The sequence below is a fragment of the Streptomyces sp. NPDC031100 genome (genome assembly GCF_055570785.1).
The window spans coordinates 556071-612986 of record NZ_JBVIGN010000004.1 but is presented as its reverse complement, the minus strand read 5'-3'; the positions used below and the strand labels follow the sequence as shown (position 1 = coordinate 612986).

The following is a 56916-nucleotide window of genomic DNA, read 5'->3' as shown; positions in this document are numbered from 1 at the left end:
CAGCCCGGGTTGCGCTCGGGGCCGAGCTGCACGGTCTCGGTGAGCAGCACGGTGCCCTCGCCGTCGACGTGGATCGCGCCGCCCTCGTTGACCAGCTTCGAGGCGTACGTCTTCGCGCCCGCGAGGTCGGAGACGTATGCGGCGATCTTGGAGTCGTGCTCCCAGCGGGCCCAGTCCTGGGCGCCCCAGCCGTTGAACGTCCAGTCCACGGCGGCCAGTTCGCCCTGGCCGTTGGTGAGGAAGGTGGGGCCGATGTCCCGCATCCAGGCGTCGTCCAGCTCGCGCTCGACGGTGTCCACGCCCGGCCCGAGGAGCGCCTGCGCCTGCGCCGACTGGCCGGGGCCGCACACGACCGTCACCGGTTCGAAGCGGAGGACGGCGCGGGCCACCGACGCCCAGGCCATGCGCGACAGGCGGAGGTCGTCCGGGTCGTCGAAGGTGGGGTTGGGGCCCGGCCACGCCATCCAGGTGCGCTCGTGCGGGGTCCACTCGGCGGGCATGCGGAAGCCGTCGGCGGCGGGAGTGGTCATCTGTCGGGGTCCTTGTGTCCGAGGGGGCTTGTGGCCGGGGGTCAGAGGAAGTAGAGGCGGTTGAGGGAGACGGAGTCCGCGGGCCCGGAGCGCAGCGGGTCGCCGTCGAGGGTGACCAGGCCGGTGCGCCGGTCGACGTCGACCGCTCCGACACGGGAGTTCAGGCGCAGGTCGGCCGGGCCGATGCCCCGGGTGCCGCGCACGGCGACCCTTCGGCGCCGGGTGGGCATCTTGTCGCCCCCCTGGTCCACGGCGGCCTGGGCGACGAAGGCGACGGAGATGTCGGCGGGTGTGGCGCCGTGCGCGCCGAACTGCGGGCCGAGTACGAGGGGTTCGCAGGTGTCGGTGGCCGCGCCCGGGTCGCCGACCACGCCGTACGCCGGGAAGCCGGACTTGAGGACCAGCTGCGGCTTGGCGCCGAAGTACTCCGGGCGCCACAGGACGATGTCGGCGAGCTTGCCGACCTCGATCGAGCCGACCTCGTGGGCGAGGCCGTGCGCGATGGCGGGGTTGATGGTCAGCTTGGCCATGTAGCGCAGGACGCGGGCGTTGTCGTCGCCGTCGCCGTCGCCCTGCATCGGGCCCAGCTCGGCCTTCATCTTCCCGGCCATGGCGAAGGTACGGCGGACCGTCTCGCCCGCGCGGCCCATGCCCTGCGCGTCGGAGGAGGTGATGCCGATCGCGCCCAGGTCGTGCAGCACGTCCTCGGCGCCCATGGTGCCGGCCCGGATGCGGTCGCGGGCCATGGCCGCGTCGCCGGGCAGGTCGGTCTTCAGGTCGTGGACGGAGACGATCATGCCGTAGTGCTCGGCGACCGCGTCCCGGCCGAAGGGCAGGGTGGGGTTGGTGGAGGAGCCGATGACGTTCGGGACGCCGGCCATCTTGAGCACGTTGGGGACGTGTCCGCCGCCGCAGCCCTCGATGTGGAAGGCGTGGATCGTGCGGCCCTCCAGCACCTTCAGGGTGTCCTCGACCGACAGGCACTCGTTCAGGCCGTCGCTGTGCAGGGCGACCTGGACGTCATGCTCTTCGGCGACACGCAACGCCGTATCCAGCGCACGGGTGTGGGCGCCCATGTCCTCGTGCACCTTGAAGCCACTCGCCCCGCCCTCGGCCAACGCTTCGATGAGCGGCGCCTGATGTGACGACGAACCCCGGCCCAGGAAGCCGATGTTGACCGGCCAGGCGTCGAAGGCGTTGAAGGCGTGCTTGAGCGCCCAGGGCGAGTTGACGCCGACGCCCCACACCGGGCCGAACTCCTGCCCGATGATCGTGGTCACGCCGGAGGCGAGGGAGGCCTCCATGATGCGCGGCGACAGCAGGTGGACGTGGGTGTCGACGGAACCGGCGGTGGCGATGAGCCCCTCGCCGGACACGATGGACGTCCCCGTGCCGACGACGACGTCGACCCCGTCGAGGGTGTCCGGGTTCCCGGCCCGCCCGATGGCGCAGATGCGTCCCTCACGGATGCCGATGGACACCTTGCGGATGCCCTGCGCCGCGTCGATCACGACGACGTTGCTGATCACGACGTCACAGGTCTCGCGGACGGCGGCGGCCTTCAGATGCAGCCCGTCGCGGGCGGTCTTGCCGAACCCGGCGAGGAACTCGTCGCCGTGCTTCTGGGAGTCCGACTCGACCCGGACGACCAGGCCGGAGTCGCCGAGCCGGATGCGGTCGCCGGCGCGGGGGCCGTGCGTGGCGGCATAGGCGTAGGGGTCGATGTGGATCGACTCGTCGATCTCGCGTCCCTTGGAACGGCTCATCGTTCTCCTCCTTCCGGCGTGACCGTGTGCGTGATTCCCAGATATCCGCAGGCGGCGGCCCTGCGCAGCGCCTCCTGCTTCGCTCCGGGCGCGTCCAGCGGACCGTCGACCAGACCGGCGAAGCCGATCGCGATCCGGGCGCCGCCGATCGGGACCAGCCCGACCTCGGCGCTCTCCCCCGGCCCGAACCGCACGGAGGACCCGGCGGGTACGGCGAGCCGCATGCCGTAGGCCTTCTCGCGTACGAAGTCCAGCCGCGGGTTGGCCTCGAAGAAGTGGAAGTGGGAGGTGACGGAGACCGGCACGGTCGCGGTGTTGGTGACCGTGAGCCGGAGCGCCGGCTCGGGCTCGGGGTGCTCAGGGCCCGGCAGCAGCGCACCGGGGCCCTCCGCGCCCGAGCCGGCGCCGATCGGGTCGGAGACCACCGCGAGCCGGGAGCCGTCGTCGAAGACGGCCTCGACGTGCACCTCGGTGACGACGTCGGCGACGCCCGGCAGCACGTCCTCGGGGCCGAGGACCGACCGGGCCGCCTCGATGGCCTCCGCGAGCCGCCGGCCGTCCCGCGCGGCCTCGCAGACGGTGTCCGCGATCAGCGCGGTGGCCTCCGGCACGTTGAGCCTGAGACCGCGCGCCCGGCGGGCCCGGGCCAGCTCGGCGGCTCCGAAGAGCAGCAGCCGGTCACGTTCCGTGGGGGTCAGTCTCACGACGCGGCACCTCCTTGCCTTCCACACGTTTGAGCATCACTCTAAACGCACTCTTCATGGAACGGAAGCATTGACTGACGTTCGCAGTTCAGGTCACATTGAACGCCGCTCAAACCGACAGAGGCGAACGTCGAAGGAGACCCAGCCATGCCCATCGAACAGCGCGGTGTCGACACCATCCCGGACGAGGAGCGGACCAGCGGTCCACGGGACCTGGTCTCGATCCTCCTCGGCTCCAACCTCTGCCTCGGGGTGATCATCTTCGGCTGGCTGCCGCCGTCCTTCGGGCTCGGCTGGTGGGCGTCGGTGAGCTCGATCGTGGCGGGCACGGTGGTCGGTACGGCCGTGACGGCGCCGCTGGCCCTGATCTCCCTGCGCACCGCGACCAACCTGTCCACCTCCTCCGGCGCCCAGTTCGGGGTCCGGGGCCGGCTGGTCGGCTCGGTCGTCGGCCTGCTGCTGGCCCTCGGCTACACCGCCCTGACCGTGTGGATCGGCGGCGACGTGATGCTGGGCGTGCTCGGCCGGCTGTTCGGACTGCCCGCGGACGGGGTGTCGTACGCCGCCGTCTACGGGCTGCTCGCGGCGGCGACGGTCGCGGGCGCGGTGTACGGCTACCGGGTGCTGCTCGCCATGTCCCGGGTGCTGGCCATCGGCATGACGGCCCTGCTGGTCCTCGGGATCTTCGCCTACGCCCCGCACTTCACGACCTCGGCGCTGCCGGAGACGGGCGGCTATCTGCTGGGCTCCTTCTGGCCGACCTGGTTCCTGGCGGCGGTGGCGGCCGGCCTGTCCGGCCCGATCGCCTTCATCACCCTGCTCGGCGACTACACCCGCTACATCTCCCCGTCCCGCCACTCCAGCCGCCGCGTCCTGCACGCCACCTGGCTCGGCCTGATCCTCGGCCTGCTGGTCCCGCAGCTCTTCGGCACCTTCACGGCGTACGCGGCCCACGCGGCCCTGGACTACGCGGGCCCCCTCGTCTCCGCCTCCCCCGCCTGGTACCTGGTCCCGCTGCTGCTGGCCGCCTCCGCGGGCTCGGTCGGCAACGCGGGCCTGATGCTGTACTCCATGGGCCTGGACCTGGACGCGATCCTGCCCCGCGCCTCCCGCGCCCGCGCCACCAACACGGTCGCCGTCGTGGCCACGGCCTGCGTCTTCGTCGGCCACTACGCCTGGAACGCCCAGTCCGCGATGACGTCCTTCGTGCTGCTGCTCACCGCGATCGGCACCCCGTGGGCGGTCATCACCCTCATCGGCTTCGTCCGCTGCCGCGGCGTGTACGACGCCGACGCCCTGCAGGTCTTCAACCGCCGCTCGCGGGGCGGGATCTACTGGTACAAGGCCGGCTGGAACGTCCGGGCCACCGTGTCCTGGGCGACCGGCGCGGCGGTCGGCCTGCTGGCGGTGTCCCTGCCCTCGTACGAGGGCCCGCTGCTGCGGCTCACCGGCGGGGTGGACTGCAGCTTCCTGCTGTCGGGCGCGGTCGGCGGGCTGGTGTACCTGCTGCTGACGCTCGCCCCGGAACGCGGCAGGGCCGCCGCGGACGTGCAGTCCGAGGCGGCCCTGAGCGCGAGCGCCGAGCGTTAGGCGATCTTGTGCATCCAGCCGTGCCGGTCCTCCGACCTGCCGCGCTGGATGTCCAGGAGAGCCTGGCGCAGGCGGAGCGTGACCTCGCCGGGCTCTCCGCCGCTCTGCTTCCACTCGACACCGTTCCGCTTCACCGTGCCGACCGGGGTGATCACGGCCGCGGTGCCGCAGGCGAAGACCTCGGTGAGGGTGCCGTTCTCGGAGTCGGCCTGCCACTGGTCGATGGAGACGCGGCCCTCCTCGGACTCGTAGCCGAGGTCGCGGGCGACGGCCAGCAGGGAGTCACGGGTGACGCCCTCCAGGATGGAGCCGGTCAGGGTCGGCGTGATGATCTTGTTGCCGTACACGAAGTACAGGTTCATGCCGCCGAGTTCCTCGACCCACTTGTGCTCGACCGCGTCGAGGTAGCAGACCTGGTCGCAGCCCTGGGCGGCGGCCTCGGCCTGGGCGAGCAGGGAGGCCGCGTAGTTGCCGCCCGTCTTCGCGTCGCCCATGCCGCCGGGGACAGCGCGGACGCGGTCCTCGGACGCCCAGATGGAGACCGGCTTCACGCCGCCCGGGAAGTAGGCACCGGCCGGGGAGGCGATGACGAGGAACAGGTACTCGTTGGCGGGCTTGACGCCGAGGCCGACCTCGGTCGCGATCATGAACGGGCGCAGGTAGAGGGACTCCTCACCGCCGTGCGCGGGCACCCAGTCCTTGTCCTGCCGGACCAGGGCGTCGCAGGCCTCGATGAACGTCTCGACCGGCAGCTCCGGCATGGCGAGACGGCGCGCGGAACGCTGGAAGCGCTTGGCGTTCTGGTCGGGGCGGAAGGTGGCGACCGAGCCGTCGGGCTGCCGGTAGGCCTTCAGGCCCTCGAAGATCTCCTGGGCGTAGTGGAGGACGTTGGTGGCCGGGTCGAGGGGGATCGGCGCGTACGGAACGAGCTGACCGTCGTGCCAGCCGCGGCCCTCGGTCCACTTGATCGTCACCATGTGGTCGGTGAAGTGGCGGCCGAATCCGGGGCTGGCCAGGATCGCCTCCCGCTCCGCGGCGGCCAGCGGATGGGCGGAGGGCTTGAGCTCGATCGTGGGCGTCGTCATGAGTGGTTGTCCTTCACCGGTTGTGTAGTGACGGGCCGCATCCACGTCCACTGCTAGGACGTCCGAGCTTTCCCTCATACCGCGGCTCCGCGTTCGATTATCGCGCGGGGCTCTGGCCGGAAGGGAATCGGGGTGAAAGCGGCCCAGGGTTGATGGTGGCACCCGACGACCGCATAGGAAAAGCCGCCGGGTGCGGATGCGACCCGGCGGCTTGCTGTGTAGAGCGGCGGGTCAGCCGGCTACGCGTACGGCGAGCGCGTCGCCGATCTCGGAGGTGGAGCGGGCCGGCTTTCCGGCGCGCTCGGTGAGGTCGGTGGCGACCGCCGCGTCGATACGGTCGGCTTCGGCGTCGTAGCCGAGGTGGCGCAGCAGCAGGGCGACCGACAGGACCGTGGCGGTCGGGTCGGCCTTGCCCTGGCCGGCGATGTCCGGGGCCGAGCCGTGGACCGGCTCGAACATGGACGGGAACTCGCGGCTCGGGTTGATGTTGCCGGAGGCGGCCACGCCGATGCCGCCGGAGACGGCCGCGGCGAGGTCGGTGATGATGTCGCCGAAGAGGTTGTCGGTGACGATGACGTCGAACCGCTCGGGCTGGGTCACCAGGAAGATGGTGGCCGCGTCGACGTGCAGGTAGTCGGTCTCGACCTCGGGGTACTCCGCGGCGACCTTGGTGAAGATGTTCGTCCACAGGTGCCCGGCGAAGGTCAGCACGTTGTTCTTGTGGACCAGCGTGAGCTTCTTGCGGGGGCGGGCCTGGGCGCGCTCGAAGGCGTCGCGGACCACGCGCTCGACGCCGAAGGCCGTGTTGACGGAGACCTCGGTGGCGACCTCGTGCTCGGTGCCCTTGCGGATCGTGCCGCCGTTGCCCGTGTAGGGGCCCTCGGTGCCTTCGCGGACGACGACGAAGTCGATCTCCGGCTGGCCGGCCAGCGGGGTCGCGACACCGGGGAGCAGCTTCGACGGCCGCAGGTTGACGTGGTGGTCGAAGGCGAAGCGGAGCTTGAGCAGGAAGCCGCGCTCGAGCACGCCGGACGGGACCGACGGGTCGCCGATGGCGCCGAGCAGGATGGCGTCGTGCTGCTTGAGGGAGGCGAGGTCGGCGTCGGTGAGGGTCTCACCGGTGGCGTGGTAGCGCTTCGCGCCGAAGTCGTACTCCTTGGTCTCCAGCTTCACATCCTGCGGCAGGACGGCGGAGAGGACCTTCAGACCCTCGGCCACGACCTCCTGCCCGATGCCGTCACCGGGGATCACTGCGAGATTGATGCTGCGAGACATGTCGGCACCCTACTCCTCGTCCCAGGGGATGACATGCCCCGTCCGTCATGCGGACACCCGGATGGGTCGTCGGCGTCATCCCGTCGGCTGGCGTTCACCCCTGTGTGGCGCGGGTGTTGGCCCCCCGTGGAATGTTCCCCGGCATGGAGACACCCGACTTCGGCATTCCGCGGCGGCTCGCGGAGCGGATGAGCATGGCCGAGCAGTACGAGTACCTGTACACCCGGCTGGTGCGCCGCCGCACCCTGGTGACGGCGGGCGCGGTGGCGGGCGGCCTGCTGACCGGCTGCGCCGGCGGCGCCGGGGCGGCGGGGCACCCGGCCCCGGCCGCCTCGCGGGTGTCCGGCTCGGTGGTCCGCCCCTTCGGCCGTCATCTGGCCTTCGGCGCCGACCCGAAGACGCAGGTGCGGGTCTCCTGGCAGGTGCCGTTCGCGGTGAAGCGGCCGTACGTGCGTGTGGGGCTGCGCCCCGACGACCTCGGCCGGCGCGTCGAGGCCGAGGTGCGCAATCTGCACACGCCCGGGGTGCAGGGGGTGCGCCCTGCACTCGAGCAGTACTACGTGCACGCGGCCCTGGACGGCCTGAGGCCCGGCACCACGTACTACTACGGCGTCGGCCACGACGGCTGGGACCCGGCCGCGCCCGCCAACCGGGCCGCCGTCGCCTCCTTCCGCACGGCACCCGCGACCGCGGAGCGTTTCGTCTTCACGGCCTTCGGCGACCAGGGCGTGGGGCAGGCCGCGAGCGCCAACGACCATCTCGTGCAGCGCCAGAACCCCGCCTTCCATCTGCACGCGGGCGACATCTGCTACGCGGACGTCAACGGCGCCGGGCAGACCTCGGACGGCTACGACCCGACGTTCTGGGACCAGTTCCTGCAGCAGAACGAGCCGGTGGCGCGGTCGGTGCCGTGGATGGTGACGACCGGCAACCACGACATGGAGGCCTGGTACTCGCCCGACGGCTACGGCGGCCAGCTCGCCCGCTTCTCCCTGCCGGACAACGGCTTCGACCCGCACGGGGCGCCGGGCGTCTACGCCTTCACCTACGGCAACACCGCCTTCGTGGCCCTCGACGCCAACGACGTGTCGTACGAGATCCCCGCCAACTTCGGGCACAGCGGCGGCCGGCAGACCAAGTGGCTGGACGCGACACTGGGCGAGCTGCGCGCGACGAAGGGCGTGGACTTCCTCGTCGTCTTCTTCCACCACTGCGCGTACTCCACCTCGCAGCACGCCTCGGACGGCGGGGTGCGGGCCGAGTGGCTGCCGCTCTTCGCCCGGCACCAGGTGGACCTGGTGATCAACGGGCACAACCACGTCTACGAGCGCACGGACGCGATCAAGGACGGACACGTGGGCCGGGAGGTGCCCGTCGGCGGCTCCACCGACCCCACGCGGGACGGGATCGTGTACGTCACCGCGGGCGGTGGCGGCCGGGACCTGTACGCCTTCCCGTCGGGCGTCAAGGACAGCTACGAGGGCCATGTCACCCGGCACGACGCCGTGGAGACCTTCGCCTGGACCAAGGACAAGGAGCGCGCACCGGAGACGGCCCAGTGGTCCCGCGTGCGGTACACCGGCTTCTCGCTCCTCGTGGTGGAGGCGCGGCCGGGCCCGTCGCCGCGGCTCAGGGTGTCGGCCCTCGCCCAGGACGGGCACCGGATCGACCACTTCGAGGTGCGGCGCGGCGGGTGAGACCGCGCCGCTCCTCTGCGGGTGCGGCTCCCGGATCAGTGGCCGTGGCTGCTCAGTGGCCGGTCTCGCCGCCGTTGTCCCGGCGGTCGAGGGCGCGCTGGAGCGCGGCGGCGGCGTTCTTGCGGTCGGACTCGCTCGTACGGGACACGTGACGGACTCGGCGGCGGATGGTCGTCTCGGCCATGAGGGATCGACTCCTTCGGCACAACGAAGTGCGGATGAGGGGTGACGAGACGCCGGAGGCGGGGGCGGGCCGCAGGGGTTGCCTGCGCGGGGCCCGGCTCACGACCGCCATTCGCTGGATCGAGCGAGACGTTCGGCTCCTACAAAACTAAGGGAGCAGACCGCGGCTGTCTGCACAATTACTCGGACTTCCTATTATCTGAGACGGTGGATCGTGTCACACCGTCTTGACCTGCACTTTCTCCGTACGCGGGTGGAGCGAGCGCAGTTCCCGGACGAGCGCCCGAACGGCGGACGTCGCGGCCAGTTCCGGGGTGGTGACATAGCCGACGGAGCGGTACGGCCGCTCGGGTCCGAGGTCGGTGACCGTGACGGAGGGCGGGGCCGCGGTCAGGGAGAGCGCGGGCATGATCGCCATGCCGAGCCCGCTGCCCACCATCGACAGCACCGCCCCGTCGTCCTCGGCGCGGACGGTCGCGGCCGGGATCCAGTCCTGGGCGGCCCACCAGTCGCGGGTGTAGGAGCCGCAGTTCTCCATCCAGTCGACCAGCGGGAGCGTGCGCGGGGCCGGGTGTCCGGCGGGGTGCACCAGGGAGTACGGCTCCTCCAGCAGGACGTCGCCGACCATCCCGGCGGGCACGGGCGAGTCGGCGCCGAAGGTCGCGATCCCGAGGTCGGCCCGCCCTGCGGCGACCTCGCCGGCGGTGCCGGGGCCCAGTTCCCGTACGACGGTGACGCTCACCTCGATGCCCGGGTGCCGCAGCGCGAGCCGTTCCAGGGCGGGCGGCAGCAGATGCAGGGCCGCGCTGCGGAAGGCGGCGATGCGCAGCGGTCCGGCGAGCTCGCCGGTGTCGGCACCCCGGGCGTCGGCAGCCAGCGCCTGGAGCATCCGCAGCACGCGTCGCGCATGGGCGGCCGCCCGCTCCCCCGCGGGCGTCGGCCGGGCGCCGAACCGGCCGCGCTCGAAGAGGACGACACCCAGCTTGCGTTCGATGCCGCGCACGGCATGGGACACGGCGGACTGGGTGGCCCCGAGCCGGGTGGCCGCCGCCGAGAAGCCACCCTCGTCGGCCACGGCGACCAGGGTCCTCAGCTCCTGCGGGGCAAGGTCGGCGGCTGTCACTCGGGTCTCCCACCTGCTGCTATGAGGGCGGCTCATGGATCGCCGCGTTCCATGAGCCCAACCCTCTGCCCGGCCCCGGCATTCCTGCCTACGGTCGGCTGTCATGACCGAGATCGCGCTCACCGTGCAGCAGACCGCCCGCCCGAGTGGCTTCCCGACCGCCCGCCACTTCCGCTTCGCCGAGTCCCCCGTCCCCGAACCGGCGCCGGGTACGGCCTTGGTGGAGAACCAGTACTGGTCCGTGGACCCCTACCACCGCGAAATGATGGACGGCGACTTCGAGTTGCACGCCCCGCTGGAGGGCCGCACCCTCGGCCGGGTCGTCGCCTCCCGCACCCCGGAGCTCCCCGAGGGCGAGATCGTCTTCCACCGCCAGGGCTGGCGCACCCACGCGGTGGTCCGCCCCGAGGAGGTCCGGCGGATCCCGCACCACCCGGGCGTGCCGCTGTCGGCGTACCTGAGCGTGCTGGGCGGCACGGGTCTGACCGCGTACATCGCCCTGACTCGGATCGCTCGGCTGCGCGAGGGCGAGGACCTGTTCGTCTCCGGCGCCGCGGGCGCGGTCGGCACGGCCACGGGCCGCTTCGCCCGGCTGCTGGGCGCGGGCCGGCTGATCGGCAGCGCGGGATCGGCGGAGAAGGTCTCGTACCTGACGGAACAGGTCGGTTACGACACGGCCTTCGACTACCACACCGCCCCGGTCTCCGAACTCCTCGCCGCAGCCGCCCCCGACGGCATCGACGTCTTCGTCGACAACGTCGGCGGCGACCACCTCGGGGCGGCGATCGGCGCGCTGCGCGAGCGGGGCCGGGTGGTGCGGGTCGGCACGATCAGCCAGTACAACACCCCGGACGCGCCGCCCGTCGTCTTCGACCACTCGGACGTCGTGGAGAAGAGCCTGCGCATCGAGGGCTTCCTGGTGCGCGACCACCGGGACGCGCAGCAGGAGTTGTACGACTTCGCCGTACCGCATCTGCGCAGCGGCGCGCTCACGCCGGACGAGACGGTGGTCGACGGGTTCGAGCTGATCGTGGAGGCGTTCCTGCTGATGCTGCGGGGCGGCAACACGGGGAAGACGCTGATCCGCAAGGCCTGAACGATCCTCAGGCGACGTCTCCGTCCCGCCAGTCGAAGACCAGCTCGTGGTCCGGGTCGAGCGGCCCGGCGAGCGCGGGCCGCACATAGACGTCCCCTTCCTCCTCCGGCAGCCGGATGATCCCGTCCGGCGAGAGGGCGTGCACCTGCCCGCTCCACCGCTGCCAGCCGCGGGCCGTGTAGAGCGGGGCGCCGTCCTCGCTCGCGGAGAGCGCACCGAGGTCGTAGGCCCGGTCGACGATCCCCTCCAGCGCCCCCATCACCCGCCCGCCCAGACCGGTCCGGCGTACGTCGGCCCGTACGGCGACGGCCTCCACGTATCCGGCGCGCAGCCAGCGCCCCCGGTGCCGTATCCGGCGCATCACGACCGAGCCGTGCGCCGCGAGCCCGGCCCCGTCGCGGACCAGGGCGTGCATGCCGCCGAGGCCGTGGTCCCAGTCCTCGTCGGAGAACTCCCCCTCGAACGCATCGTCCAGCAGCGCGCGGGCGGCGCGGAGGTCGGCGGGGTCGAGGCCGGCGGTGTGGGCGATGTGCAGTCGACGGGTCATGAGGTCAGGCTAGAGCGCTCGCCACCGCTTTCCGGAAGCCCTCCGGGTCCTCTTCCCACGGCATGTGGCCCGCGTCCGGGAAGGTCACCCGGCGGGCGTGGGGCAGGGCTTCGGCGAGGGAGTCGACTGCGGTGCGGGGGCGGATGTCCCGGGCACCGTCGATGATCAGCACCGGCACGTCGAGGTCCTGGCAGGCGGAGTACAGCTCAGGGGTGCCCCAGAGGCGGTCGCGTTCCTCGTTGAGCGCCCTGCTGCACGCGGAGTTGATGCCGAACCACGGGTCGGCCATGCGCCGGGCGGGCTCCAGGGCCCCGTCGCGGTCCTCGAACTCCACGGACCAGTGCAGGACGGCCCGTTCGCGTTCCTCGTCCTCGGTGCGCTCGGCGCGATCGGTCAACTCCTGCCAGCGGGCGAGTCGTTCGGGGTGGTCGGCGAGGCGGGTGCGGAAGGCGCGGCGGAAGCCGGGCTGCCAGTCGGCGTCCGGACCGATGCCCGTGCCCGAGACGTACACCAGCGCGCTCACCCGGTCAGGATGCGCCAGGGCGTAGCCGAGCGCGAGCTGTCCGCCCCAGGAGTGGCCGAGCAGGGCCATCCGCTCCAGCCCGAAGTGCCGTCGTACGGCGTCCAGATCCGCCACGAACCGCTCGCTGGTCCAGGGCCCGTCGCAGCGCTCCGAGCGCCCGCAGCCGCGCTGGTCCCAGCGGATCACCGGGGTGACGTCCGCGAGCAGCCCGGCCACGTCACCGAACATGTCCCACAGGCCCGGCCCGCCATGGCACAGCACCAGCGGGTCGCCCTCGCCTCCCGAGCGTTGCGCCCACAGCCGTACTCCGTCGTCCGTCGTCACCGTCATGGGTCAAGTTTGACCGCTCCCCTTTTGAAGGGGGATACCTGCCTCAGGCACTGAAACCAGGGCTGCCCTCAGCTGCGCAAGGTGGCACGCAGGCGCAAACCGACCGTTGCGAGACCTTCGAAGGTGGCGACCTGGTAGGTGGGTTCGGGTCCGGGCGGCTCGCTCAAGTGGTAGCAGCGGGCGGTCTGCGCGGTCAGGAGCGTCAGCATCGCCATGGCCAGAGCGGCTCCCTCGCAGCCGTGCGGCCCGGTACCGAAGGGGAGGAAGACCCCGGGTTTCGCCGACGAGCCCGAATCATCGAGCCAGCGCTCGGGCTGGAACCGGTCCGGCTCGGGGTGTTCCCGTGCGTCGCGGTGGGCGGTGTAGAGGCAGACGAGAACGGTGGACCCGGCGTCGATGGTGTAGTCGGCGAGCTGAGCCTGTCGCGTGGCGCGCCGGGTCAGGAGCCAGCTCGGGGGGTGCAGTCGAAGCACCTCGCGTACCAGTGCCTGGGTGTATTGCAGGCTGTCGAGGTGGGCGCTGGTCGTCGCGGCCGGGTCCGCGGGCAGCAAGGCGGCTTCGGCCGCGACGCGGTCCGCTGCCTGGGGGTAGCGGGCCAGCTGGAGCAGGATCCATCCGGCTGCCCGGGAGGGTGTCTCGAAGGTGGCGACGGTGATTCCGGGGAGAGTGTCGAGGATGGCCTCTTCCGGCAGTAGGCCGTAGCGGGAGGAGGGCCGGAGTATCTGTCCCAGCACGTCGTCACCGAGCCGGCCCGATGAACGGCGCCGGCGGACGATGGGCCGCAAAGCGTCGGTGAAGGCGACTTGCTGCCGTGTGCGGAACCGCCGTGCCGGTGTGGGGATCCAGTGCGGCCATACCCAGCGCGAGGGGCGTACGAGCACCTCCCGGGCCAGGAAGAGCTGTGCGGCAAAGGGCAGCAGGGTGGGAGCGTCTTCGGAGAAGAGGTAGTGCACGCCGACCTCTGCCAGGGCGTGCCGGACCTGGGGCAGAATCTCGACGTCCTGGCCCGTGGGCCACTGGTCGGCGAATCGAACGGCACCGGGCGCGATCTCACCGATCCGGGCTGCAACCGCCTGCGCGCGCAGTCCGCGCATGCGGGCGGCGTGAGCGTGCGCACGCTCCTCAGGCGTCGGTGCTCCGCTCGACCGCTTCAACGGCGGGAAGAGAGGCGAGGGTGCCTTGAGGAAGTCGTGCGGGCGGCGCAGGACATCTTCACAGGGCCCGGCCGTAGCGGCTACGTAGACGCCCGGCTCCAGCTGCCAGACGTCCCCGCACTCCTCAGCGCCACGGCGCGCCAGTGCCAGCCGGTCGCGGCTCCAGGCCGCGAAGCCGCCTTCGGACAACCGCGGCGGCTCGTTCGTTCGGCCCATGAGATCGTCCCTGGCTCTCGTACCTGTCCAGGCCGATGTCGTCGGCAGCGTGGCCGGGAGCCGGCGGGGGCCCGGGGGCGCCCGCCGGTGGTGCGGTCAGGCCTAGTCGCCGGCGTACGCGTTCCAGTCGTGTTCCCCGTACGCACCGTAGTGGCGGGTGAAGGACAGCTTGCCGAGCAGCTTGGCGATCATGATGCACTCCTCTCGCCTGTGTGAGGACTCCCAGCCGAGGGTTCGGCACAGAAGTTCCCTCCAGCACCAAATGCCACGCGTGCCATGTTGCCACATATAGGACATTCGGATGGTAAGCCGCAGGTGTGGATATAAGGCGGGCGATTCTTTCCCGGACAAAGAAAATTGGAAACGGGCCGGGAAGCCTGCTCGGATGTCAGGCTTCCCGGCCCGTCGCTCGGGGGGCCGAGGCTCAGCCCATGTGCGGGTACGTGTAGTCGGTCGGCGGGACCAGCGTCTCCTTGATGGCACGGGTCAGGGTCCAGCGCAGCAGGTTCTGCGGGGCGCCGGCCTTGTCGTTGGTGCCGGAGGCGCGGCCGCCGCCGAAGGGCTGCTGGCCGACGACGGCGCCGGTCGACTTGTCGTTGATGTAGAAGTTGCCGGCCGCGTAGCGGAGCTTCTCCATCGTGTACGCCGCCGCGGCGCGGTCGTTGGAGATGACCGAGCCGGTCAGGGCGTAGTCGGAGACCGACTCCATCTGCTCCAGCATCGCGTCGTACTGGTCGTCCTCGTAGACGTAGACACCGAGGACCGGACCGAAGTACTCGGTGCGGAAGATCTCGTTCTCCGGGTCGGTGGAGGCGATGACCGTCGGGCGGACGAAGTAGCCGACCGAGTCGTCGTAGGTGCCGCCCGCGACGATCGTGCAGGTCGGGTCCTGCTTGGCGCGGTCGATCGCGGCCTTGTTCTTGGCGAAGGCACGGTCGTCGATCACGGCACCGATGAAGTTCGACAGGTCGGTGACGTCACCCATGGTCAGGTAGTCGACCTCGGCCGCGAACTCCTCCTTGAAGCCGGAGTTCCAGATGGAGGCCGGGATGTAGGCGCGGGAGGTCGCGCTGCACTTCTGGCCCTGGTACTCGAAGGCACCGCGGGTCAGCGCGGTCTTCAGGACGGCGCGGTCGGCGCTCGGGTGGGCGACCAGGAAGTCCTTGCCGCCGGTCTCGCCGACCAGGCGCGGGTAGGTGCGGTACTTCTCGATGTTGTTGCCGACCGTCTTCCACAGGTACTGGAAGGTCTTGGTCGAGCCGGTGAAGTGGATGCCCGCGAGGTCCCGGTGCTCCAGGGCGACCCTGGAGACCTCGATGCCGTCGCCGGTGACGAGGTTGATGACGCCCTTGGGCAGGCCCGCCTCCTCCAGCAGCTGCATGAGCAGGACGGCGGCGTGGGTCTGCGTCGGGGACGGCTTCCAGACCACCACGTTGCCCATCAGGGCGGGGGCGGTGGGCAGGTTGCCGGCGATGGCGCTGAAGTTGAACGGCGTGATCGCGTAGACGAAGCCCTCCAGCGGGCGGTGGTCCATGCGGTTCCACACGCCCGGGGAGTTCGCCGGGGGCTGCTCGGCCAGGATCTGGCGGGCGTAGTGGACGTTGAACCGCCAGAAGTCGATCAGCTCGCAGGGGGTGTCGATCTCGGCCTGCTGGGCGGTCTTGGACTGGCCGAGCATGGTGGAGGCGGCGATGGTCTCGCGCCAGGGGCCGGACAGCAGCTCGGCGGCGCGCAGGATGATCGCCGCGCGGTCGTCGAAGGACATCGCGCGCCAGGCCGGCGCGGCGGCCAGGGCCGCGTCGATGGCGTCCTGCGCGTCCTGCTGGGTGGCGTTGCGGAACGTACCGATGACGGCCTTGTGGTTGTGCGGCTGGACGACCTGGAAGGTCTCGCCGCCGCCCATCCGCTTCTCGCCGCCGATGGTCATCGGCAGGTCGATCGGGTTCTCGGCCAGCTCCTTGAGCTTGGCCTCCAGGCGGGCGCGCTCGGGCGAGCCGGGGGCGTAGCCGTGCACCGGCTCGTTGACGGGGGTGGGGACCTGGGTCACAGCGTCCATGAGATCCGTAACTCCTTGATCTTGAGCGGGTGTTCGGGTTCAGCCCTTGCTGACCATCGAGCGCAGGAAGAAGCGCAGGTTGGCCGGCTTCTCCGCCAGTCGGCGCATGAAGTAGCCGTACCAGTCGGTGCCGTAGGCGGTGTAGACGCGCATGCGGTGGCCCTCGGCGGCCAGCCGCAGGTGCTCCTCACTGCGGATGCCGTAGAGCATCTGGAACTCGTACTCGTCCAGTTTGCGCCCGGCCTGGTGGGCCAGCTCCTGGGCGATGGAGATCAGGCGCGGGTCGTGGGACCCGATCATCGGGTAGCCCTCGCCCTCCATCAGCGTCTTCAGGATGCGCACGTAGGCCTTGTCGATCTCGTGCTTCTGCTGGTAGGCGACCTCGGCGGGCTCCTTGTAGGCGCCCTTCACCAGGCGTACACGGCTGCCGGCGGCGGCGAGGCGGCGGGCGTCGGCCTCGGTGCGGAAGAGGTAGGCCTGGATGACGCAGCCGGTCTGCGGGAAGTCCTTCCGCAGCTCCTCGTGGATCGCGAACATCGAGTCCAGGGTGGTGTGGTCCTCGGCGTCGAGCGTGACGGTCGTACCGATGGCGTCGGCGGCCTCGACGACCGGGCGGACGTTGGCGAGGGCCAGCTCGTGGCCGTTCGCGAGCGCCTGGCCGAACATCGACAGCTTGACGGACATCTCGACCTTCTCGCCCAGCTCCAGCTCGCGCAGCCGGTCGATCAGCTCCAGGTAGGCGTCCCGGGCGGCGGTGGCCTGCTCGGGGGTGGTGATGTCCTCGCCGACGACGTCCATCGTCAGCTCCAGGCCCTTGGCCGTCAGCTCCTTGATGATCGGGACGATGTCGTCCACGGTCTCGCCCGGGATGAAGCGGTCGACGACCTGCTTGGTCACCGGGGCCGCCGAGATCAGGCGTCGCATCCGGTCGCTGCGCGACGCGGCGAGAATCACGGGACCCAGCACGGGGCACCTCCACAGACAAGCACCAAAACGGCCGTCACCCGACGATTCGGGTACGGCACGGAGAACCACCGTGAAACCTAAGGATCTCTCCAATCGTCGGCCATCGACAGGTGTCACGCATCCGTGCACTGGATCTCAGACAGATGTATGAAGGCGGCGCGGAATTGCGCAAGAATGCCCGGGTGGCGACCGATTACAAGGGTGACTACCAGGAGCTGGTGGACGAGATCTCGGAGCTTCTGGGGGCGCCCGCGACCCTGGAGAACCGGGACTTCGAGCTGATCGCCTTCGGGGCGTACGACAGCGAGGGCGACCTGGATCCCTCGGCGCTGGACCCGGTCCGCACCCGCTCGATCCTGACCCGGCGCTCCACGGCGGCGGTGCGGACGTGGTTCGAGGGCTTCGGCATCACCCGGGCCACGGGGCCGGTGCGGATCCCGCCGACGCCCGAGGCCGGTGTCTACCGCGGCCGCATCTGCCTGCCGGTACGCCATCGGGGCGTCGTCCTCGGCTATGTCTGGCTGCTGGACTACGACCCGGGCCCGACGGACGCGCAGCTGGCCGCCGCCATGCGGGTGGCGGGCCGGATCGGTGCGCTGCTCGCCGACGAAGCACAGGCGGGGGCCGGTCTGAGCCGGGAGCTGCGGGCGGTGCTGACCGCGGAGAGCGGGTGGCAGCGGGACTCGGCGGTGGTGGAGCTCCGCACGGCCCTCGGCCCCCGCGCGGACGCCCCCCACACGGTGGTCTGTGTCGCCCCGTGGCCCTCGGCCGACCCGGAGCAGGCCCCGTCCCCGCGTACGGTCCCGCACGCCACGGCCCTGTGCACGGTGCCGTGGGGGACGACCGGTCAGAGCCTCGCGATCCTGGTGCGGCTGCGCTCGACGGAGGTGGCCACACCCGCGCTGACGGCGGCCTCGCGGCTGGTGAAGGAGGCGGAGGGGACGCGGGGACGCCCGGCCGGTGCCGCCGCCGGTGTCGGCGAACCCCGCATCGGCCTCGCCGAACTGGGCACCGTCTGGCAGGAGGCCTCCGCCGCCGCGCGGGCCGCGCTGGCCGAGCCGCGGCTCGGGCCCGTCGCCGAGTGGGGGCGCATCGGGCCGTACCGGCTGCTGACGGCACTGCCCCCGGAGTCCGTCCGCGACCCCGTGGTCGGTCCGCTCCTCTCCCCCGCCCACCAGGAGCTGGCCCGCACCGCCGAGGTCTACCTGGACCGCGCGGGCCAGGCCGGCCGCGCCGCCGCCGAGCTGGGCATCCACCGGCAGACCCTCTACTACCGGCTGTCCCGCGTGGAACAGCTGACGGGCCTCGACCTGGACGACGGCGAGGACCGGCTCCTGCTGCACATGGCGCTGAAGGGGGCTCGGCTGTGACCGCGGTACCGGGTGGCAGGTGTCCGCGTCGGCCGCCCGGCGCAACGGCGGCCGCCTCCGCATGCGCTGCATGATCGATCTGCCCATGCTGGTGTTCTCGACTCTGAACGGAGGTCACCGCATGGGCAGTCCGATCAGCGCGGCGCGCACGGCGCAGGTCTTCCAGGCCCTCGCCCGCGCCCACCCGGAGATCTGGGACGCGGTCGTCCCGCACTCCCCCGCCCGTGAGGTCGCGGCGCAGCCACCGGACCCGTTCTGGGCGGCGGCGCGCGAGACACTCGGCCGGATCGCCGAGGCGGCCGTCGTGGCGGAGCAGACCAACCGTGGGGGCGGCGACCTCCTCAAGGACGTGGTCGACGACATGTGTCCGTCGCCGCCGTACCGCAGGATCCCCTGGCCCAAGCACTGGCCGGCTCCCGTGCCCCCGAACCCCATCCGGGCCCCTCACCTACCGCAGACGCCGGACCCGCAGTACGCGACGCCCGCCGTGCAGGCGATGGCCGGGCTGCTGTTCCAGACGTACGCGGACACCATCGCCGACAAGTCGCTGAGGAATGCCTTCGGCGAAGCGGCCGACAAGCTCCTGGCCGCATCGCTCCGCGGCGAGTAGGCGCGCCCTCGGCTGGGGCCTGTTTCGAAAGTCCCTAAGCAAGCAGGTCCCCCACCGTCGCGATGCCCTCGGTGATCGCTCGCTCGGGGACGTCGCCGAAGCCCAGGACCAGTTGGGGCGGGCCGGGAAGGTGAGAGCTGCGGCAGGCGCTCATGCCGTACAGGCCGACCCGGCGGGCCCGGGCCGCGTCGATCACCGTCCGCTCCTCGAGCCCGGCCGGCAGGTGGGCCACCGCGTGGAAGCCGGCGGCCAGGCCCGTCAGCCGTACCTGCGGCGCGTGCTCGGCGAGGGCGGCGACCAGGGCCGCGCGGCGCGCCGCGTAGGTGATGCGCATACGGCGCAGATGGCGGTCGTAGCGGCCGGACTCGATCAGCAGGGCGAGGGTCAGCTGGTCGAGGGTGGGCGTGCCGCGGTCGGCGACCCGCTTCAGCTCGGTGAGCGGCGCAAGGAGTGCGGGCGGGCACAGCAGCCAGCCGATGCGCAGGGCCGGGGCGAGGGACTTGCTGACCGTGCCGATCGATACGACGCGGTCGGGGGCGAGGCCCTGGAGCGCGCCGACCGGCTCCTTGTCGTAGCGGAACTCGGCGTCGTAGTCGTCCTCGATGACGTAGGCGTCGTGCCGCCGCGCCCAGGCGAGGAGGGCGTGCCGGCGTTCCGGCGCGAGGACGACACCGGTCGGCCACTGGTGGGCGGGGGTGACGACCACCGCGCGGGCGCCGGTCGCGTCCAGGGCGGCCACGTCGATGCCGTGCGCGTCGACCGGGACCGGGAGCGGGGTGAGGCCGGCGGCCCGGACGGAGGCGGCCGTGGATGCGGGGTTGCCGGGTTCCTCGTGGGCGACCGTGCGGACACCGGCGCGGGCCAGGGCCTGGAGGGTGAGGCCGAGACCCTGGGCGTAGCCGGAGCAGATGAGGGTGTGGCCGGGGTCGGCCACGGCCGCGCGGACCCGGGCGAGGTAGCCGGCGACGACCGTGCGCAGGGTCGAGCTGCCGCGCGGGTCGCCGTAGCCGAGCTCGGCCGTCGGCGTCCTGCGGACGGCCTCCCGGGTGGCCCACAGCCAGTCGGTGCGCGGGAAGGACGCCAGGTCGGGGACGCCGTGGCGGAAGTCCGCGATCAGGCGCGGGAGTTCGGCGGCCGGCTGCGGGGCGGGCGGGACGGGGGCCTGGGCGCAGGGGGCCACGCGGGTGGCCGAGCCGACGCGGGTGACGAGGTAGCCCTCGGCCTGCAGCTGGGCGTAGCAGTCCTGGACCAGACCGCGGGACAGGCCGAGCGCGCGGGCGAGTTCACGGGAGGAGGGCAGACGTTCGTCCTCCCGGAGCCGCCCGGTCCGGATGGCGTCCCGGAGCTGCCCTTCCAGCTGGGTCCGCAGCTGTACGCCGCTGTTGCGGTCGACGGTCAGCAACAACTCGGGGGACAGACCGGCCCACTGCACTGGCATGGAATTGGAGCTTACCGGCGATCCGGTCGCCCCCTAGCGTCGGCATCATGACGACGCACGCCAACTCCCCTGCTTCCACGGCAACTTCGGGCACCCGGCCGCCCTTGCTGTCCCGTGCCCTGCTGCTGCGGTTCGTGAGCATGACCGGCGCCTCGGTGAGCTTCTTCCTGCTGCTGTCGGCGGTGCCCGCACACGTCGGCCGGGGTGCGGCGGGCCTCGCCACCGGCGCGCTGATGCTGTCCACGGTGCTGGGCGAGCTGGCCGGCCCCTGGATCGTCGGCCGGTACGGCACCAAGGGGCCGCTGATGGCGGGGCTGTTCCTGCTCGGGGCGCCCGCGCCCGTGCTGCCCCTTTCCGACGGCCCGGCCTGGACCGTGACGGTGTGTCTGGTCCGGGGCCTGGGCTTCGCCCTCACGCTCGTCGCGGGCGGCGCCCTGACCGCTGCGCTGATCCCGGCGGAGCGCCGGGCCGAGGGGCTCGCCCTCGTCGGGGTGGTCGGGGGTGTGGCGTCGCTCGTCGCCCTGCCGCTGGGCGTGTGGTTGACGGGGAACGCCGGGTACGGGCCGGTCACTGCGGCCGCGGGCGTGGTGGCCCTGGCGGCGATCCCGTCGGTGCCGGCCCTGCGGGAGGGCGCACAGGTCGAACGCGGAACACCGGGCGGCCGGATCACGGATTCCGGTTCGGAGGCTCTCGGCATGGCGGCTGCCGTCCGTAGCCCCGGTCAGCGGCGTCCGGCGGTGGTGTTCGCCACGACGGCGCTCGCCGCCGGGATCCTGGTGACGTTCCTGCCGCTGGCCGTACCGCGCGGCTCGGCGGGCGTCGCGGCGGCGGCCCTGCTGACGCAGAGCGCCGCCTCGACCGCGGCCCGCTGGGTGGCAGGGCGGTACGGCGACCGGCGCGGCTCCGCGCAACTGGTCGCCCCGGGGCTGCTGTTGTCGGCCGCCGGGATGCTGGCGCTGGCGGCGACCTCCAGTCCGGTGGCCGTTCTCGTGGGTGCGACGGTCTTCGGGATCGGCTTCGGCGTCGCCCAGAACGCCACCCTCGCGCTCATGTACAGCCGCACCTCCCGCCCCTCGTACGGCACGGTCGCCGCGCTCTGGAACCTCGCCTACGACGGGGGCATGGGCGTGGGCGCCGCGGGCTTCGGCCTCCTCGCCGGCCACACGGGGTACCCGTGGGCGTTCGCGCTGACGGCGGTGCTGATGGTGGGCGCGCTGGGCCCGGCGGTGCGTGACCACCGGGCCGCACGGTGACCATCAGCTCTTCGCGGCGCCCTCGATCATCCGCCTGAGCCCCTCGGTGAGCTGTTCCGCGCTGGTCGCCGAGTCCGGGTCGAAGAGCCACTGGACCATGAGGCCGTTGAGGAGGGTCTGGTAGAAGCGGCCTTCGCTGTCGACGGTCTCCCTGTCGATGTCGGCCTCCGGGACACCGCTGAACAGGGACACGAGCCCCGAACGGCCCTCCTCCTGCGCCTCGGCCAGCAGTTTGCGCACCTCCGCGAGCCGGTCGTCCTGGAACATGAGCTCGAAGCTCAGCAGCCAGATGGCCCGCGACTCGGGGACCGTGCGGATGATGTTCTCCCACACCTCCTGGAACCGCTCCAGCGACCCCGGAGGCTGCGTCACCTGCCCGCCGAGGCCCGGGTCGAACCTCTCTCCGACGCCCTCGATCAGCGAGATGTAGGCCTGCACCAGCAGCTCGGCCTTCGAGCCGTAGTGGTAGCCGATCGACGCCAGGTTGGTGCCCGACTCCTTGACGATGTCCCGCGCGGTCGTGCGCAGGAAGCCCTTCTCCAGCAGGCAGCGCTTGGCGCCTTCCAGCAGATCCTCACGGTGTCCCATGTAGACCACCCTACCGCCGATCCATACAGCCGTCCTAGACGCATGACTTATACATTCGTTCTAGACAAGCGTTTAAGACGCTCGTACAGTCATCGGCATGACGAACTCGACGAGCACCAACTCCCCTGCCGGGCGCGCCGGTCGGCGCGAATGGACCGCGCTCTGCGTGCTGATGCTTCCGCTGCTGCTGGTCTCCATGGACGTCTCGGTCCTCTACTTCGCCATCCCGGCGATCAGCGCGGATCTGGAGCCGAGCGGCACCCAGCAGCTGTGGATCTTCGACATGTACGGCTTCGTCCTGGCCGGCCTGCTGATGACGATGGGCGCACTGGGCGACCGCATCGGACGGCGCCGACTGCTCCTGTTCGGCGCCGCCGCCTTCGGTGCCGCGTCCCTGGTCGCGGCCTACGCGAACAGCGCCGAGACCCTGATCGCGGCCCGCGCGGTCCTCGGCATCGGCGGGGCGACCCTGATGCCCTCGACCATGGCTCTGGTCCGCACGATGTTCACCGACCCCGGGGAACGGGCGAAGGCGATCGGCATCTGGTCCGGCGTGATGACCGGCGGCATCGCCCTCGGCTCCGTACTGAGCGGTGTGCTGGTCCAGTACTTCTGGTGGGGCTCGGTCTTCCTGGTCAACCTGCCCGCGATGGTGCTGCTGCTGGTCCTCGGCCCGATCCTGCTGCCCGAGTCGAAGAACCCGGAGCCCGGCCGCTTCGACTTCGTGAGCGTGCCGCTGTCGATGGCGGCGGTGCTCCCCGTCATCTACGGCCTCAAGGAGATCCCGTCCGAGGGCTGGCACCCGCAGTACGTCGTCTCGATCACCGTCGGCCTGCTCTTCGCGGCCCTCTTCGTCCACCGCCAGCGCACGGCGGCCTCGCCGATGATCTCGCCGGCCCTGTTCCGCGGCCACGGCTTCTCCCCCGCGGTCGTCCTGAACCTCGTCTCCGCACTGGCGATCACGGGTTCAGCCTTCTTCACCACGCAGTACCTGCAGTCGGTGCTCGACAAGAGCGCGATGGAGGCGGCCCTGTGGGCCCTGCTGCCCTCGGTGCCGATCGGGATGGCCGCCCCGGTGGCGGCGGCCCTGGTCCAGAAGGGCGTCAACCGCGCCTACGTGGTCACCGCGGGCTTCGCGATCTCCGCAGCGGGCTTCGGCATGCTGGCCCTGGTCGGCACGGACTCCCTCTGGCTCGTCCTCGCCGCCTGTGGCGTCCTGTCCTCCGGCGTCGTCATGGTGATGTCGCAGATGACCGACCTGGCCATGGGCGCCGCCCCGGTGGAGCAGGCGGGCGCCGCCTCCTCGCTGCTGGAGACGGGCGCGGAGTTCGGCGGCGCGCTGGGCATGGCGGTCCTCGGCTCGATCGGTACGGCGATCTACCGGCACGAGATGCCGGCTTCGGCCCCGGCCGAGGCCCACGAGACCCTGGGCGGCGCGCTGGCCGTCGCCGGACAGCTGCCGGGGCGTGCGGGAGACGCCCTGGCGACGGCGGCCCGGGAGGCGTTCACCACCGGCATGCACGGGGCGGCGCTCGCGGGGACGGCGATCCTGGTCCTCGCGGCGATCGCGGCGGCGACGACCCTGCGCCGGATCCACGTGCGGGAGACGCCGGTTGCGGAGGCCGAGAAGGCTGCGGTCTGAGCCGCCCTCACAGCACGGAAAAACGCCGGACGGGCTGACTGATGTCAGCCCGTCCGGCGTGTGCGGACCAGGGTCAGACCAGGTTCACCGAGCGGGCGGACGTCGCGCCGATCTCCGATGCCACCTCGGCCAGAACGCCGGAGCCCACCGTGTCGTCCACGGTCAGCACAGCCAGGGCCTCACCGCCGGCGGCCGCGCGGGCGACCTGCATGCCGGCGATGTTGATGCCCGCCTCACCGAGGATGCGGCCCACGGTGCCGACGACACCCGGACGGTCCTCGTAGCGCAGGACGAGCATGTGGTCGGCGAGCGCGAGGTCGACGTCGTAGTCGGCGACCGCGACGATCTTCTGGATGTGCTTCGGACCGGCCAGCGTGCCGGAGACCGACACCTCCTCGCCGCCCGCGAGCGTGCCGCGCACGGTCACCACGTTGCGGTGGTCGCTGGCCTCGGAGCTGGTGGTCAGGCGGACCTCGACGCCACGCTCCTGCGCGAACAGCGGCGCGTTGACGTACGACACCGTCTCGTCGACGACGTCCTCGAAGACACCCTTGAGCGCGGACAGCTCCAGCACCTTCACGTCGTGCTGGGTGATCTCGCCGTAGACCTCGACGTCGAGGCGGACCGCGACCTCGCCCGCGAGCGCGGTGAAGATGCGGCCGAGGCGCTCGGCGAGCGGCAGACCCGGCTTGACGTCCTCGGCGATGACACCGCCCTGGACGTTCACCGCGTCCGGAACCAGCTCACCGGCGAGCGCGAGGCGCACCGACCTGGCGACCGCGATACCGGCCTTCTCCTGGGCCTCGTCCGTCGAAGCACCGAGGTGGGGCGTGGCCACGACCTGGTCGAACTCGAAGAGCGGGGAGTCCGTGCAGGGCTCCTTCGCGTACACGTCGAGACCGGCACCGGCGACCCGGCCCTCCTTGAGGGCGGAGTACAGCGCCTCCTCGTCGACGATCCCGCCGCGGGCCGCGTTGACGATGCGCACGCTGGGCTTGACCTTGCGCAGCGCCTCCTCGCCGATCAGGCCGAGGGTCTCGGGGGTCTTGGGCAGGTGGACGGTGATGAAGTCGGCGACCTCGAGCAGCTCGTCCAGGGAGAGCACCTTGACGCCCATCTGCGCGGCCCGCGCGGGCTGCACGTAGGGGTCGTAGGCGACGACCTTCATGCCGAAGGCGGACATGCGCTGCGCGACGAGAGCACCGATGCGGCCGAGGCCCACGACGCCCAGCGTCTTCTCGGCCAGCTCGACGCCGGTGTACTTGCTGCGCTTCCATTCGCCGTTCTTCAGCGCGGCGTTGGCCTGCGGGATGTTGCGCGCGGTGGCGAGGATCAGACCACAGGCCAGCTCGGCGGCCGTGACGATGTTGGAGGTCGGGGCGTTGACGACCATCACGCCGGCCTTGGTGGCGGCGGAGACGTCGACGTTGTCCAGGCCGACGCCGGCGCGCGCGACGACCTTGAGCTTCTTGGCGGCGGCGACGGCCTCCGCGTCGACCTTGGTGGCAGAACGGATCAGGATCGCGTCGACGTCGGCGATGGCGGGGAGCAGTTCGGCTCGGTCCGCTCCGTTGCAGTGCCGGATCTCGAAGTCCGGGCCGAGCGCGTCGACGGTCGCAGGCGACAGCTCTTCAGCGATGAGTACGACAGGTTTCGAGCTCACGTGAGGTCCTCACAAGTCCAAAGCATGCGGACGGCCGTCCCGACGGCCGCAGGCGGAGGAGGGGGCTAGCCGCGGAAGACGCACGACGCTGTGGGCCTGACGCGTATGTTGTTCAGCAGTGTAGTTGCGCCGCCGAGACCGTCTTGCGCCTCTGCGGAAGGATCACCCGTCCGGGGCTGGACGGAGTGGCCAAAGGGGGCCGGAGCAGTCTGCCCCGACCCCCTGACGTGAGGCTTACGCCTCCTCGTTCACCCAGCTCATCAGCTTGCGCAGCTGCTTGCCGGTGGTCTCCAGCAGGTGCTCGGAGTCCTGCGTCTTGTACTCGTTGTACTTCTTCAGACCGCCGTGGTACTCGTCCATCCAGTTCTGGGCGAAGGTGCCGTCCTGGATCTCGGCGAGGACCTGCTTCATCTCGGCCTTGGTGGCGTCGGTGATGATGCGCGGGCCGGTGACGTAGTCGCCCCACTCGGCGGTCTCGGAGACGGACCAGCGCATCTTCTCCAGGCCGCCCTCGTACATGAGGTCGACGATCAGCTTCAGCTCGTGGAGGCACTCGAAGTAGGCGATCTCCGGCTGGTAGCCCGCCTCGACCAGGGTCTCGAAGCCGGCCTTGACCAGGGCGGAGGTGCCGCCGCACAGCACGGCCTGCTCGCCGAACAGGTCGGTCTCGGTCTCCTCGGTGAAGGTCGTCTTGATGACACCCGCGCGGGTGCCGCCGATGGCCTTCGCGTACGACAGGGCCAGCGGGAAGGCGTTGCCGGTGGCGTCCTGCTCGACGGCGGCGATCGCCGGAACGCCGCGGCCCTCCTCGTACTGGCGGCGCACCAGGTGGCCCGGGCCCTTGGGGGCGACCAGGGCGACGTCGACGCCGGCCGGGGGCTTGATGAAGCCGAAGCGGATGTTGAAGCCGTGGGCGAAGAAGAGCGCGTCGCCGTCCTTCAGGTTCGGGGCGATGGACGCCTCGTAGACCTGGGCCTGGATCGGGTCCGGGATGAGGATCATGATGACGTCGGCCTCGGCGGCGGCCTCGGCCGGGCTCACCACGCGCAGGCCCTGCTCCTCGGCCTTGGCCTTGGACTTGGAGCCCTCGTGCAGACCGACTCGCACGTCGACACCCGAGTCACGCAGCGACAGCGCGTGGGCGTGGCCCTGGCTGCCGTATCCGATGACCGCGACCTTGCGGCCCTGGATGATGGACAGGTCGGCGTCGGCGTCGTAGAACAGCTCGGCCACTTTGGGTTCTCTCCTTGGTGTGCAGGTTGTGCGTCCCACCGTATGACGGCGAGGGGGCGGGAAGTTTCGGGGTCTCGGCATACGGGCGACCGGCGACTCACCGACCGCCCGTATTCAGCCTTACGCGGATCGGTCGAGAGCGCGCAGCGAGCGGTCCGTGATCGAGCGGGCGCCGCGGCCGATCGCGATCGTGCCGGACTGGACCAGCTCCTTGATGCCGAACGGCTCCAGCATCTTGAGCATGGCGGACAGCTTCTCGCTGGATCCGGTGGCCTCGATGGTGACGGCGTCCGGGGAGACGTCGACCGTCTTGGCGCGGAACAGCTGGACGATCTCCACGATCTGGGAGCGCGTCTCGTTGTCGGCGCGCACCTTCACCAGAACGAGTTCGCGCTGAACCGCCTGGCCGGGCTCCAGCTCCACGATCTTCAGCACGTTGACGAGCTTGTTGAGCTGCTTGGTGACCTGCTCAAGCGGCAGGTCCTCGACGCCCACCACGATGGTGATGCGGGAGATGTCGGGGTGCTCGGTGACACCGACCGCGAGCGAGTCGATGTTGAAGCCGCGGCGCGAGAAGAGGGCGGCGATCCGGGCCAGGATGCCCGGCGTGTTCTCCACCAGGACGGAGAGCGTGTGCTTGGACATTTCTCGTTCGTCTCTCTCGCTCAGTCGTCTTCGTTGTCGCCGAAGTCGGGGCGGACGTCCCGGGCGGCCATGATCTCGTCGTTGGAGGTGCCGGCGGCGACCATCGGCCACACCATCGCGTCCTCGTGGACGATGAAGTCGATGACGACCGGACGGTCGTTGATGGAGTTCGCCTCTTCGATGACCTTGTCGAGGTCCTCAGGGCGCTCGCAGCGGATGGAGTAACAGCCCATGGCCTCCGACAGCTTCACGAAGTCGGGGACGCGGGTGCCGGCGCTCGGCTCCTTGCCGGTGGCCTCCGGGCCGGAGTGCAGCACCGTGTTGGAGTAGCGCTGGTTGTAGAAGAGGGTCTGCCACTGGCGGACCATCCCGAGGGCGCCGTTGTTGATGATGGCGACCTTGATCGGGATGTTGTTCAGGGCACAGGTGGTCAGTTCCTGATTGGTCATCTGGAAGCAGCCGTCGCCGTCGATCGCCCAGACCGTACGGTCCGGCCGGCCGGCCTTGGCGCCCATGGCGGCCGGGACCGCGTAGCCCATCGTTCCGGCGCCGCCGGAGTTCAGCCAGGTGGCGGGCTTGTCGTACTGGACGAAGTGCGCGGCCCACATCTGGTGCTGGCCGACGCCCGCCGCGAAGATCGTGCCCTCCGGGGCGAGCTGTCCGATGCGCTCGATGACCTGCTGCGGGGCGAGCGAGCCGTCCTCCGGCTGGTCGTAGCCGAGCGGGTAGGTGTCCCGCCAGCGGCTCAGATCGCTCCACCAGGCGGTGTAGTCGCCCTTGTGGCCCTCGCTGTGCTCCTTCTGCACGGCCTGGACCAGGTCGGCGATGACCTCGCGGGCGTCACCGACGATCGGCACGTCGGCTGCGCGGTTCTTGCCGATCTCGGCCGGGTCGATGTCGGCGTGGACGATCTTGGCGTACGGGGCGAAGCTGTCCAGCTTGCCGGTGACGCGGTCGTCGAAGCGGGCTCCGAGGGCGACGATCAGGTCGGCCTTCTGCAGCGCGGTGACGGCGGTGACCGCACCGTGCATGCCCGGCATTCCCACGTGCAGCGGGTGGCTGTCGGGGAACGCGCCGAGCGCCATCAGGGTGGTGGTGACGGGCGCTCCGGTGAGTTCGGCGAGGACCTTCAGCTCGGCCGTCGCGTTCGCCTTGATGACGCCGCCGCCGACGTAGAGGACGGGCCGCTTGGCGGAGGTGATCAGCTTGGCCGCCTCGCGGATCTGCTTGGCGTGCGGCTTGGTCACCGGGCGGTAGCCGGGCAGGTCCATGGTGGGCGGCCAGGAGAAGACGGTCTTCGCCTGGAGGGCGTCCTTGGCGATGTCGACCAGGACCGGGCCCGGGCGGCCGGTGGAGGCGATGTGGAACGCCTGCGCGATGACCTGCGGGATGTCCTCGGCCTTGGTGACGAGGAAGTTGTGCTTGGTGATCGGCATGGTGATGCCGACGATGTCCGCCTCCTGGAAGGCGTCCGTGCCGATCGACTTCGAGGCGACCTGGCCGGTGATCGCGACCAGCGGCACCGAGTCCATGTGCGCGTCGGCGATCGGCGTGACCAGGTTGGTGGCGCCCGGGCCGGAGGTGGCCATGCAGACACCGACCTTGCCGGTGGCCTGCGCGTAGCCGGTGGCCGCGTGGCCGGCGCCCTGCTCGTGCCGGACCAGCACGTGGCGCACCCGGGTGGAGTCCATCAGCGGGTCGTACGCCGGCAGGATCGCACCGCCGGGAATGCCGAATACCGTCTCAGCGCCGACCTCCTCGAGGGAGCGGATGAGGGACTGCGCACCCGTGACGTGCTCGACGGGGGCGGACTGGTGTCCTCCGGATCGGGGCCGCGGCTGCGGATGGGCCCCGGTGGCCTGCTCGGTCATCGGCATTCTCTTCTCGATGCTGAGGGTTTTTGCGAGGTTTATGCGGTGTACGACTGCGGTACGACAGGTGCCTGTGCAACAAAAAACCCCTCGTGCCGTAGGGCAAGCGAGGGGAGCGCGCCGGTGTGGTCGCTGGGGATTCCGGATGGTCCTCCGGTCGTTCCCAGCTCAGCCGACGCGCTGTCCAAGTACGAGAATTCGGGTGCGCATGGCACTGACCCTCCCCCCGGCACGCACCACGTGTCAAGTGGGTGGGACGGGAGTCTCATTATGTGAACGAAGGGCACTGCCACCTCCGAAGACGGCGGGCACACCTCTGGTGTACACCCCCGCGGCGCCGCCCGCGAACGCCGGCTCGGCCGGGGCGTGCGGGACCGGAAAGTGGCCGGATCCGAGCGCTCGGCGCAGCCGGTACTCGTCCAGCGCCCCTGCGAACGCCATGCCCTGCCCGTGGGTGCAGCCCATCGCGCGCAGTGCGACCACCTGCTCCGGCAGGTCCACGCCCTCGGCGACGGACTGGAGCCCCAGATCGCCGGCGATGCGGAGCAGCCCACTGGTGATCTTGTGCAGCCGCGCGGACTCCACGACGCCCTCGACCAGACTGCGGTCGAGCCGGAGGACGTCCACGGGCAACCGCCGCAGGGCCGTGATCGCCGCGTAGCCGCTGCCGAAGCCGTCGAGGGCGATCCGCACCCCGAGCCGGCTGAGCGCGGTCAGGCGCCGCTCCAGCTCGTCCAGCGAGACCCTGGGGTCGGTCTCGCACAGCTCGACGACCAGCGCACCGGGCGGCAGTCCGTGCCGGGTCAGCAGCGCCTCCACGGAGCCCAGCGGCATCGAGCGGTCCAGCAGCCGCCGGGCGCTCATCCGGACGGCCACCGGCACCACGGCCCCGGTGGCGGCCCGCTCGGCGGCCTGTTCCACGGCCTCCTGGAGGATCCAGCGGTCCAGCTCCGCGGTCTTGTCGCCGTCCTCGGTCACCCGCAGGAACTCGGCCGGGGTGAACAGCACCCCCTGGGAGGAGCGCCAGCGCGCCTGCGCCGAGACCGATGTGATCCGGCCGTTCTCCAGGCAGACCACCGGCTGGTGCAGCAGGGCGAACTCGCCGTCGTGCAGCGCGGCACGCAGCCGGGTGGCCAGCTCCGCCTTGCGGACGACGTCCTGCTGCATCTGCGGCTTGTACAGCTCGACGCGGCCCTTCCCGGCCGACTTCGCGCGGTACATCGCGAGGTCGGCGTTGCGCAGCAGCTCGCCCGCGCCGAGGCCCTGCTCGGCGAAGGCGACACCGATGGAGGCGTTGACCCGGACATCGTTGCCGTCGATGGCGTAGGGCTGGGAGAGGGTCATCCTGAGGCGGTCGGCGAGCTCCAGGATGTTCCGCTCCCGGGCGGCACGGTCACGGGTGCCGTCCCCGACGATCAGGGCCGCGAACTCGTCGCCGCCCAGCCGGGAGGCGGTGTCCCCGTGCCGGACCGCGTCCTGGAGTCTGCGGGCGGCCTGGACGAGCAGCTCGTCCCCCGCCTGGTGCCCGATCGTGTCGTTGACGGCCTTGAAGCCGTCCAGGTCGATGAAGAGCACGGCCGTGCCGCGCAGGGCGGCGCCCCGGTCGGTGGCGCGGCGGCCGGACAGGGCCTGCTGGACGCGCTGGGTGAACAGCGCGCGGTTGGGCAGGTCGGTGAGCGGGTCGTGCTCGGCGTTGTGCTGCAACTGGGCCTGCAGCCGTACGCGTTCGGTCACGTCCCGGCTGTTGAAGATCAGGCCGCCGTGATGCCGGTTGACGGTCGACTCGACGTTGAGCCAGCCGCCCCCGCCGGACCGGAAGCGGCACTCGATGCGCGTGGTGGGTTCCTCGAGCGGGCTGGCGGCGAGGAAGCGGCGCACCTCGTGCACCACACAGCCCAGGTCCTCCGGGTGGATGAGACCGGCCAGCTCGGTGCCCACCAGATCCTCGGCGGACCGTCCGTAGACCCCGGCGGCGGCCGGGGAGACGTACCGGAGGATGCCGTTGGGCGCGGCGATCATGATGACGTCGCTGGAGCCCTGCACCAGGGAGCGGAAGTGGTTCTCCTTCTGCGCCAGCTCCTGGGTGAGGGTGATGTTGTCCAGCAGCATGATGCCCTGGCGGATGACGAGCGCCAGCACGACGGCGCCCGCGGTGATCAGCACGACATGGTCGGGCCTGCGGCCGTTGAGGACGTTGTACAGGATGCCCAGGGTGCACACGGCTGCGGCGAGGTACGGGGTGAGCGCGGCGAGGGAACCGGTGAGCGGCCGTCCGGCCGGGTACCGGACGTGATCGCCTCCGGGAGCGGGCGCGGGCACGTACGGATGGCCCGTGCTGCGCTGTCCGGGCACGTGCTCGTGGATCACGCGCGTGTGCCCGTCCGGTACGTGCCGTTCGCCGTCCTGCCCTCCGGGGCACCGGGGGGCGGCCCAGGGGGCGTAGGCGAGCAGCAGCGAACCGGCGAACCAGCCCGCGTCCAGCAGCTGTCCGGAGTGGTAACTGCGGTGCAGCAGCGGCGAGGTGAACAGCGCGTCGCACATCACGGTCAGCGCGAGCGCGCCGATCACGGTGTTCACCGCCGTACGGTTGCCCGGGGCGCGGCGGAAGTGCAGCGCGAGCACCATGCTGACGAGCGCGATGTCGAGCAGCGGGTACGCCAGCGTCAGCGCGGTGTGCGCCACGCTCGGGCCGTCGGACCGGGCCGCCTGGGCGAGCGCGAGGCTCCAGGACAGGGTGAGCAGCGAGCCGCCGATCAGCCAGGCGTCCAGCCCCAGGCAGATCCAGCCGGCCTTCGTCACCGGCCGTTTGGCGAAGACCAGCAGGCCCACGATGGCGGGCGGCGCGAAGCACAGGAAGAACAGGTTCGCCCAGCTGATCTGGGGCACATCCACGTCGAGCACGACCTCGTACCACCCCCAGACCGCGTTGCCGAGGGCTGCCATCAGCTGGGAGAGGGCGAACAGCAGCCAGGCCGACCGGAAGCGGACCCGCGGGTTGCGGGCGTAGAGGAAGCAGGAGACCGCGGCGGTGCCCGCCGCGGCGCTCAGTCCGAAGTCACCCATCACGTCGGCGACCTCGTGGGTACCCCAGTCGAGCGTGGCACCGACGGCGTAGGCCGCGCAGACCAGGGCGAGCACGAGTTGCCGGACCAGGCGGGCGCTGTCGTCGGCGGCCGGCACGCGGGGCGGCGGGGCCCCTTGCGGATGCGGTGCGCGCAGCGCCGCGTCGAGCGTGGTGGTCACGGAGGGCGGCGCGTTCACCGAGGCCTCCAGGCCCGCGCCGCTCCCGGGTCCCGTGGGTCCCGGTGCGCATTCCTCCGGCGGCCGCCCTGCCTGCGGTGGTGGCTGTGATGGCTCGTGTGGTGGCCGTGTCTGCGCGCCGCCGTGCGCCAGGGTCGCCGTCGGCGGCTCCGCCGCGTCGGATCGTTCGTCCATAGGCCGTGCATCGCCCGTCGCCCCCCTCACAAATCTGAAATGTCCGTCCCCGGCGCCGAAATGTCCGCGGCGCAACCCCTGTCGGGACGATACACCAGTATCGTCACTCAGGGACATAGCTTCTCTACGCTCCGTGACGGCACACGTCAATACGGACACGACCCGCATTCGGAAGATTGCGGAGGGTGCAGAAAACGGATTGCGCCCCCGGTCACGCCCCCGTTGTGAGGATCACGTTCCGCAGGGGCTCGCGGTTCACGAAGCGGTTCAACTGGTCCGCCAGCAGCCGCTTTGCGCGCGGCAGGAAGGCCGAGGTGGGCCCGCCCATGTGCGGGCTGATGAGCACGCCGGGCGCCTGCCACAAGGGATGTCCCGCCGGCAGCGGCTCGGGATCCGTGACGTCCAGGGCCGCGGTGATGCGCCCCTTGTCCAGCTCCACGAGCAGCGCCTCGGTGTCCACGACGGGCCCGCGGGCGACGTTGACCAGCAGCGCTCCGTCCCTCATCAGGCCCAGGAAGCCCGCGTCCACCAGGCCCCGGGTGTCCTCCGTCAAGGGCGTGGAGAGGATCACGACATCGGCTTCCGGAAGCAGAGAAGGCAATTCGGTGAGCGGGTGCACCAGACCGCGCGCCGTGGTGCGCCGGGAGCGCGCGACGCGCGCCACCCGCGCCACTTCAAAGGGCGTGAGCCGGTCCTCGATGGCGGCTCCGATGGAGCCGTATCCGACGATGAGGACGCTCTTGTCGGCGAGCGCCGGACGGAACCCGCCGAGCCACTCGCCCCGGTCCTGGGCCCGTACGAAGTCGGGGATGCCGCGCAGGGAGGCGAGGACCAGCGTCAGCGTCAGCTCGGCGGTACTCGCTTCGTGGACCCCGCGCGCGTTGCACAACCGGACACCCGGACGCAGGTACTTCAGTCCCGGCTGCACATGGTCGATGCCGGCCGACAGCGTCTGTACGACCCGGACCGCGCCCATGCCGGGCAGCGGGCGCACGCCCACCTCGGCCGGCTTCATGTACGGCACGACGTAGAAGGCGCACTCATCCGGGTCGCCGGGGAACTCCTCGCCTCCGTCCCAGAACAGGTACCGGGGTCCCTCGGGAAGCCCCTCGATCTCCTCCGGCGGGATGGGAAGCCACACGTCTGCAGTCATGGCAGGAGGCTATGTCAGCCGTACAGGTGTGCGGAGGTTAGGTTGGGGGCTCGGAGAGGGAGGGTCACGGGCAGGTGGAGCGCAGGACGATCGGCGCGGGGGCGCTCGCGGTGGGGGCCGTCGGACTCGGGTGCATGCCGATGAGCTGGGCGTACAGCGCCTCGCGGCAGCGGGGCGACGCCTCGCTCCGGGCGGTGCACCGGGCACTGGACCTGGGCTCGACCCTCCTGGACACGGCGGACATGTACGGCCCGTTCACCAACGAGCTGCTGCTCGGGCGGGTGTTGAAGGAGCGCCGCCAGGAGGCCTTCGTGTCGACGAAGGTGGGGCTGCTCGTGGGCGAGCAGCACATCGTGGCCAACGGCCGCCCGGGGTATGTGAAACGGGCCTGCGACGCCTCGCTGCGGCGCCTGCAGACGGACGTGATCGACCTCTACCAGCTGCACCGCGCCGACCCCGAGGTCCCCGTCGAGGAGACGTGGGGCGCGATGGCCGAGCTGGTGCAGGCCGGGAAGGTACGGGCGCTCGGCGTGTGCGCGGTGGGTGCGCGCGGCGGCCGCCGCTCCGGGTCCCGGCTGCACGACGCGACCCTGCGCCAGCTCCAGCGGATCCAGCAGGTCTTCCCGGTGAGCGCGGTGCAGGCGGAGCTGTCGTTGTGGTCGCCGGAGGCGCTGGACGCGCTGCTGCCGTGGTGCGCGGCGCGGGGCGTGGGCTTCCTGGCGGCGATGCCCCTGGGCAACGGCTTCCTGACCGGCACGCTCACCCCCGGCGAGGGCTTCGAACCGGACGACCTGCGCGCCCGCCACCCCCGCTTCACGGCCGAGATGATGGCGGCCAACCAGCCGATCGTCGCGGGGCTCCGCCGGATCGCCCGCCGGCACGGCGAGGACGTCACCGCGGCCCAGGTGGCGCTGGCCTGGGTGCTCGCCCAGGGCCGGCAGGTGATCGCGCTGCCCGGCACCAAGCAGGAGCGCTGGGCGGAGGAGAACGCGGCGGCGACCGCGCTGCGGCTGACCGCGCAGGACCTGGCGGAGGTGGCCGGGCTGCCGGCGGCACAGGGATCCTGGGACTGAAGGATCCTGGGGCCGAAGGATCCTGAGGCTGAAAGGATCCTGGGACTGAGGTGCCGCCTCGAAGGGACCATGATCGTGCAACGTCGAGCTGTGACGGCCGTGTTGGCCGCGACCACGCTCCTGCTGACCGCGGGCTGCTCCTCCGACGGCTCAGGCCCGTCGGCCGGCCGCGGGAGTACGACCTCACCGGGCGCCGCCGCCTCCTCGGGCCGGGCCACCGAATCCACCCCTGCGGCCAAGGGCTCCGTGAAGGTGCTGCGCACGGTGGCCGAGGGTCTGAAGACACCGTGGGGCCTGGCTCCGCTCCCCGGCGGCGGCCTGCTGGTCTCCTCCCGTGACGACGGCACGATCACCCGGATCGACGAGCAGACGGGCAGCAAGACGGAGCTGGGCACGGTCTCCGGTGTCTCCGCGGCCGGCGAGGGCGGCCTGCTCGGCATCGCCCTGTCGCCCGACTACGCCTCGGACCACATGATCTACGCCTACTTCACCTCGGCCTCGGACAACCGCATCGTCCGGATGCTGTACGACGAGCAGAAGCCGGCCGGTGAGCAACTGAGCGCCCCCGACACGGTCTTCAAGGGCATCCCCAAGGGAATCATCCACAACGGCGGCCGGATCGCTTTCGGCCCCGACGGGATGCTCTACGCGGGCACCGGCGAGAGCGGCAACCGCGGCCTGGCCCAGGACAGGAAGTCGCTGGGCGGCAAGATCCTCCGGCTGACCCCGGAGGGCGAGCCGGCCCCGGGCGACCCGTTCCCCGACTCCCCCGTGTACTCGTACGGCCACCGGAACGTCCAGGGCCTGGCCTGGGACTCCAAACAGCGCCTGTTCGCCTCGGAGTTCGGCCAGGACACCTGGGACGAGCTGAACGCGATCAAGCCGGGCGACAACTACGGGTGGCCGGACGCCGAGGGCAGGTCCTCCGAAGCCCGCTATCACAACCCGATCGCCGAGTGGCACACCGACGACGCCTCCCCCAGCGGCATCGCCTATGTCGACGGCGTCATCTGGATGGCCGGCCTCAAGGGCGAGCGGCTGTGGCGCATCCCCCTTCGGGGCACCGAGGCCTCGGCGGCCCCCCAGGCGTTCCTCGAGGGTGAGTACGGCCGCCTGCGCACGGTGGTCGCGGCGGGCGGCGACAAGGTGTGGCTGGTCACGAGCGACACGGATGGGCGCGGGAGGCCGAAGAAGGGCGATGACCGGGTGCTGGAGGCGGAGGTGAAGTAGCTCCCGGCTCACTCGTCGTGCGCGGGCTCCGCTTCGGTGGACGGCGGCTCGGGCCGGCGTACGACGACCTTGCCCGAGGCGAGGTCTATGGGTCCCCGGCTCGGGTCGTTGTCCCCGACGTCCTCCCGGGTCAGCTCGAGGCGCTTCTCTTCGTCATGGGTGTGTTTGCGGCTGGGCGCGAACAGTTCCTCGAAGGCGTTGAACACGGCTTCTCCCCCCTGCCGGTTTCCTCCAGCGTACGGCTCAGCCCGCCGTAGGGGCGGCGAGCGGTTCGGCCGGGAACAACTCCAGCCGGTGCGCCACGGCCGCCGCCTCGCCCCGGCCCGCGACGCCGAGTTTGGACAGGATGTTGGAGACGTGGACGCTCGCGGTCTTCGGTGAGATGAAGAGTTCCTCGGCTATCTGGCGGTTGGTGCGGCCGGCCGCGACCAGGCGGAGGACGTCCCGCTCCCGGCTGGTGAGACCGAGGCTCTCGGCGGGGTCGAGGGCCTGCCGGGGGGTGGAGGTCCCCCCGCGCGAGCGAAGCCGAGCGTGGGGGAGGGCGAGGGTGAGGCGGGCGCGCTGGGCGAGGCGGGCGACGGCGTCGGCGAGCGGGCGGGCGCCGAGGTGGTCGGCGACCGCACCGGCCAGGCGGAGCAGTTCGGTGGCGCGGTCCCGTTCGTCGTCGCCGGCGGCGGCCTCTTCGAGCAGGGCCTGGGCGAGACGGTGGCGGACCCGGGCGAGGTCGTAGGGGCGGTCCAGGCGCTCGAAGTCGGTGACCACGTCCGACCAGATCGCGGCGGTGTCGGTGCCGTGGGCGCGGTGCAGTTCGGCGCGGGTCCAGCGGTCGTAGGCGTCCCAGATGGGCGCACCGGTGGTGAGCTTCCGCGCGGCTTCGGCGAGCCGGTCGAGGACGTCGGCGCGGCCGTCGGCCGCCGCGGGCAGGGCGCGGGCGTCGGCCTCGGTGGTGGCGGCGGCCAGCAGCAGGGGCCAGCCGTAGCGCTGGGTGCCGGGCGGGAAGCCCGCCTCCAGGGCGCGGTCCAGCTCGGCGCGGGCGTCGAGGAGACGGCCCTCCGCGGCGGCGACGCCGATGGTGATACGGCCTACGGGCAGCAGCACCTGGGGCATCGGATCGTGGGAACCGTAGTGGACGCGCGCGATGGACAGTTGGCGGGCGGCCTCGGCGGCATCGCCCCGGGCGAGGGCGATGTGGGCGAGGCGCAGGGCGCCGGCGCCCCGGGGCTTGGCGCTCGCTGCGGACCCGAGGGCGCCCGCGGCGGCTTCGGCGGCCTCGTCCCACTGGCCCAGCGCGTACAGCGAGTCGGAGAGGTTGCCCCAGATCCACGCCTCGGCGTCCAGCAGGCCGAATCTGCGGGCGAAGGCGAGACCCTCGCGCAGGATCGGCACGGCTTCCCGGGAGCGGCCGACCGCGTCCAGCTCGGAGGGCAGGTTCACATACGCCCGGCCCCCGACATGAGCCACACCCTCCTGGAGCGCAGCCTGCTTGACCCGGGCCATCTCCGCCAGCCCGGTCTCGACGTCACCCGCGTCGACCATGAGGACGCCGAGGGTCAGCCGCGCGTTGAGCTCGATCTCGCAGGCGTCCACCATCCGCGCGTACTCCACGGCCCGTTCGGCGGCCGCGAAGGCCTCGGGCCCGGGTTCGTGCAGCATGGACCAGCTGGCGACGTTGGCCAGCACGTCGGCGTGCACCTCCGAGGGCGGCAGGCCGCTTACGAGCTCCTGGGCGGTGGCGAGTTCCTGCCTGCCGTCGCCGCGGGCCAGCGCCTGGACCAGCCGGGAACGCTGCACCCAGAACCAGGCGGCGCGCAGCGGATCGTCGTCGTCCTGGAGGATCCGCAAGGCCCTCTTGGTGATCTTCAGGGCGCGTTCGCGCTCCCCGCAGAAGCGGCCTGCGACCGCCGCCTCCGCCATCAGGTCGAGGTAGCGCAGCGGGGTGGTGGCCGGATCGCAGCCGCACGGAGGGAAGACGTCGGTGTAGTCGACCGGGCGCAGGGCGGCGCGGACCTCCTCGGGGGCGGTGTCCCACAGCTCCATCGCCCGCTCCAGGAGCCGCAGTTGCTCGCTGTAGGCGTGCCGGCGGCGGGCCACGACGGAGGCGTCGAGGACGGCGGGCAGGGCCTTGGCGGCGTCATGGGCCTGGTACCAGTAGCTGGCCAGACGCGTCACGCGCGCGTCGGCCGGGACCAGCCCCGGGTCGGTCTCCAGGGCCTCGGCGTACCGCCGGTTGAGCCGGGAGCGCTCGCCGGGCAGCAGGTCGTCGGAGACGGCCTCGCGGACCAGGGAGTGCCGAAAGCGGTAGCCGTCGCCGCCGGGCGTGGCGGTGAGGATGTTGGCGCCCACGGCGGCCCTGAGCGCCTCGATGAGATCGTCCTCGGCGAGCTGGGCCACGGCGGCCAGCAACCGGTACTCGACGGTGGAGCCGCCCTCGGCGACGATCCGGGCGACCCGCTGGGCGCTCTCGGGCAGCGCCTCGACGCGGACCAGGAGCAGGTCGCGCAGGGAGTCGGTGAGGCCGGTGCAGCAGCCCTCGCAGCCGGCGACGGCGAGTTCCTCGACGAAGAAGGCGTTGCCGTCGGAGCGTTCGAAGATCTCGTCGACCTGGGCCGGGTCGGGTTCGGTGGCGAGGATGCCGGCGATCTGGCGGGCGACCTCCTCGCGGGTGAAGCGGGCGAGCTCCAGGCGGCGGACGGTGCGCAGCCGGTCGAGTTCGGCGAGCAGGGGGCGCAGCGGGTGGCGGCGGTGGATGTCGTCGGCGCGGTAGGTGGCCAGGACCACGAGGCGGCCGGTGCGCAGGGTGCGGAAGAGGTAGGCGAGGAGGTGGCGGGTGGAGGCGTCGGCCCAGTGCAGGTCCTCCAGGACGAGCACGACCGGGTGCGTGGCCGCGACCCGCTCCAGCAGCCGGGCGGTGAGTTCGAACAGGCGGGCCATGCCCTGCTCGTCGTGGCGGCTGGAGGTGGCTTCGCCCAGCTCGGGCAGCAGCCGGGCCAGTTCCTCCTCCTGGCCGGTGCCGGCGGCGGCGAACTCCTCGGGCAGGGCGTCGCGCAGGGCGCGCAGCGCGGTGGAGAAGGGGGCGAAGGGCAGTCCGTCGGCGCCGATCTCCACGCAGCCGCCCACGGCGACGACGGCACCGTGACGGCCGGCGCCCGCGGCGAACTCCTCGACGAGGCGGGTCTTGCCGACCCCCGCCTCGCCGCCGAGCAGCAGCGCCTGCGGCTCGCCCGCGGCGGCGCGGGCGAGCGCGTCGTTCAAGGTGCCCAACTCGTCGGTGCGGCCGACGAACACGGGACTGACAGATCTGGTCTCCACGGGCCCGAGCATCGCACGGGGCTCGGACAGCGGGGCACCGGTTTTCCACAGTTCCGGTGCGATGGTCGTACGAACACCGGGCAGAGGGCGGCCGACCCCCGTGCGGCCGCCCTCTGCCCTTCCCGCGCTCACGCGGCGCGCGGGAGCCGGTGCCGGCGGGGGCGGTCGGTATGGGTCTCGGCACCGGCGGTGCTGTGCAGCGCGGCCTCCTCGCGGCGGGCGGCGCGGCGGGAGCGGCGGACCTCGCGGGCGAGGCGCTCCTGTGCGGCCTCCTGGCGCAGCTCGGCAGAGCGCATCCGGTGGAGTTCGAACTCGTACATGACGTCTCCTTCGGGAGAGGTGGTTGCGTGCATCGCTTTCTGCGATGTCTCCACCTTCGTCTCCCAGGGGGGTGCGCCACATCGGGAGAGTTCCGCATCTTCGCGCGCGTGGCCTGCCGTGGATGCGCGTAAGGGGCCTCAGGGGATCCGTAAGGTCCTCACGGATTCCCTAAGGCCCCTGGGGACCTGCGGTTCTTCAGCCGGTCGAGGGCAGGGGGAGCAGCGCGTCGGAGTACTTCAGGACGGCCAGGAGCAGGCCGATGACGCTCAGCGAGACGCCCGCCCAGGCGACCGACTTGATCCAGGGGGCCTGCGGGCGGCCGGGGGTGCCGAACGCGGGCCGGGCGAGCACGACCACACCGGTGACCAGCGCGGCCAGCGCGAACAGGCCGGCCCACAGGGCGGTGGTGTGCCAGGCGTCGCCGTAGACCTCCTTGACCTGCTTGGCGACGCTCGCCGTGGACGAGGTCCGGAGCTGGCCGACGAGGGTCTCGCGGGCGGCGGCGACCGTGCCGATCCAGCCGCCGCTGAGCGAGACCACGCCCAGCGCGGCGGAGACGACGGCACCGGCGCCCTGGCCGACCCCGGAGGGGACCTTCTCCTGAGGTGCCTCCCCGGGCTCCTCGCTCTCCTCGGCCGGCTCCCCGGTCAGCTCCTCGGCCGCTTCCGCACCCTCTGCTTCGGTGTCGACGGCCGCTGTCTGCTCGTCGTCGTTCTTGGTGACGTCCTCAGTCTTCGTTGCCATGCCCGGCACCGTACGGAGGCTGTCTGAGAGGTCTCTTAATGATCGTTGCTCGTCAATGATCGTCGTGCGCGGTACACGCGCGTGCGGCACGCCACTCCGGGTCCAGCACCGACCAGATCTCGGTGTCCGTGCGCACGCCCCGGTGCGGGTAGTTCTCGCGGAGCACGCCCTCACGGCTCATGCCGAGGCGCCGGGCCACGTTGATGCTGGGCTCGTTGGCCGAGGACACGTGCCACTCCACCCGGTGCATGCCGCGCTCGTCGAACGCCCAGTCCAGCAGCACCCGCAGGCCGCGCGTGACCAGGCCGCGCCCGGCCGCCCCCGGTTCCAGCCAGCAGCCGGCCTCGCACACCCCGCTCGGGGTGTCCCACACCCGGAAGAGCAGGCCTCCCACCAGTTTCCCGTCCAGCCACAACCCGTGCAGGCTGCCCGCGTCGGCGGCGCGCTTGTCGGCGTACGACCGGATCCAGTCGCGGGCGCCGTCCAGGTCGGTCACCACGTCCGGCAGGCCGATGTGCCGGCCGATGAACTCCCGTCCCCGGTCGATGTTGGCGAGCACCTCCGCCGCGTGCCAGACCTCCAGGGGCCGCAGTTCGGCGCCGTCGTCACCCAGGGATATCGCGTACATCGTGCTGCTCCTCCCGCAGTTCCTCCATCGAGACCCTGCCGAGCCTCTCATGGGCGGCGCGGCACTCGGGCGGCTCGATGCTGATGCGCGGCAGCCGGCGCTCCAGCCAGGCGGGCAGCCACCAGTTGGCGGCGCCGAGCAGGTGCATCAGGGCGGGCACGAGCAGAGTGCGCAGCACGAAGGCGTCGAGGGCGACGGCGGAGGCGAGCGCGATGCCGAACATGGCGATCACACGGTCGCCACTGAGCACGAAGGCGAGGAAGACCGAGATCATGATGACCGCCGCGGAGTTGATCACCCGGCTGGTCTCGGCGAGGCCAACCCGCACGGCCCGCCGGTTGTCGCCGGTCTCCAGCCACTCCTCGTACATCCGGCTGACCAGGAACACCTGGTAGTCCATGGAGAGGCCGAAGAGGACCGAGACCATGATCACGGGCAGGAACGGCTCGATGGGGCCCGCCCGGCCCAGCCCGAGCAGTTCGCTGCCCCAGCCCCACTGGAAGACGGCGACGACGATGCCGAAGGCGGCGGCCACGGCGGCGATGTTCATCGCGGCGGCCTTCAGCGGTATGCCGAGCGAGCGGAAGGCGACCAGCAGCAGGAGACAGCCGAGTCCGATGACCACGCCGACGAACAGCGGCAGTTTGCCGACGATCACATCCGCGAAGTCGTCGTAGCTCGCCGTCACGCCGCCGACCTGCACGTCGAGGGAGGTGCCTGTCTCCGCGCGCGGGAGGACCTCGGTGCGCAGCCGGTCGACCAGGTCGCTGGTGCGCTGCGACTGGGGCGCGGAGTCGGGAACGACCGTGAGGTAGGCCCGGTCGCCGCCGGAGTCGTAGGTCACCGGGGTGACCGAGGCGACGCCCCGGGTGGCGCGCAGGGTGGTGTCGAGGCTGTCCAGGGCGAGCTTCTCGGCGCCGCCGTCCACGCGCGTCACCAGCGTCAGCGGGCCGTTCACTCCGGGTCCGAAGCCCTGCGCGAGAAGGTCGTAGGCCTGCCGGGTGGTGGCCGAGCGGGGGTCGTTGCCCTGGTCGGAGGTGCCGAGGTGGAGGGAGAGCGTGGGCAGCGCGAGCAGGCCGACGACGGCGACGGCGAGGGAGCCGAGCAGCCCCGGCCGGCGCTCCACGAACGCGGACCAGCGGGCGGCGAGACCGGTGGGCAGCTCCGGCCGCGGCCCGCGCCTGGCGAGCCGGCGCCGCTCGCGGCGGCTGAGCGCGTACGGGCCGATGTACGACAGCAGGGCGGGCAGCAGGGTCACGGAGGCGGCGACGGTGAGGACGACCGTCAAGGAGGCGGCGACCGCCACCCCGTTGAGGAAGTCCAGACGCAGGATCAGCATGCCCAGCAGGGCGATGCACACGGTCGCACCCGCGAACACGACCGCGCGTCCGGTGGTGGCCACGGCGTTCACGGCGGCCTCGCCGACACTGAGGCCGCGTTTCAGCCCGCGCCGGTGTCGGGTCACGATGAAGAGCGCGTAGTCGATGCCGACACCGAGCCCGATCAGCATGCCGAGCATGGGCGCGAAGTCGGCCACGGTCATGGCGTGTCCGAGCAGCCCGATCCCGGCGTACGCCGTGCCCACGCCGATCAGCGCGGTGGCGATCGGCAGCAGCGAGGCGGCGAGCGAGCCGAAGGCGAGGAACAGCACGACGGCGGCGACGGCCACGCCGACCATCTCGGCCATGTGCCCGCGCGTGGACTCGGTGAGCCCGATGGCGCTGCCGCCCAGTTCCACCCGCAGCCCGTCGCGTTCGGCGGACTTGGCGGTGCGTACGACGGCCTCGGCCTCGGACTTCCCTATGTGTCCGGCCTGCTGGGCGAAGGTGAGGGTGGCGTAGGCCGTATGACCGTCGGCGCTGATCCGGTGGGCGCCGTGGCGGCCGTACGGGCCGACGACCGAGGCCACTCCCGGCAGGCCGGCGATCCGGTCGAGGGTGCGGGTCATGGTGCGCTGCACGCCGTGCGCGCGGACGGTGCCGTCGGTGGTGTGCCAGACGACGGTGTCGCTGTCGCCGCCGAGGCCGGGGAAGCCCTCCTCGAGCAGCCGGGTCGCGCGGCCCGACTCGGTGCCGGGGACCTCGTAGTCGTTCGAGTAGGCCGATCCGGCCACCGCGGCGGCCGCGGTGAATGAACCGAAGGCGAGGAGCCACAGCAGGACGGCTGTCAGGCGATGCCGGACACACCAGCGCGCGAGGGCTGCCACGGACGTGCTCCCGGGGGGACGATGTGTGGATCTTTGGCCGGGAAACATCGTCCAAAAGCTGAACAGCCCGCAAAGAACGCATGAGCAAGTGCTGGACACTCTTGCAGGTGAAAGTGATCGTTTGCCGTGTTCATGGGCTTCTCGGCAGGAGTGGGAGAGACGTCACAGGACAGATCCGACAACTCTGTCGCCCCTGCACGTCGTTCAGTCGAACTGGTCCCCGAGAGCCATGATCATCGTGCCGGCGATCAGCAGCCACAGGGCCCGGCGGGTACGGCCCCGGGCGCCGAGAAACGCGGCGACGGCGCACACCACGGCGCCCAGACCGTAGGCGGCAGGCACGCGCGCCGGTGCGGAGCCGGTGAGCCGGAGCAGGGCGGCGGCCAGCCCGGCCAGACACAGCAACACCCCGGTGCCGGACGCGATCCAGCGGGCCCGGCGAGCTTCCGGGACGTGGTCCGCCAGGTCCTCCGCCTCGGTTATGACGGGTTCGGTGTCGGAATCGGTACGTCCACTCATGGCGGGCGAGCGTAGCGCCTCCGGCCGGGGAAACCCGATGCGGGGGCGGTGCCCTCGGCTGCGGGCGCGCCATGGCCCCCGTCTTCCTGGCCAGGGAACGCCGACCGGGGGGCGCCTGCTGGGGTTCACCCTGGTCGTGGGGCGCCGCAGGCAGCGGTACGGCCCCGGAGGGACGGGCCTCCGGGGCCGCATGCCGGCTCGAGCAGGGACTCAGCCCTCGCTCACGCCCAGCTTCTCCAGGATCAGTTCCTTGACGCGGGCCGCGTCGGCCTGACCCCGGGTCGCCTTCATGACCGCGCCGACCAGGGCGCCGGCCGCGGCCACCTTGCCGCCGCGGATCTTGTCGGCGATGCCCGGGTTCCCGGCGATGGCCTCGTCGACGGCCGTGCCGAGGGCCGAGTCGTCGGACACCACCTTGAGGCCGCGCTTCTCGACGACCTCGTCCGGGGTGCCCTCGCCCGCGAGAACGCCCTCGATGACCTGGCGGGCCAGCTTGTCGTTCAGGTCACCCTTCGCGACCAGCTCGGAGACCCGGGCGACCTGCGCCGGGGTGATCGCCAGCTCGTCCAGCGCCTTGGCCGACTCGTTGGCGCTGCGCGCCAGTTCGCCCATCCACCACTTGCGGGCGGAGGCCGCGTCGGCACCGGCGTCGATCGTGGCGACGATCGGCTCCAGCGCACCGGCGTTGAGGATCGCCTGCATGTCGGTGGCCGAGATGCCCCACTCCGCGAGCAGGCGGGTGCGGCGGGCCAGCGGCATCTCGGGCAGCGCGGCGCGGATCTCCTCGACCCACTCGCGCGAGGGCGCCACCGGGACGAGGTCGGGCTCCGGGAAGTACCGGTAGTCCTCGGCCTCCTCCTTCACGCGGCCCGAGGTCGTGGACCCGGTGTCCTCGTGGAAGTGGCGGGTCTCCTGGACGATCGTGCCGCCGTCGCCGAGCACGGCCGCGTGCCGCTGGATCTCGAAGCGGACCGCACGCTCCACCGAGCGCAGGGAGTTGACGTTCTTCGTCTCGGAGCGCGTGCCGAACTTCTCGCTGCCCTTGGGCATCAGCGACAGGTTCACGTCGCAGCGCATCTGGCCCATCTCCATGCGGGCCTCGGAGACGCCGAGCGCCCTGATGAGCTCGCGCAGCTCACGGACGTAGGCCTTCGCCACCTCGGGAGCGCGCTCGCCGGCGCCGACGATCGGCTTGGTGACGATCTCGATCAGCGGGATGCCGGCGCGGTTGTAGTCGAGCAGCGAGTGCTGCGCGCCGTGGATGCGGCCGGTGGCGCCGCCGACGTGCGTCGACTTGCCGGTGTCCTCCTCCATGTGGGCGCGCTCGATCTCCACGCGGAAGGTCTCGCCGTCCTCCAGCTGTACGTCGAGGTAGCCGTTGAAGGCGATCGGCTCGTCGTACTGGGAGGTCTGGAAGTTCTTCGGCATGTCCGGATAGAAGTAGTTCTTCCGGGCGAAGCGGCACCACTCGGCGATCTCGCAGTTCAGCGCGAGACCGATCTTGATCGCGGACTCGACTCCGGTCCTGTTCATGACCGGGAGCGCGCCGGGCAGGCCGAGGCAGGTCGGGCAGGTCTGCGAGTTGGGCTCGGCGCCCAGCTCGGTCGAACACCCGCAGAACATCTTGGTCTTGGTGCCGAGTTCGACATGGACCTCGAGGCCCATGACGGGGTCGTACGACGCCAGCGCGTCCTCGTACGACACCAGGTCGGTCGTGGTGGTCACGGTGAAAACTTCCCTCTCAGCCCAGCAGGACGTCGTCGTCGCCCAGCCGCTTCAGCTCGCGGTAGAGGATGGCGAGGCCGGTGACGATCGCGACGGCGGACACGGTGGCGTCGATCAGCCGCAGCGTGTCGTGCTCGGCGCGCGCCTTCTTGATCTGCTTGGCCACACCGATCGCGCCGAACGCGGTCCCGGCCATCGACAGGTACGTGCCGGACTTCGACTTCTTGAAGCCCTTGGCCTTGTTCAGTGCACTCACAGCGACGGAGCCTCCTCGAGCAGCGGGTGCCCCCACTTTTCCACGAAGGCGGCCTCTACGGCGGCGCCGACCTTGTACAGGCGGTCGTCCTTGAGCGCCGGGGCGATGATCTGCAGACCGACCGGGAGGTTGTCCTCCGGGGCGAGGCCGCAGGGAAGCGACATGGCCGCGTTGCCCGCCAGGTTGGTCGGGATGGTGCACAGGTCGGCCAGGTACATCGCCATCGGGTCGTCCACGCGCTCGCCGATCGCGAAGGCGGTGGTCGGGGTCGTCGGGGAGACGATCACGTCGACCTGCTCGAAGGCCTTCTCGAAGTCGCTCGTGATGAGCGTGCGGACCTTCTGGGCGGAGCCGTAGTAGGCGTCGTAGTAGCCGCTCGACAGGGCGTAGGTGCCGAGCATGATGCGGCGCTTGACCTCGGGGCCGAAGCCGGCCTCGCGGGTCAGGGAGGTGACCTCCTCGGCCGAGTGGCTGCCGTCGTCGCCGGTCCGCAGGCCGTAGCGCAGGCCGTCGAAGCGGGCGAGGTTGGAGGAGCACTCGGACGGCGCGATCAGGTAGTACGCCGACAGCGCGAGGTCGAAGGACGGGCAGTCCAGCTCGACGATCTCGGCGCCCAGTTCCTTGAGCAGCGCGACGGACTCGTCGAAGCGCTGCAGGACGCCGGCCTGGTAGCCCTCGCCGCGGAACTGCTTGACCACGCCGACCCGCATGCCCTCGACGCTGCCGTTGCGCGCGGCCTCGACCACCGGCGGGACCGGGGCGTCGATGGAGGTGGAGTCGAGCGGGTCGTGGCCCGCGATGACCTCGTGCAGGAGCGCCGCGTCCAGGACCGTACGGGCGCAGGGCCCGCCCTGGTCGAGGGAGGACGAGAAGGCGACCATGCCGAAGCGGGAGACCGCGCCGTACGTCGGCTTCACGCCGACCGTGCCGGTGACGGCGGCCGGCTGGCGGATGGAGCCGCCGGTGTCGGTGCCGATGGCGAGGGGCGCCTGGAAGGAGGCCAGCGCGGCGGAGGAACCGCCGCCGGAGCCGCCGGGGATCTTGGTGAGGTCCCAGGGGTTGCCGGTCGGGCCGTAGGCACTGTTCTCGGTGGAGGACCCCATGGCGAACTCGTCCATGTTGGTCTTGCCGAGGATGACGACGTCGGCGGCCTTGAGCTTCTTGGTGAGCGTCGCGTCGTACGGCGGGATCCAGCCCTCGAGGATCTTCGAGCCGACGGTCGTGGGCACGCCCTCGGTGGTGAAGATGTCCTTGAGCGCGAGCGGGACGCCGGCCAGCGGGCCGAGCTTCTCGCCGCGGGCCCGCTTCTCGTCCACGGCGCGGGCCTGGGCGAGGGCGCCCTCGCGGTCGACGTACAGGAAGGCGTGCACCTTCTCGTCGACGGCCTCGATCCGGGCGAGGTGGGCCTCGGTGACCTCGACGGCCGTCAGCTCGCCGGAGGCGATCTTCTCGGCGGTCTCGGCGGCCGTGAGCTTGATGATGTCCGTCATGGTCAGTCCTCCCCCAGGATCTGCGGCACCTTGAAACGCTGCTGCTCCTGGGCCGGGGCGCCGGAGAGCGCCTGCTCGGGGGTGAGCGAGGGACGGACCTCGTCCGGCCGCATGACGTTCGTCAGCGGCAGCGGGTGCGAGGTCGGCGGTACGTCTTGGTCGGCGACCTCGCTGACGCGGGCGACCGCGCCGATGATGTCGTCCAGCTGGCCTGCGAAGTGGTCGAGTTCTTCGGGCTTCAGCTCCAGACGCGCCAGCCGGGCGAGGTGGGCGACCTCCTCGCGCGTGATGCCAGGCATGCAGCGATCCTCTGGGGTGAGTGTGTGTGGTTAGGGCCCAATCCTATGGGGCGGGCCCCGGTGCCCGTGAAACGGTTTGCCGGGGCCCCTGCCGTCAGCGGTGTCGGGCGTCCCAGATCTCACTCCTCAAGAAGTGGTTGTCGTACAGCTCCTGCACGTCCAGGAGGCTCTCCGGGGTGGCCTCGCCGAGGGCGATGCGCTGCAGGTGGCGGAAGTACTCGAAGCGCTCGACGCCCGGCGTGAGGACGATGAGCAGGTCGGCGTCGGCGCCGGGTACGGCGGAGAAGGCGTGGGGCCTGCCGGGCGGGACGATGACGAGGTCACCGGGGCCTGCGGTGACGACGTCCTCGCCGGAGAGGATCTCTGCGGCGCCGTCGAGCAGGAAGAACATCTCGGCGGAGTTGTCGTGCCAGTGCGGCTTGGCGCCGTCGGCGCCCGCCGTGAGGGTGACGCGCTGGGTGGACAGCGCGCCGCCGGTCTGGCTGCTGTCGGCCAGCAGGCGCACGGTGGTGGGCGCGCGGCCGACGACCTCGGCCTCGGCTTCTCGGACGATCACGGACTCGTCGAACTTCGGAACGAACAGCGACATCTCGAAACCCCCTGGTGACGTGACGGTGGTGCCGTGATCAGACGAGGAAGAGCAGCGCGGCGCTGATCAGTACAACGACCGCGGTGGCGAAGTGGATCCCGAAGGCGACGGCCTTCGTGCCGCCGTTGCGCAGGACTATCAGCGTGTCGCCGAGCGGGACAAGGGCCACGCAGACCATGAACCAGGCCTCGGCCTGCGCCCCGACGAAGGCCAGCAGCGCCAGGCCCAGCAGACCGAAGGTGCCGTCCCTCAGGCCCTTGACCGTGAGGTAGGCGCCGGCGTCGCCGTCCGGCCGGGCGGGGACGCCGTAGCCGGCCGCGGCGGAGGCGGGCTGGAACAGGAACCGGTACCCGAGGAACACGCAGAACAGGTCGAGCACGACGGCCAGGGTGTAGGCGGTGACGGTCATGTCTTCTCTCCTTGCTAGCAGCGCTAGGGGCAGGAGCGAAGCTAGCAGGGCATCGACAGAAAGGCTAGCGATGCTAGAATCATGGCGATCCAGACGCGCCGGGAGCGCGCCGGCCGGCCCTCTACGACGCGGCTTGGTGACGCTGATGCGCAGCGGACGACTGCCGGCGGAGGCACACGAGACGCGGTTGGCGCTGCTGATCGGCCACTTCACGGGCAGCTGAAGGCAGCTGAACGGCCGCAACCGCCGACGGCGGGCGGGTGGGAAAAGCTACTCGGCAGCCGGCAGAGCCGCCCGCGGTCGCTGCCACCCGCGAGAGCCCCGAGCCCGCAGCCACGCCGTCGTCTCCTCGGGCGGCATCGCCGCGGCGACCAGCCACCCCTGCACCGCGTCACAGCCGAGGTCCCGCAGCCGCTCCCAGGTCTCGTCGTCCTCCACACCCTCCGCGACGACCAGCAGCCCCAGCGAGTGCGCCAGGTCGACCGTGCAGCGCACGATCTCCGCGTCCTCGGTGTCCACGGCCAGCCGGGCCACGAAGGACCGGTCGATCTTCAGCTCGCTCACCGGGAGCCGGCGCAGGTGCACCAGCGAGGAGTACCCGGTGCCGAAGTCGTCCAGGGACATCTTCACGCCGTGCCCGGTGAGCCCGGCGAGGGTGTCGGCGGCCCGCTGCGGGTCCTCCAGCAGCACGTGCTCGGTTATCTCCAGTTGGAGCGCTCCCGCGGGCACGCCGTGCCGGGCCAGCCGGGCGGCGACGGAGCCCGCGAAGCCGGGCGTGTGGACATCGCGCGGGGAGACGTTCACGGCCACCGGCACCCGCAGCCCCTGGGCCCGCCACTTGGCGACCTGCCCGAGCGCGGTCTCCAGCACGTACTCCGTGAGATGGGGCATCAGCCCCGAGGACTCGGCGATCGCTATGAACTCGTCCGGCGGCACCTTCCCGCGCTCGGGATGCACCCAGCGCACCAGCGCCTCGAGCCCGGCGACCTGTCCGTCGAAGCGGACCTTCGGCTGGTAGTGCAGCTGCACCTCGTGCGCGTCCAGCGCCCGGCGCAGATCGCCCAGCAGGCCCAGCCGGTCGGGGGTGTTGGAGTCCCGCTTGGACTCGTAGACCTCGACGCCCGTACGATCCCGCTTCGCCTGGTACATCGCCACGTCGGCGCGCCGCAGCAGCCCCTCGGCGTCCAGCGCGTGGTCCGGGAAGACGGCGACGCCCGCGCTGGCCTCCAGGACGAGGGTGAGCCCGTCGAGGTCGAGCGGGGAGCTGAGGGCGGCTACCAGGCCGCGGGCGACACGCGTGGCCGACGTGGTGGAGTCGGCGACGGGGAGTAACACGGCGAACTCGTCACCGCCGAGCCGGGCGGCCTCCGCGCCGCGCGGCAGGGCGATCCGGAGCCGGTCGGCTATCTGCAGCAGCAGCCGGTCGCCGGCGAGATGACCGAGGGTGTCGTTCACCGACCGGAAACGGTCGAGGTCGATCAGCATGAGGGCGGCGCGCGCGCCGATGCGTTCGGCGTCGTCGAGGGCGGTCCAGATGCGCTCCAGCAGCCACTGCCGGTTGGGCAGTCCGGTCAGCGGGTCGCGCAGCTGCTCCTCGGCGCGGGCCCGGGCCATCCACAGGGTGGAGTCGAGGGCGATCAGCGGAATGGCGAACAGCGGCAGCAGGATCGGCTGGGCGTCGGCGACCACGCACACCAGCGGGGCGATGCCGAGCAGGGCGACGGCGACCAGACCCTGTCTGACCAGGGCGGTGCGGGCGACGGTGGGCAGTCCGCAGCCGCGCGGTGCGTGCAGGTACCACAACAGGCCGCGGCTGACCGCGAGGTAGGCGGCGGCGACCAGCACCACCTCGGGTGCGGTGGTGATGTCCCAGCTGTCGGGCTGCCAGGGAGCCTCGACGGTCGGTATGCGCCCGAAGGAGCCGAGGACCAGGGCGCCGGTGCTGATCCCGAGGATGTCCACGGCGCCGTGCAGCACGCCCTGCCGCCAGCGGTGGCGCCTGGCTATCCCCACCAGGACGACGACGGTGAGGCTGACCAGCCCGGCGGGTACCCAGCCGTACAGCAGCAGGACGGCGAGGGTGAGGGCCGCGCCGGAGCCGGTGCCGCCCGACCAGCGGGCGCGGCCGAGCATCACGAGGTGGCCGACGATAATGCCGGTCAGCACGGCCAGCGACCAGCCGAGCGTGCCACCCGGGAAGAGGGCGTGGTTGCCGCTGAATGCGCGGTAGAAGCCCACGCCGAGGGCGAATCCGGCGGCGGCGACGAGGGCGGCGGGCAGCGCGGGCCAGGACGGGTGCCGTTCGGAGTCCGTGCCGGGCAGCCCGGGGGCGGGCTCGATGGCCAGGGGTATCGGCGTGTAGGCCTCGGTGGCGGCGCCCCCTCCGGACGGGTGCACCCGGGTGCCGGGGTGTTCGGCGCCCCGCACCGTCCGCCGGCTCCCCAGCCACGCGCCCGCGCGGCGCAGGCGCAGCCATGAGTCCGGGGCGGCGCTCTCGGTCGGTTCCATTCCCGTCCCTCTCACAGCCGGCGGTGCCCACGCCACGCGGTCCGATGCCCGACAACCATCAGCGACTCCGCGTCGAAGAAACCTTCCCCGCGCCGTACGCGGGCAGGGGGATGCCCCAACCGCAGCTGGGCACGGCAGGTGCACACCTCAACAGTAGGCCGCAGAAGGCTTCCTCGGGCAGCGGTCGTCGACGGTTGCCCGAATGCGCCCGGGCCACCCGTATGCAACTGATATGCGCCGAACGGGTGGCCTTCAACCGCTACTCCCCGGTCGGAAGCGCGACTTCGGCCGCTGCCTCGGGGCCCTGCTCCAACAGGACGCCGAAACCGTCCTCGTTCAGAACAGGAACCTTGAGCTGCATCGCCTTGTCGTACTTCGATCCCGGATTGTCACCCACGACCACGAACGAGGTCTTCTTCGACACCGAACCGGTCACCTTCGCGCCACGGCTCTGCAGCGCTTCCTTGGCACCGTCGCGGGTGAAGTTCTCCAGCGTGCCGGTCACGACGACGGTGAGACCCTCCAGCGGGCGCGGTCCCTCCTCCTCGCCGGAGGACTCGTCCTCCAGCGGGACTCCGGCGGCCTTCCACTTGCGGACGATGTCGCGGTGCCAGTCCTCGGCGAACCATTCCTTGAGGGCGGCGGCGATGATGGACCCCACGCCGTCGATGTTCGCCAGCTCCTCCTCGGTGGCCTGTTCGATGCGGTCGATGGAGCGGAACTCGCGCGCGAGGGCCTGCGCGGCCACCGGCCCGACGTGCCGGATCGACAGCCCGTTGAGGAACCGCGCGAGCGGCCGCTGCTTGGCCGCCTCGATGTTCTCCAGCAGCGCGAGGGTGTTCTTCTTCGGCTCGCCCTTCTGGTTGGCGAAGACCGTGACGACCTTCTCCTCGCCGGTCTTGGGGTCCCGCTTGGGCAGGCCGCTGTCCGGGTCGAGGACATAGGCCTTGATGGGCAGCAGCTTCTCCACCGTCAGGTCGAACAGGTCGCCCTCGTCCACCAGCGGCGGGTCGGCCGGCTCCAGCGGGCGGGTGAGCGCGGCGGCGGCCACCGCGCCGAAGTGCTCGATGTCCAGGCACTCGCGGCCGGCGAGGTAGGAGACGCGCTCGCGCAACTGGGCCGGGCAGGTACGCGCGTTGGGGCAGCGGAGGTCGATGTCGCCCTCCTTCATGGGCCGCAGGGGCGTCCCGCACTCGGGACACTCGCTCGGCATCACGAACTCCCGCTCGCTGCCGTCCCGCAGGTCCACCACCGGGCCGAGGATCTCCGGGATGACGTCACCGGCCTTGCGGAGCACCACGGTGTCGCCGATGAGCACGCCCTTGGCCTTGACGACCTCCTGGTTGTGCAGGGTGGCGAACTCGACCTCGCTGCCCGCCACCGTGATCGGCTCGACCTGCGCGTACGGCGTGACGCGGCCGGTGCGGCCGACGCCCACCTTGATGTCGACGAGCTTGGTGTTGACCTCTTCCGGCGCGTACTTGTAGGCGATCGCCCAGCGCGGGGCGCGCGCGGTGGAACCGAGGCGGCCCTGGAGGCGGATCTCGTCCAGCTTGACGACGACGCCGTCGATCTCGTGCTCCACGGAGTGGCGGTTCTCGCCGTAGTGGGCGATGAACGCGCGGACCCCGTCGAGGTCGTCGACCACGCGGTTGTGCCCGGAGGTGGGCAGGCCCCAGGTCTTCAGCAGGTCGTAGGCCTGGGAGAGGCGGGTCATGCCCGTGAAGCCCTCCAGGGCGCCGATGCCGTGGACGACCATGTGCAGCGGGCGGGTCGCGGTGACCCGCGGGTCCTTCTGGCGCAGCGAACCCGCGGCGGCGTTGCGCGGGTTGGCGAAGGGCTTGTCACCGGCCGCGACCAGCCGGGTGTTCAGCTCCTCGAACTTCTCCATCGGGAAGTAGACCTCGCCGCGGATCTCCACGAGGTCGGGGACGCCGTCGCCCTGGAGGCGGTCCGGGATCTCCGCGATCGTGCGGACGTTCGGCGTGATGTCCTCGCCGGTGCGGCCGTCGCCGCGTGTGGCCGCGCGCGTGAGACGGCCGTGCTCGTAGGTGAGGTTGACGGCGAGGCCGTCGACCTTCAGCTCGCACAGGAAGTGGTACTCCTGGTCGCCCAGTTCGCGCGCGATGCGGTCGGCCCAGGCGGCCAGCTCGTCATCGTTGAAGGTGTTGTCGAGCGACATCATCCGCTGACGGTGCTCGACCGCCGTGAACTCCGTCTCGTACGACCCCGCGACCTTCTGGGTCGGCGAGTCCGGCGTGCGCAGCTCCGGGTGCTCCTCCTCCAGGGCCTCCAGCGTCTTCAGGAGCTTGTCGAACTCCGCGTCGCTGATGACGGGGGCATCCTTCACGTAGTAACGGAAGCGGTGCTCCTCGATCTGCTCAGCGAGCTGCGCGTGCTTGTCACGTGCCTCGGCGGGCACTGCCGTCTCCGCCTGCTGCTTGTCGCCGGCCACCGTGTTGTCCTCCCGTTACTCTGGGTTGTCCGCGAGGGATCTCGCCGCCCGGACGCAGTGGGCGAGCACCTGGCGCGCGTAGGCGGGGGAAGCGCCCGCGAGACCGCACGCCGGGGTGACCGTGACCGCCTCCGCGAGCAGCCCGGGATGCAGCCCCAGCCTGCGCCACAGCGTCCTGACACCCATGACGCTACCGGCAGGGTCTGACAATGGGCCGTCCGTGCCCGGCACGACACCGGCGAACAGGCGGGTGCCCCCTTCCACGGCCTCGCCGATGACGTCGTCGTCACGCTCGGTGAGAAGCGAGAAGTCGAAGGAGAGGGCGGTGGCGCCCGCCCGGCGCAGCAGCGCGAACGGGACGTCGGGGGCGCAGGAGTGGACGACGACGGGTCCGCCGCCGTGCACCCCGATCACGTCCCGCAGGGTGGCCTCGACGACCTGCCGGTCCGCGGCCCGGTGCGTGCGGTAGCCGCTGGCGGTACGGACCTGTCCGCGCAGTACGGCGGTGAGGGAGGGCTCGTCGAGCTGGAGGACCAGGCGGGCACCCGGGATGCGCCGCCGCACCTCGGCGAGGTGCTGCCGCAGGCCCTCGCCGAGCGAGGCGGCGAGGTCGCGGCAGGCGCCGGGGTCCGACAGTGCGGCCTCGCCGTTCTTCAGCTCCAGGGCGGCGGCCAGGGTCCACGGCCCGACCGCCTGCACCTTCAGGTCGCCCTCGTATCCCTGGGTGAACTCCTCCAGGGCGTCGAGGTCCTCCCCCAGCCAGGACCGGGCCCGCTTGGTGTCCCGCCCCGGCCGGTCCCCGATCCGCCAGCCGCTGGGCTCCACGCGCGCGTACAGCTCGACCAGCATCCCCGCGGTCCGCCCGATCATGTCGGCACCGGGGCCGCGCGCGGGCAGCTCGGGCAGGAACGGAAAGTCCTCGAAGCTGCCGGTGACGGTCTTGGCCGCCTCCCTTGCGTCCCCTCCGGGCATGGACCCGACTCCGGTGGCTCCCGGGAACCTGAACTCGCTGTTTTCGCTCACCCCGGCAGGGTACGTAACGTCGGCCGGTGCCCTCACAACCAGTGAGCGCCGTACCGGCTCAGGAGAGCCCGCAGACCCTCCGGATCGGCCACCTCGAGGTTGTTCCGGAAGCGGCCGCGCTCCCAGGCGAGGTCGGTGCCGCCGTGGAGGCTTCCGGCGCCGGTGAACTCGGCGTCGGCGTCCAGCAGGGCGACCGTCAGGCTGCCGTGGCACCGGCAGATGGCGCCGGTGAACTCGCCGGTGGTGGTGATCGCGCGCAGCTGTGCGAGCTCGGCCGGGTCGAAGAGCTCGCCGAGGACCGGCCGGTCGGCGAGCGGGCCGCCCGCATCCCCGCCCGCCAGGATCAGCACGGCCTCGGTCCGGTTCCAGGCCTCCGCCAGCCAGGCCCGGATCTCGGCACCGTCGGCCCGCGTCACCGCCCCGGCCGCACCGTAAGGTCGTTGACCTCCGCGTCCCTCGGCAGGTCCAGGGCCATCAGGATCGTCGTGGCGACCGACTCCGGGTCGATCCAGCGGGCGGGGTCGTAGTCCTTGCCCTCCTGCTGGTGGACCTTGGCCTGCATGGGGCTCGCCGTGCGGCCGGGGTAGACGGAGGTGACGCGGACGCCGTTGCCGTGCTCCTCCTGGCGCAGCGAGTCGGCCAGAGCCTTCAGACCGTGCTTGGAGGCGGCGTACGCGGACCAGCCGGCGTGCGCGGTGAGCCCTGCGCCCGAGTTGACGAAGATCACATGGCCGCGGGCGGCGCGGAGCTGGGGCAGGAAGTGCCGGGTGAGCTCGGCCGGGGCGATCAGGTTGACGTTGAGCTGGTGGTGCCAGGACTTCGGGGTCAGCTCGCCGACCTCGCCGAGGTCCACGACACCGGCGATGTGCAGAAGCGAGTCGACGCGGTCCGGGAGCGTCTGGTGGGAGAAGGCCCAGGACAGCCTGTCGGGGTCGGACAGGTCGCCCACCAGGGTGCGCGCCCCCGGGAACCCGGCGGCCAGCTCCTTCGCGCGGCCCGCGTCGCGCGCGTGCAGGACGATGTCGTCCCCGCGCGCGTGCAGACGGCGGGCGACGGCCGCGCCGATGCCGGATCCGGCCCCGGTGATCACATGTGTAGCCATGTCCGCCATGCTCGCATCACAGGGTGCGGAGAGACTCCTCCAGGTAGGCCAGCGCGCCGACCGGCTCGTCTGCGAAGAAGACCAGCTCGGACAGCGGACGGGGCAGGAAGCCCTCGCGCTCCATGCGGCGGAACTGCTCCTGGAGGCCGTCGTAGAAGCCGGCCGTGTTCAGCAGTACCACCGGCTTCTCGGTGCGGCCGTGCTTCTTCAGCTCCAGGATCTCGGTGGCCTCGTCGAGCGTTCCGGTGCCGCCCACCATGATCACCACCGCGTCGGCCTTCTCCAGCAGCAGCTTCTTGCGTTCGGCCAGGTCGGCCGCGATGACCATCTCGTCGGCGCCGGGCCACACCTTCGCCGACAGGAACTCGACCGAGACGCCGAGCAGCCTCCCGCCGGCCTCGTGCACACCATCGGCGACCACCTTCATCAAGCCGACGTTGGAGCCGCCCCACACCAGGGTGTGCCCGCCCTTGCCGAGCAGTTCCGCGAACTCGCGCGCGGGGCGTGTGTAGCGCTCGTCGAGATCGGCAGCGGAGAGGAAGACGCAGATGTTCATGTCCCCCACCGTACGCGGGAAGAAGTACGGGCCCGCCGGTGCTGTTCCGACATGACCCGCGGACACACCATCACCATCGAGAAGAGCGAGCGGCACGTGCGCGTGGTGCACGGCGACCAGCTGCTCGCGGAGACCGACCGTCCCCTCGTCCTGCGCGAGACGGGCTGTCCGGTGCGGTACTACATCCCGGCCGAGGACGTACGCCTCGACCTGCTCACCCCGTCCGACACGCACACGGTGTGCCCCTTCAAGGGCACGGCCTCCTACTGGTCGCTGCCGGACGCACCCGACCTGGTGTGGGCGTACCCGGACCCGAAGCCGGATGTGGCGGAGATCAAGGACCACTTCTGCTTCTACGACGTCGACGTGTCGTGACCGCTGAATTCCGTGCCGTACGGCAGTCTGCACGGGCATGGACAAGAAGACGACGACGTCCCGCGACGGCACCTCCCTCGCCTACGAGGTGACCGGCCAGGGGCCGGCGGTGATCCTGGTGAGCGGCGCGATGTCCACCGGTGGCACTGTGGCGCCACTGGCCCAGCGGCTGGCCGGCCGTTTCACCGCCGTCCCGTACGACCGCCGGGGACGCGGCGGGAGCGGGGACACGGCGCCGTACGCCGTCGCCCGCGAGGTCGAGGACCTGGCGGCGCTGATCGAGGCGGTGGGCGGGGACGCGGCGCTCTACGGCATCTCCTCGGGCGGGGCGCTGGCGCTGGAGGCGGCGGCGAGCGG

General features: G+C 71.6%; 50 protein-coding genes and 1 pseudogene (2 of these 51 running past the window's edge). 12 read left to right on the top strand and 39 right to left on the bottom strand.

The features are described 5' to 3' along the window. The 3 genes in view from ACZ5DS_RS14690 to ureA are tightly spaced (at most 41 nt apart) and all read right to left on the bottom strand, a layout consistent with a single transcriptional unit that may run on beyond the window. A protein-coding gene (locus tag ACZ5DS_RS14690; RefSeq protein ID WP_468237697.1) for an agmatine deiminase family protein crosses the window boundary here: on the bottom strand, positions 1–530 show its 5' portion. 511 nt of this gene lie to the left of the window's left edge; 530 of the gene's 1041 nt are visible here — the first part of the coding sequence; the start codon lies at positions 528–530; its stop codon lies off the left edge, out of view. Between the two features lie 41 nt (positions 531–571). Continuing rightward, complete coding sequence (locus tag ACZ5DS_RS14685; RefSeq protein ID WP_468237695.1) at positions 572–2296, bottom strand: urease subunit alpha; 1725 nt, start codon at positions 2294–2296, stop codon at positions 572–574. Beyond that, positions 2293–3000, bottom strand: a complete 708-nt coding sequence (gene ureA / locus ACZ5DS_RS14680; RefSeq protein ID WP_468237692.1) for an urease subunit gamma — start codon at positions 2998–3000, stop codon at positions 2293–2295. Before ureA ends, ACZ5DS_RS14685 begins: the two co-directional genes overlap by 4 nt. Positions 3001–3147: 147 nt before the next feature. On the opposite strand from ureA, the gene ACZ5DS_RS14675 reads away from it, so the two are divergent. Then, positions 3148–4590, top strand: coding sequence for a cytosine permease (locus tag ACZ5DS_RS14675; protein ID WP_468237689.1), 1443 nt, complete (start codon positions 3148–3150; stop codon positions 4588–4590). On the opposite strand, the gene ACZ5DS_RS14670 is transcribed toward ACZ5DS_RS14675, so the two are convergent. Together ACZ5DS_RS14670 and ACZ5DS_RS14665 are read right to left on the bottom strand one after the other, a co-directional pair. Then, a complete protein-coding gene (locus ACZ5DS_RS14670; RefSeq protein WP_468237686.1) occupies positions 4587–5675 on the bottom strand; it encodes a branched-chain amino acid aminotransferase in 1089 nt (362 codons plus the stop codon). The two genes, ACZ5DS_RS14675 and ACZ5DS_RS14670, sit on opposite strands and share 4 nt — an antisense overlap. Before the next feature lie 231 nt (positions 5676–5906). Next, positions 5907–6950, bottom strand: a complete 1044-nt coding sequence (locus ACZ5DS_RS14665; RefSeq protein WP_468237684.1) for a 3-isopropylmalate dehydrogenase — start codon at positions 6948–6950, stop codon at positions 5907–5909. A 143-nt stretch (positions 6951–7093) separates the two neighbouring features. Between ACZ5DS_RS14665 and ACZ5DS_RS14660 the strand changes: the two genes are divergently transcribed. After that, entirely contained in the window at positions 7094–8647 is a 1554-nt protein-coding gene (locus ACZ5DS_RS14660; RefSeq protein ID WP_468237682.1) for a purple acid phosphatase family protein, read from the top strand. Positions 8648–8699: 52 nt separating this feature from the next. Here ACZ5DS_RS14660 and ACZ5DS_RS14655 read toward each other — a convergent pair whose 3' ends face one another. Beyond that, complete coding sequence (locus ACZ5DS_RS14655; RefSeq protein ID WP_359061336.1) at positions 8700–8831, bottom strand: hypothetical protein; 132 nt, start codon at positions 8829–8831, stop codon at positions 8700–8702. Between the two features lie 216 nt (positions 8832–9047). Then, positions 9048–9953 (bottom strand): LysR family transcriptional regulator, encoded by a 906-nt coding sequence (locus tag ACZ5DS_RS14650; protein WP_468237680.1) that lies wholly within the window; start codon positions 9951–9953, stop codon positions 9048–9050. A gap of 103 nt (positions 9954–10056) precedes the next feature. Between ACZ5DS_RS14650 and ACZ5DS_RS14645 the strand changes: the two genes are divergently transcribed. Continuing rightward, positions 10057–11049, top strand: a complete 993-nt coding sequence (locus ACZ5DS_RS14645) for an NADP-dependent oxidoreductase (RefSeq protein WP_468237677.1) — start codon at positions 10057–10059, stop codon at positions 11047–11049. 7 nt (positions 11050–11056) lie between these two features. Here the strand turns inward: ACZ5DS_RS14645 and ACZ5DS_RS14640 are convergent, their stop codons facing one another. From ACZ5DS_RS14640 to ACZ5DS_RS14620, 5 genes are all read right to left on the bottom strand, one after another. Beyond that, positions 11057–11596, bottom strand: coding sequence for a GNAT family N-acetyltransferase (locus ACZ5DS_RS14640; protein WP_468237674.1), 540 nt, complete (start codon positions 11594–11596; stop codon positions 11057–11059). 4 nt (positions 11597–11600) lie between these two features. Next, on the bottom strand, positions 11601–12449 hold the full coding sequence (locus ACZ5DS_RS14635; protein WP_468237671.1) for an alpha/beta fold hydrolase: 849 nt from the start codon (positions 12447–12449) through the stop codon (positions 11601–11603). Between the two features lie 68 nt (positions 12450–12517). Beyond that, the gene (locus ACZ5DS_RS14630) at positions 12518–13819 is read right to left on the bottom strand and encodes a cytochrome P450 (protein WP_468237669.1); all 1302 of its coding nucleotides are present in this window, start codon (positions 13817–13819) and stop codon (positions 12518–12520) included. A gap of 424 nt (positions 13820–14243) precedes the next feature. Beyond that, positions 14244–15875: an L-glutamate gamma-semialdehyde dehydrogenase gene (pruA, locus tag ACZ5DS_RS14625; RefSeq protein WP_468237667.1), complete on the bottom strand. Its 1632-nt coding sequence runs from the start codon at positions 15873–15875 to the stop codon at positions 14244–14246. A 39-nt stretch (positions 15876–15914) separates the two neighbouring features. Then, on the bottom strand, positions 15915–16841 hold the full coding sequence (locus tag ACZ5DS_RS14620; protein WP_468237665.1) for a proline dehydrogenase family protein: 927 nt from the start codon (positions 16839–16841) through the stop codon (positions 15915–15917). A 143-nt stretch (positions 16842–16984) separates the two neighbouring features. Between ACZ5DS_RS14620 and ACZ5DS_RS14615 the strand changes: the two genes are divergently transcribed. Together ACZ5DS_RS14615 and ACZ5DS_RS14610 are read left to right on the top strand one after the other, a co-directional pair. Continuing rightward, positions 16985–18211 carry a PucR family transcriptional regulator gene (locus ACZ5DS_RS14615; protein WP_468237663.1) on the top strand — a complete coding sequence of 409 codons (1227 nt, stop codon included), beginning with the start codon at positions 16985–16987 and terminating at the stop codon, positions 18209–18211. A 121-nt stretch (positions 18212–18332) separates the two neighbouring features. Continuing rightward, the gene (locus ACZ5DS_RS14610) at positions 18333–18821 is read left to right on the top strand and encodes a hypothetical protein (protein ID WP_468237660.1); all 489 of its coding nucleotides are present in this window, start codon (positions 18333–18335) and stop codon (positions 18819–18821) included. Positions 18822–18855: 34 nt separating this feature from the next. On the opposite strand, the gene pdxR is transcribed toward ACZ5DS_RS14610, so the two are convergent. Next, positions 18856–20259, bottom strand: a complete 1404-nt coding sequence (gene pdxR, locus ACZ5DS_RS14605; protein WP_468237658.1) for a MocR-like pyridoxine biosynthesis transcription factor PdxR — start codon at positions 20257–20259, stop codon at positions 18856–18858. 47 nt (positions 20260–20306) lie between these two features. Between pdxR and ACZ5DS_RS14600 the strand changes: the two genes are divergently transcribed. Beyond that, complete coding sequence (locus ACZ5DS_RS14600) at positions 20307–21512, top strand: MFS transporter (RefSeq protein WP_468237656.1); 1206 nt, start codon at positions 20307–20309, stop codon at positions 21510–21512. 3 nt (positions 21513–21515) lie between these two features. Here ACZ5DS_RS14600 and ACZ5DS_RS14595 read toward each other — a convergent pair whose 3' ends face one another. After that, positions 21516–22100, bottom strand: coding sequence for a TetR/AcrR family transcriptional regulator (locus ACZ5DS_RS14595; RefSeq protein ID WP_468237653.1), 585 nt, complete (start codon positions 22098–22100; stop codon positions 21516–21518). A gap of 97 nt (positions 22101–22197) precedes the next feature. Between ACZ5DS_RS14595 and ACZ5DS_RS14590 the strand changes: the two genes are divergently transcribed. Then, complete coding sequence (locus ACZ5DS_RS14590; RefSeq protein ID WP_468237651.1) at positions 22198–23742, top strand: MFS transporter; 1545 nt, start codon at positions 22198–22200, stop codon at positions 23740–23742. 73 nt (positions 23743–23815) lie between these two features. Here ACZ5DS_RS14590 and serA read toward each other — a convergent pair whose 3' ends face one another. The 6 genes from serA to ACZ5DS_RS14560 all read right to left on the bottom strand — a co-directional run bounded on the left by serA (position 23816) and on the right by ACZ5DS_RS14560 (position 33742). Next, the gene (gene serA / locus ACZ5DS_RS14585; RefSeq protein WP_468237649.1) at positions 23816–25405 is read right to left on the bottom strand and encodes a phosphoglycerate dehydrogenase; all 1590 of its coding nucleotides are present in this window, start codon (positions 25403–25405) and stop codon (positions 23816–23818) included. 234 nt (positions 25406–25639) lie between these two features. After that, on the bottom strand, positions 25640–26638 hold the full coding sequence (ilvC, locus tag ACZ5DS_RS14580; RefSeq protein ID WP_468237646.1) for a ketol-acid reductoisomerase: 999 nt from the start codon (positions 26636–26638) through the stop codon (positions 25640–25642). A 120-nt stretch (positions 26639–26758) separates the two neighbouring features. Next, entirely contained in the window at positions 26759–27283 is a 525-nt protein-coding gene (ilvN, locus tag ACZ5DS_RS14575; RefSeq protein WP_468237643.1) for an acetolactate synthase small subunit, read from the bottom strand. Between the two features lie 20 nt (positions 27284–27303). Beyond that, on the bottom strand, positions 27304–29160 hold the full coding sequence (locus ACZ5DS_RS14570) for an acetolactate synthase large subunit (RefSeq protein ID WP_468237641.1): 1857 nt from the start codon (positions 29158–29160) through the stop codon (positions 27304–27306). 237 nt (positions 29161–29397) lie between these two features. Further along, on the bottom strand, positions 29398–32415 hold the full coding sequence (locus ACZ5DS_RS14565) for an EAL domain-containing protein (RefSeq protein WP_468237638.1): 3018 nt from the start codon (positions 32413–32415) through the stop codon (positions 29398–29400). 385 nt (positions 32416–32800) lie between these two features. After that, positions 32801–33742 carry a 2-hydroxyacid dehydrogenase gene (locus tag ACZ5DS_RS14560; protein WP_468237635.1) on the bottom strand — a complete coding sequence of 314 codons (942 nt, stop codon included), beginning with the start codon at positions 33740–33742 and terminating at the stop codon, positions 32801–32803. Positions 33743–33816: 74 nt separating this feature from the next. Here ACZ5DS_RS14560 and ACZ5DS_RS14555 point away from each other — a divergent pair, with 74 nt between their 5' ends. Continuing rightward, positions 33817–34815 carry an aldo/keto reductase gene (locus ACZ5DS_RS14555; RefSeq protein ID WP_468237633.1) on the top strand — a complete coding sequence of 333 codons (999 nt, stop codon included), beginning with the start codon at positions 33817–33819 and terminating at the stop codon, positions 34813–34815. A 69-nt stretch (positions 34816–34884) separates the two neighbouring features. Then, a complete protein-coding gene (locus tag ACZ5DS_RS14550) occupies positions 34885–36045 on the top strand; it encodes a PQQ-dependent sugar dehydrogenase (protein WP_468237631.1) in 1161 nt (386 codons plus the stop codon). An 8-nt stretch (positions 36046–36053) separates the two neighbouring features. Here ACZ5DS_RS14550 and ACZ5DS_RS14545 read toward each other — a convergent pair whose 3' ends face one another. From ACZ5DS_RS14545 to ACZ5DS_RS14485, 13 genes are all read right to left on the bottom strand, one after another. Then, positions 36054–36251, bottom strand: a complete 198-nt coding sequence (locus ACZ5DS_RS14545; protein ID WP_468237628.1) for a DUF6191 domain-containing protein — start codon at positions 36249–36251, stop codon at positions 36054–36056. 37 nt (positions 36252–36288) lie between these two features. After that, the gene (locus ACZ5DS_RS14540; protein ID WP_468237626.1) at positions 36289–39366 is read right to left on the bottom strand and encodes a helix-turn-helix transcriptional regulator; all 3078 of its coding nucleotides are present in this window, start codon (positions 39364–39366) and stop codon (positions 36289–36291) included. A 116-nt stretch (positions 39367–39482) separates the two neighbouring features. Continuing rightward, positions 39483–39674 carry a hypothetical protein gene (locus ACZ5DS_RS14535; protein WP_468237623.1) on the bottom strand — a complete coding sequence of 64 codons (192 nt, stop codon included), beginning with the start codon at positions 39672–39674 and terminating at the stop codon, positions 39483–39485. A gap of 196 nt (positions 39675–39870) precedes the next feature. After that, a complete protein-coding gene (locus ACZ5DS_RS14530; RefSeq protein WP_468237621.1) occupies positions 39871–40419 on the bottom strand; it encodes a hypothetical protein in 549 nt (182 codons plus the stop codon). A gap of 52 nt (positions 40420–40471) precedes the next feature. Next, positions 40472–41047 (bottom strand): GNAT family N-acetyltransferase, encoded by a 576-nt coding sequence (locus ACZ5DS_RS14525; protein WP_468237618.1) that lies wholly within the window; start codon positions 41045–41047, stop codon positions 40472–40474. Further along, positions 41025–43253, bottom strand: coding sequence for an MMPL family transporter (locus ACZ5DS_RS14520; protein WP_468237616.1), 2229 nt, complete (start codon positions 43251–43253; stop codon positions 41025–41027). Before ACZ5DS_RS14520 ends, ACZ5DS_RS14525 begins: the two co-directional genes overlap by 23 nt. Before the next feature lie 204 nt (positions 43254–43457). Next, entirely contained in the window at positions 43458–43772 is a 315-nt protein-coding gene (locus tag ACZ5DS_RS14515; protein ID WP_468237614.1) for a hypothetical protein, read from the bottom strand. 210 nt (positions 43773–43982) lie between these two features. After that, the gene (gene gatB, locus ACZ5DS_RS14510; protein WP_468237613.1) at positions 43983–45497 is read right to left on the bottom strand and encodes an Asp-tRNA(Asn)/Glu-tRNA(Gln) amidotransferase subunit GatB; all 1515 of its coding nucleotides are present in this window, start codon (positions 45495–45497) and stop codon (positions 43983–43985) included. A 16-nt stretch (positions 45498–45513) separates the two neighbouring features. Beyond that, on the bottom strand, positions 45514–45753 hold the full coding sequence (locus ACZ5DS_RS14505; protein ID WP_067008367.1) for a hypothetical protein: 240 nt from the start codon (positions 45751–45753) through the stop codon (positions 45514–45516). Continuing rightward, positions 45750–47243 carry an Asp-tRNA(Asn)/Glu-tRNA(Gln) amidotransferase subunit GatA gene (gatA, locus tag ACZ5DS_RS14500; RefSeq protein ID WP_468237611.1) on the bottom strand — a complete coding sequence of 498 codons (1494 nt, stop codon included), beginning with the start codon at positions 47241–47243 and terminating at the stop codon, positions 45750–45752. The genes ACZ5DS_RS14505 and gatA overlap by 4 nt, the downstream gene beginning before the upstream one ends. Before the next feature lie 2 nt (positions 47244–47245). Further along, entirely contained in the window at positions 47246–47542 is a 297-nt protein-coding gene (gene gatC, locus ACZ5DS_RS14495) for an Asp-tRNA(Asn)/Glu-tRNA(Gln) amidotransferase subunit GatC (RefSeq protein ID WP_031117542.1), read from the bottom strand. Positions 47543–47636: 94 nt separating this feature from the next. Beyond that, positions 47637–48131 (bottom strand): cupin domain-containing protein, encoded by a 495-nt coding sequence (locus tag ACZ5DS_RS14490; RefSeq protein WP_468237608.1) that lies wholly within the window; start codon positions 48129–48131, stop codon positions 47637–47639. 37 nt (positions 48132–48168) lie between these two features. Beyond that, complete coding sequence (locus ACZ5DS_RS14485; protein WP_468237605.1) at positions 48169–48540, bottom strand: DUF4267 domain-containing protein; 372 nt, start codon at positions 48538–48540, stop codon at positions 48169–48171. Positions 48541–48670: 130 nt separating this feature from the next. Between ACZ5DS_RS14485 and ACZ5DS_RS14480 the strand changes: the two are divergent. Next, positions 48671–48763, top strand: a pseudogene (locus ACZ5DS_RS14480) (TetR family transcriptional regulator); the annotation flags it as partial. A gap of 47 nt (positions 48764–48810) precedes the next feature. On the opposite strand, the gene ACZ5DS_RS14475 reads toward ACZ5DS_RS14480, so the two are convergent. From ACZ5DS_RS14475 to ACZ5DS_RS14450, 6 genes are all read right to left on the bottom strand, one after another. After that, the gene (locus ACZ5DS_RS14475) at positions 48811–51048 is read right to left on the bottom strand and encodes a putative bifunctional diguanylate cyclase/phosphodiesterase (RefSeq protein WP_468237602.1); all 2238 of its coding nucleotides are present in this window, start codon (positions 51046–51048) and stop codon (positions 48811–48813) included. Between the two features lie 259 nt (positions 51049–51307). Further along, complete coding sequence (ligA, locus tag ACZ5DS_RS14470) at positions 51308–53503, bottom strand: NAD-dependent DNA ligase LigA (RefSeq protein ID WP_468237599.1); 2196 nt, start codon at positions 53501–53503, stop codon at positions 51308–51310. Positions 53504–53518: 15 nt separating this feature from the next. Continuing rightward, complete coding sequence (locus tag ACZ5DS_RS14465; protein ID WP_468237596.1) at positions 53519–54526, bottom strand: methionine synthase; 1008 nt, start codon at positions 54524–54526, stop codon at positions 53519–53521. Between the two features lie 32 nt (positions 54527–54558). Further along, positions 54559–54942: a hypothetical protein gene (locus ACZ5DS_RS14460; RefSeq protein WP_468237593.1), complete on the bottom strand. Its 384-nt coding sequence runs from the start codon at positions 54940–54942 to the stop codon at positions 54559–54561. Beyond that, on the bottom strand, positions 54939–55637 hold the full coding sequence (locus ACZ5DS_RS14455) for an SDR family oxidoreductase (RefSeq protein WP_468237591.1): 699 nt from the start codon (positions 55635–55637) through the stop codon (positions 54939–54941). The genes ACZ5DS_RS14460 and ACZ5DS_RS14455 overlap by 4 nt, the downstream gene beginning before the upstream one ends. A 7-nt stretch (positions 55638–55644) precedes the next feature. Beyond that, entirely contained in the window at positions 55645–56184 is a 540-nt protein-coding gene (locus tag ACZ5DS_RS14450; protein ID WP_468237588.1) for an LOG family protein, read from the bottom strand. Between the two features lie 51 nt (positions 56185–56235). On the opposite strand from ACZ5DS_RS14450, the gene ACZ5DS_RS14445 reads away from it, so the two are divergent. Both ACZ5DS_RS14445 and ACZ5DS_RS14440 read left to right on the top strand, forming a co-directional pair. Continuing rightward, entirely contained in the window at positions 56236–56559 is a 324-nt protein-coding gene (locus ACZ5DS_RS14445; protein ID WP_468237586.1) for a DUF427 domain-containing protein, read from the top strand. A gap of 37 nt (positions 56560–56596) precedes the next feature. Next, positions 56597–56916, top strand: partial view of an alpha/beta fold hydrolase gene (locus ACZ5DS_RS14440; protein WP_468237583.1) — the start only. 463 nt of this gene lie beyond the right edge of the window; only the first 320 of its 783 coding nucleotides appear in the window; the start codon lies at positions 56597–56599; the stop codon falls past the right edge of the window.

Coding starts and splice junctions, on each gene's coding strand:
- ACZ5DS_RS14645 (WP_468237677.1), top strand. CDS start 10,057: ATGACCGAGATCGCGCTCACCGTGCAGCAGACCGCCCGCCCGAGTGGC.
- ACZ5DS_RS14675 (WP_468237689.1), top strand. CDS start 3,148: ATGCCCATCGAACAGCGCGGTGTCGACACCATCCCGGACGAGGAGCGG.
- ACZ5DS_RS14445 (WP_468237586.1), top strand. CDS start 56,236: ATGACCCGCGGACACACCATCACCATCGAGAAGAGCGAGCGGCACGTG.
- gatC (WP_031117542.1), bottom strand. CDS start 47,542: ATGCCTGGCATCACGCGCGAGGAGGTCGCCCACCTCGCCCGGCTGGCG.
- ACZ5DS_RS14475 (WP_468237602.1), bottom strand. CDS start 51,048: ATGGAACCGACCGAGAGCGCCGCCCCGGACTCATGGCTGCGCCTGCGC.
- ACZ5DS_RS14570 (WP_468237641.1), bottom strand. CDS start 29,160: ATGCCGATGACCGAGCAGGCCACCGGGGCCCATCCGCAGCCGCGGCCC.
- pdxR (WP_468237658.1), bottom strand. CDS start 20,259: ATGCCAGTGCAGTGGGCCGGTCTGTCCCCCGAGTTGTTGCTGACCGTC.
- ACZ5DS_RS14450 (WP_468237588.1), bottom strand. CDS start 56,184: ATGAACATCTGCGTCTTCCTCTCCGCTGCCGATCTCGACGAGCGCTAC.
- ACZ5DS_RS14455 (WP_468237591.1), bottom strand. CDS start 55,637: ATGGCGGACATGGCTACACATGTGATCACCGGGGCCGGATCCGGCATC.
- ACZ5DS_RS14590 (WP_468237651.1), top strand. CDS start 22,198: ATGACGAACTCGACGAGCACCAACTCCCCTGCCGGGCGCGCCGGTCGG.
- ACZ5DS_RS14640 (WP_468237674.1), bottom strand. CDS start 11,596: ATGACCCGTCGACTGCACATCGCCCACACCGCCGGCCTCGACCCCGCC.
- ACZ5DS_RS14660 (WP_468237682.1), top strand. CDS start 7,094: ATGGAGACACCCGACTTCGGCATTCCGCGGCGGCTCGCGGAGCGGATG.
- ACZ5DS_RS14540 (WP_468237626.1), bottom strand. CDS start 39,366: ATGCTCGGGCCCGTGGAGACCAGATCTGTCAGTCCCGTGTTCGTCGGC.
- ACZ5DS_RS14635 (WP_468237671.1), bottom strand. CDS start 12,449: ATGACGGTGACGACGGACGACGGAGTACGGCTGTGGGCGCAACGCTCG.
- ACZ5DS_RS14665 (WP_468237684.1), bottom strand. CDS start 6,950: ATGTCTCGCAGCATCAATCTCGCAGTGATCCCCGGTGACGGCATCGGG.
- ACZ5DS_RS14560 (WP_468237635.1), bottom strand. CDS start 33,742: ATGACTGCAGACGTGTGGCTTCCCATCCCGCCGGAGGAGATCGAGGGG.
- pruA (WP_468237667.1), bottom strand. CDS start 15,875: ATGGACGCTGTGACCCAGGTCCCCACCCCCGTCAACGAGCCGGTGCAC.
- ACZ5DS_RS14485 (WP_468237605.1), bottom strand. CDS start 48,540: ATGACCGTCACCGCCTACACCCTGGCCGTCGTGCTCGACCTGTTCTGC.
- ACZ5DS_RS14685 (WP_468237695.1), bottom strand. CDS start 2,296: ATGAGCCGTTCCAAGGGACGCGAGATCGACGAGTCGATCCACATCGAC.
- ilvN (WP_468237643.1), bottom strand. CDS start 27,283: ATGTCCAAGCACACGCTCTCCGTCCTGGTGGAGAACACGCCGGGCATC.
- ACZ5DS_RS14655 (WP_359061336.1), bottom strand. CDS start 8,831: ATGGCCGAGACGACCATCCGCCGCCGAGTCCGTCACGTGTCCCGTACG.
- ACZ5DS_RS14670 (WP_468237686.1), bottom strand. CDS start 5,675: ATGACGACGCCCACGATCGAGCTCAAGCCCTCCGCCCATCCGCTGGCC.
- ACZ5DS_RS14610 (WP_468237660.1), top strand. CDS start 18,333: ATGGGCAGTCCGATCAGCGCGGCGCGCACGGCGCAGGTCTTCCAGGCC.
- ACZ5DS_RS14550 (WP_468237631.1), top strand. CDS start 34,885: ATGATCGTGCAACGTCGAGCTGTGACGGCCGTGTTGGCCGCGACCACG.
- ACZ5DS_RS14630 (WP_468237669.1), bottom strand. CDS start 13,819: ATGGGCCGAACGAACGAGCCGCCGCGGTTGTCCGAAGGCGGCTTCGCG.
- ACZ5DS_RS14490 (WP_468237608.1), bottom strand. CDS start 48,131: ATGTCGCTGTTCGTTCCGAAGTTCGACGAGTCCGTGATCGTCCGAGAA.
- gatA (WP_468237611.1), bottom strand. CDS start 47,243: ATGACGGACATCATCAAGCTCACGGCCGCCGAGACCGCCGAGAAGATC.
- ACZ5DS_RS14530 (WP_468237621.1), bottom strand. CDS start 40,419: ATGGCAACGAAGACTGAGGACGTCACCAAGAACGACGACGAGCAGACA.
- ACZ5DS_RS14515 (WP_468237614.1), bottom strand. CDS start 43,772: ATGAGTGGACGTACCGATTCCGACACCGAACCCGTCATAACCGAGGCG.
- ACZ5DS_RS14600 (WP_468237656.1), top strand. CDS start 20,307: ATGACGACGCACGCCAACTCCCCTGCTTCCACGGCAACTTCGGGCACC.
- ACZ5DS_RS14525 (WP_468237618.1), bottom strand. CDS start 41,047: ATGTACGCGATATCCCTGGGTGACGACGGCGCCGAACTGCGGCCCCTG.
- ACZ5DS_RS14535 (WP_468237623.1), bottom strand. CDS start 39,674: ATGTACGAGTTCGAACTCCACCGGATGCGCTCTGCCGAGCTGCGCCAG.
- ACZ5DS_RS14595 (WP_468237653.1), bottom strand. CDS start 22,100: ATGGGACACCGTGAGGATCTGCTGGAAGGCGCCAAGCGCTGCCTGCTG.
- ACZ5DS_RS14615 (WP_468237663.1), top strand. CDS start 16,985: ATGTATGAAGGCGGCGCGGAATTGCGCAAGAATGCCCGGGTGGCGACC.